The following is a 56,475-nucleotide window of genomic DNA, read 5'->3' on the forward strand; positions in this document are numbered from 1 at the left end:
AGGGCCGGGGCGGCCTCGAATCGGGCGCGCCGCTCGGCCGCCCGGTCGGGCTTCGGCGCGGGCCGCCGCGCCGCGCGCTCGGCGGCGACGATGCCCTTGAGGCCGCCGTCATATTGCTCGAGCACCTGAGCGAACCCGCCAAGCTCGATCCCGCAGCGCCGCGCCCACGACAAGGCGGCGGCGAACTCGGTGATTCGGCTCTTGTCATAGTCGCTGCCGAAAATGAGCTTGATGAGCGGCGTCATCGGCGCGCGCTGCTGCCCCTTCAGTCCGGCGTCGTCGAGAAGTTCGGCATATTCGTCGGGGGCGGCGTCGGCGGCGAGCGAGAAATCATAAGCGAGGCCAAGCGCCCGGTAGAGCGCGGTGCGGCTGCGATGGTCGGCGGAGCGCGCATATTCGGCGCCGGCGCGGGCATGGCCGAGGCGGTCGGCGAGCGCCGCATCCTCGGGCAGATCGTCGAGCGCGTCGTCATCGGCGCCCGTATCGGGCCACAGGCCGAGCATGGTGCCATCGCGCTCGGCGGGGTCCTTCGGGAGCTCGTCATGCTCGGCATTGGGGCCGTCGGCCCACACCGGCAGGTCGCTCCGTTCCGGCACCTTGGCGATGGCGCGGTCGATCGCGCTGGCGAGGCCGTTGGCGGTGCCGTTGTCGGCGAGGTCCTTCCAGTTGATGACGCCGTAGATGAAGTCGATCTCGTCGCCGTTGGACGACAGCGGCATCAGGATCCCGCGATACAGGGTGTTGATGCCGCGGTGGCTGAGGAACTCCGCCTCGAAGCCGATCGGCGCGTGATTCGCGATGATCTGCATATAATGGTCGGTGAGGCGCGACAGCAGCGAGCGCGCCGGCACTTCGCTGATCCGCTGGCGCACGAAGTCGAGGCCGCACTCGGCCTTGAGGTCGGCGCCGAGGAAGGCGATGACCGGGTCGTCGCGGTCGTCGGTGAAATCGAGCAATACGCTGTGCGGTCCGAAATCGCCGATCTTCTCGGGCTTCAAATCCTCGATCGACGGATAGGGCCGGCCGTCGAGCAGCGACACCCAGTGATTGTAGGCGCGCACATGCATGCGGCGCTCGTCGAAGCCGATCGAAGGCGGGCGCTCGATGGCGGCCTCGTCGTCGCCATGCGCCGACCAGCCACTCTCCTCGTCAAACCCGCGCAAGCTGTCCATGCGGCCGTCGTCCCACAGCGTTCCAGCGGCGGAACCTGCACCGGACGTGGTTGAGATTGGGTTAAGGCGATGGAAAGGCGGGCCCCGCTTGTGTCGGCGCAGGGCCGCTGGTAAGGCCCCGCCCCACCGGCGCCGTTGTAGCTCAGCTGGTAGAGCAACGCATTCGTAATGCGTGGGTCGGGGGTTCGAGTCCCTTCAACGGCACCATCCTTTCCGCGACATCAAACTGACGCGGTGCGCGCCTAGGACCATCGCATGTCCAGCAACCAGCGGCTCCTGTTGAGCCGGCGCAGCTTCAACTTCGGCCTCACATCCCTTGCCTTTTCCGGGCTCGCGGCGTGCGCCCAGCGGCCGCTGGGCGCTCCGGCCGTCGCGGCGCCGGGCCATGGCCCGCTGGTCCCGGATCCCGCCGGGCTCCTCGATCTGCCGCCGGGCTTCGCCTATCGGATCATCTCGAGCCATGGCGAGCGCATGGACGACGGCTTCGTCGTTCCCGATCGCTGCGACGGGATGGGCGCCTTCGCTCTCGACCGCCACCGTACGATATTGGTGCGCAATCACGAGCTTCGGCCGCGCAACGCCGACACCGGCCCGTTCGGCGGCGGTCCGCCCCCGGCCGGGGTGCGGGGGTTCGACCGCAATGCGGCCGGCCCGCTTCCGGGCGGCACCACGACGCTGGTCTACCACCACCGCACCGGCCGGGTGGAATCGCAGCATCTCAGCCTTGTCGGCACCATCCTCAACTGCGCCGGCGGGGTCACGCCCTGGGGCAGCTGGCTGAGCTGCGAGGAGAATGTCAGCCGCGCCGGGGAAAACGGCCAGGAACGCGACCACGGCTGGGTGTTCGAGGTTCCGTCGCTCGGGCGCGGGCTTGCCGAGCCGGTACCGCTGACCGGCCTCGGCCGCTTCGTTCATGAGGCTGCCGCCGTCGATCCGGAAACCGGCATCGTCTATTTGACCGAGGACCGCGACAACAGCCTGTTCTACCGGTTTCTGCCCAACGTGCGAGGACAGCTGGCGCGCGGCGGGCGGCTCCAGGCGCTCGCCTTCGTCGGTGACTCGGACGGGCGCGACACCCGCAACTGGGATTCGGTGACATTCCCGGCCGGAAGCTGGCGCGACGTCCGCTGGATCGATCTCGACCACACCGACTCCCCCGACGGCGACGACCTGCGCGTGCGCGGTGCCGCACGCGGCGCGGTGCTGTTCGCGCGCGGCGAGGGCCTGTCATTCGGCAATCGCGAGCTCTACGTCACCTGCACGTCGGGCGGCGCGATCAAGCTCGGCCAGATCATGCGCTACCGGCCGTCGCGCTTCGAGGGACAGAGCGGCGAGGCCCGCGAGCCCGGTCGGCTGCAGAATTTCGTCGAATCGACGCATCCGGACATGCTCAATTACGGCGACAATCTCACCGTCGCCCCCAATAGCCACCTGATCGTCTGCGAGGATCAGTATACCAGCCCGGTCAGCAACCATCTGCGCGGCGTGACCCCGGAGGGGCAGGTCTATCCGGTCGCACGGCTGCACGCCCAAACCGAGCTTGCCGGAGCCTGTTTCTCGACGGATGGCTCGACCCTGTTCGTCAACCTCTACAGACCGGGCCGTACGCTCGCGATCACCGGCCCATGGCACGGCCCGGTGCGCTAGTCCGTTCATACAGGTGCAAGGCGGCGCGGCGCATGACCCGCCGCCCGATGACCAGTCGCCTTCGTTCTATCCTGCTGATCGTCGCGCTCGCCGCGATCGTCCTGGCAGCCGCGCTGCCGCTGCTGCGCGGAATGCCCGTCGATCCGCCGCCGCCGCCGCTTCCCAGCGAGAAGGTCGACGCGCCGGAGACCGGCGCGAAGGCGAATTAGCGGCGCGGGCCGAAATGGTTGCGCGGCGGCGCCTTGCGCGTCGCGGTGGAGAGCTGGTCGAGCGTCGCTTGGTGAAGCGGGCTGGTAAATTCGAACCCCGCCTTGCCGTCGTCGACCCACGCCACCTTGCACGCCAGCGCTTCGATGCCCGGCAGCTTCAGAAACAGATGCTGCCCCTCTTCAAGCGCCATGTCGATTTCCGCCATGAAGCCGTCAGTCGAGAGGTTGCGCACCTCGGCATCGGCGACCGCCGCGCCCGGCTCGCGCAGGCTCGCCGCAAGGTTGACGATGCGGCGCTCGGTGCGGCGCCCTTCCCCTGCCGGCAACACCGCCAACTGACCCTTGTGCATATGCTCTCCGCGGTTTCAGGGGCGCGTCATGCCTTCCCGCCCGTTAGGTCTTGCTGAAGCCTAATGGTTAACGCGGAGCCAAATCGCGCCCCGGTACGTTCCGCAAGCCAATATTCCTAATCAGCGGAGTGGCTTGTGCGTCTATCGAAAAGCTGGCTCGCGGTCGCCACGGCGATGGCGGTGGTGACGGGCGGGTGCAACCTTGTCGGCGGCGACAGCGGCGCCGCGCCGGCCGGAATTACCGCCGAGGCGCTGCAGGGCGCGGCGCAGGACGCCGAGGTCCGCCGATTCTACGAAGCCCGGCAGTGGCAGGCCGCGTGGAACGAGGAACGCGAGCAGCAGCTGATCGAGACGATCCGCGGCGCCCCCCGCCACGGGCTCAACCCCGCAACCTTGCTGCGCGACATCGAGGCGGCGGCGGGATCGCGGGTCGAGCGCGAGGTTGCGCTGACCAAGGCGGCGCTCGCTTATGCCGGGACGCTCGCCCACGGCGCGACCGATCCGACGCGGCTGACCCCGGTCTATGAGGTGCCGCGCAACGAGATCGATGTCGCGCGCGGCCTCGCCGAGGCCGTCGGGGCAAACAATGTCGGCCAATGGATCGACGGCCAGGCGCCGCAGGACGAGGAATATCGTGCCTTGTCCACCGCCTACATGCAGCTCGTCCAGGCCCAGCAGCGGCAACAGTCGCAGGCCGGCGCGACCCAGCAGAACGTGCAGGGCAATGCGCAGGCCGAGGAGAAAGCCGCGGACGACGAGCGCCGGGTCGAGGCGGACCGGCTGCCGGCCGACGAGCGCGCCGTCATCCTCGCGGTCAACATGGAGCGGCGGCGCTGGCTGGAGCGGCGCGCCCCGGAGACCCGGATCGACGTCAACACCGCCGCCAGCTTCCTGCGCTACCTGCGCGACGGCAGCGTCGCCGACCAGCGCGTGGTGGTCGTCGGCGAGCCCGGCTGGGAGACTCCGCAGCTCGGTTCCCCGATCTTCCGTCTCGTCGCCAATCCGACCTGGACGGTGCCGGAATCGATCGAGCAAGACGAGCTCGCCAACCTCAGCCCCGCCCAGCTCGCTCGGCGCAACATGGAGCGCGACGGCGAGCGTCTGGTCCAGCAGCCCGGCCCGCAGAACGCCCTCGGCCTGGTCAAGTTCGATATGGAGAACGACCACGCCATCTACCTCCACGACACGCCGGCCAAGCAGATGTTCGGTCGCCCCGACCGTCATCTCAGCCACGGCTGCGTGCGTGTTCAGGATGCGCTCGGCTTCGCTCGGCTGATCGCCCAGCATGAGGGCAAGCTCGACCAGTTCGAGCGCGCGCTGCGCAGCGGCGAGCGCCAGTCCGGCGCCGAGCTGGAGCCGACCTACATCAACCTGGAGCGGCGGATTCCGGTGCGGCTGCTCTACCACACCGCCTATCTCGACGGCGGCCAGGTGACCTTCACGTCCGACGCCTATGGCTGGGACGCGGCGGTCGCCGAGGGGCTCGGCCTGCGCGCGCCCGGCGCCAGCAGCGAGGCGCTCCAGCGCGCCCGCCAGAAGCGTGCGCAACGCCAGCAGGGCGCCGATTTCGGCCCCTGAACCTTTGGTCGGGCGGCAGGCACGGGACAGCCGTTCCACCGCCCCTCCCCCTCCCGGAAACGGAACGGCGCAGGGCGTCCAACCGTTGATCCGACGCAATTTTCTGCATTCCCAACGAGGTGAGGAGGCAACCCCAAATGGCCGACTATCGATATGGCAGCGAGCGCTCGCGCAGCTCGATCTTCTCCGACGACGACAATGAACGCCTGCGCCGCGAGCAGGGCCGCTGGGGCCGCGATGACGACCGCGGCCCCAGCTGGGACCGCGACCGCGAGCAGGGCCGCGGCGGCGGCGACGACCGCGGCTTCTTCGATCGCGCCGGCGACGAGGTCCGCTCCTGGTTCGGCGATGAGGAAGCCGAGCGCCGCCGCGAGATGGACGCGCGCCGTTACGAGCAGGAACAGGGCACCGACCGAGTCGACTGGCGCAGTCATGACGACCAGTGGACCGGCCGCACGATGTCACGGCGCGACGAGCATCGCGATTTCGGGCGGAGCAGCGGCTATGGCCAGAGCGCCTATGGCTCCTATGGCCAGGGCGGCTCCGGCGGCGGCGATTTCGGTCGCTCCAGCTCCGGCCGGAGCAGCGGCGGCTATGGCCGCGGCGGCTATGGCGGCAACGACATGTCCGGCTACCGTTCGCAGGGCGGCCAGAGCCAGAATCTCGGCCGCTCCAGCTATGGCGACGGCGGGTACGGCGAAGGCGGCTTGGGTGGCTATGAGCGCGGTTCGGGCCAGTCCTCGTTCGGCCAGTCCGGACAAGGCTTCGGAACGAGCGGCTCGTCGGGCTCCGGCCATGGCGGGCTGAGGTTCGGCCAGGCGGGCCAGGTGCTCGGGTCTGGCGAGCACGACTTCGGCGAGGGCAGCCGCGGAGGCACGCCCCACGACCAGAGCTATCGCCGCTGGCGCGACCAGCAGATCGCCCAGCTCGACCGCGAATATGACGAATATTGCCGCCATCGGCAGCAGCAGTTCGAGCAGGATTTCTCGAGCTTCCGCCAGTCGCGTTCGAGCCAGAGCGGCCACGGCCAAATGACGGCTCAGTCCGGGCAGACCGGCAAGATGAGCGGCCAGTCGGCCTCGTCCCTGTCCGGCACGGGCATGGGCGGCTCGACGGGCGTTACCAGCGGCGGGACGAGCACCCGGAGCGCCACCGGCAGCAATGCCGGCGCGACGACGGAGGGCACCGGCACCGCCTCGGCGGCGACGTCGAGCACCGGCGGCGGCAACGGCGACGAATCCGCGACGGCGGGCGCCGGCGGACGCAGCGGCCGGTCGCGGACGCGCTGAGGCGACACGCGAGGATGGGCGGGCGGCGCGAGGCCGTCCGCCCGTCACCTTTCCAACAAAGATGAAGGAGCAGGATGATGGCTGACAGACGCTATCGCGACGACGACAGGGGCGGCAGCGGCTGGACCGAGGATATCGACCGCAACCGCAGCTATGGACGCAGCAGGAGCGACGATTACCGCCGCGGCCGCGAGAGCCGGTCGATGTTCGGATCGAACTGGCGCGACCGCGACGACCAGCTCGAACGCGATCGCGGCGGCTGGGGCGACCTGTGGGATCCTCATGAGGACCGCCGCCGGGAGGAAGGGCGCGGCCGCGCCTGGTCGCACGACGACGACCGCAGCCGCTCGCGCCGAAGCGAGGAACATGGCCGTCGTCGCCCGTCGGATGACGACCGCGAACGCTACGGGCGCGACGACCAGCGCGGCGGGCTGCCGATCGACGAGACCGACCGGCTGATCGCCTCCAACAAGGTCGAGGGCACCGCCATTTACGGCCTCGACGGCGACCGGCTCGGCAGCGTCTACAATTTCATGGTCGATAAATATTCGGGCAAGGTCGACTATGCCGTGATGGCCTATGGCGGATTCCTCGGCATGGGCACGCGCTACTATCCGATGCCGTGGAAGTTGCTGAAGTTCGACACCCGCATCGGCGGCTACCGCGTCGAGATGACCCATCGCGACCTCGAGCGGGCGCCGAGCTTCGACCGCAGTAGCGAGCCGCGCTTCGACACCGCCTATGGCGAGCGAGTCCATGGCTGGTACGGCCTGAACTACTGATCGGGAGGGGCGGTCTTCAACCCGCCCCTCTTGTCATCCCCGCGAAAGCGGGGATCCAGCTTCCTTTACCGACGCCGCCACAAGAAGCTGGATTCCCGCTTTCGCGGGAATGACAGTGTAGTCTCATGATCCGCTCCACGCTAAGCAGCCGGCATGGCCCGGCCGCTGCTCCACGATTATTTCCGCTCCTCGGCCTCCTACCGCGTGCGGATCGCGCTGCGGCTGAAGAGCGTCGAGCATGACAGCACCGACGTCGACCTGCGCGCCGGCGACCAGCGCGCCGACGCCTACAAGGCGCGCAACCCGCAAGGCTTCGTGCCGATGCTGGAGGTGGACGGGCTCAAGCTGACCCAGAGCCTGGCGATCATCGCCTATCTCGACGCCACCCGGCCGGAACCGCCGCTGCTCCCGGCCGACCCGGCCGACCAGGCGCATGTCCGCGCGATGGCGCTGCTTGTCGCCTGCGACATTCACCCGCTCAACAATCTGCGCGTGCTCAACTATTTGAAGACCGAGCTCGGCCAGGACGAGCCGGCCCGCAACGGCTGGTACCGGCACTGGATCGCCGAAGGGTTCGCCGCGCTGGAGAAGCTCGCGGCGCCGCGCGCCGGCCGCTTCCTGTTCGGCGATACGCCCACCATCGCGGATGTCTGCCTGGTCCCGCAGATGTACAATGCACGGCGTTTCGACGTGCCGCTTGACGATTATCCGCTGCTGATGCGGGTGGATGCCGAGGCGAACAGGCTCGACGCCTTCGCCGCCGCCCATCCGGACAGGGTGGCGGGCTGACTGACGAGGAGACGGACATGGGACGGGTCGACGCCATAAACCGCGGCATGGAGCAGGTAAGCCCGTTGGCCTCGGTCGAGATCCCGTCCCTCCAGGGCCGGGTCAGCGACGAGGAGTGGAAGATCCGGGTCGACCTCGCCGCCGCCTACCGCATGGTCGCGCATTTCGGCTGGGACGACCTCATCTTCACCCACCTGTCGGCGCGGGTGCCGGGTCCGGACCACCATTTCCTCTTGAACCCCTACAACCTCATGTTCGAGGAGGTCACAGCGTCGTCGCTGGTCAAGGTCGACGCGGGCGGCAATCCGGTCGAGCCGACGCCGTTCATCACCAACCCGGCCGGCTTCGTCATCCATTCGGCGCTGCACATGGCGCGCGAGAGTGCCCATGCAGTCATGCACCTCCATACCCCGCACGGCCAGGCGGTGTCGGCGCATCGCGACGGCCTGCTGCCGCTGACCCAGACCGCGATGCTGGTCCGCGACGAAATCGCCTTCCACGAATATGAAGGCGTCGCGGTCGACCTTGATGAACGCCAACGCCTCGTCGAGGACCTCGGCGACAAGAGCCTGATGCTTCTGCGCAACCACGGCACGCTCGCCACCGGCGAGAGCGTCGGCGAATGCTTCATCAAGCTCTATTATCTCGAGCGGGCCTGCCAGGCGCAGGTGATGGCGCTCGCCGCGGGCGAGGCCAATGTCGGCCATCCTCCGCAGGGTTCGCCCGAAGTCACCGCCGAGCAGGGCAAGGTCGGTCTCAAGGTCGTCGCCCAGGCACTCGCCTGGCCGGCCCTGCTGCGCAAGGCCTACCGGCTCGACCCGACCTTCGCGAGCTGATCAGCCGCGTTCGCCGCTTCGGGCCGGGGCGGCGAGGAAATTACGCGCTTCACCCACGAACACATCAGGCTGGTCGTACATGATGAAGTGGCGCGCGTTCGGCACGCGCTGAAGCCGAGCGCCCGCGAGGTTGCGGTAGGACAGCTGGTAATATTGATCCATCTGCGCGTCGGTGACCGGCGCTCCGGTCGGCGTGACGTAGAGCACCGTCGTCGGCGCAGTGATCCGGCCGAGCTCGGGCTTCAGATCGGTGGTGATCAACTCGTACATCGAGCGCCCGGAGACGGAGCGGTCGCTCGCCATCGTGTCGGCGATGGCGGCGGGGCGCTCGCTCTCGGTGGCGATCATGCCGGCCAGGGTCTGCTCGTTGCGGGCGCGATAGGCCTCCGCCGGGCTGTCGGCGATACCGGCGCGGACCTGCTCGGCGATGGAGCGCACCGCCTCGGGCGACTGGCCCGGCCCGAACATGTCCCCAAGCGAGGGCAGCATGTCGACGACCATCAGCCGGCTCACCCGCTCGGGGTGGCGCGCGGCGACCATCATGCCGATCGTGCCGCCCATCGAATGGCCGATCACCGCCGACGGGCGTCCGATGACCTCGCCGATATAGCGCGCGATCTCCTCGGCGACGGGCGCGGCGACCGGGCCGGTGCCGGCATTGCCCTCGGCGGGAACGCCGGCGAAACCCTTCACCTGGACGAGGTGATAGCGATAGCCGGGCAAGGCCTGGACCAGCCCGCGCCACACGCGCGGCGACGATCCGAGGCCGTGGACCAGCACGACGTCGGGGCCCGACCCGGTGGTGGTGACGGCGATCCGATCGGAGCGGAACTGCGCCTGGGCCGGCGCGACGAAACCGAAGAGCAAAACCAGCCCGATCAGAAAATGACGACGCAGCATGTGAGTCTCCCCCAGTCTCCCGAGCGGGAGCCCTACCTGTACCAGTCTTTTGCCAAGCGCTTCGATGCGATGAAATAGAGCAGCGAGCTCAGCAGGTAGAAGACGAGGCCGTAGAGGATCGAGTAGCGCAGCGAGTCCTCGCCATAGGCTGCGGTCATCGAATCCGACATGAAGCCGAGGAAGAAGATTCCGAAGCCGATCCCGATCAGGTTGTTGATGAACAGGAAGCTCGCCGAGGCGGTGGCGCGCATGTTGGGCGGGACGATGTGCTGGACCGCGGCGATGACGGGGCCGAGCCAGGCGAGCGCCAGCATCTGGCCGATCGCGAACAGGATCCAGCCGATGGTCAGGCTGGGCGCGAACAGGCCGGCCGCGAAGACCGGAGCCGAAATCATGAAGCAGACCGCCGGAATGAGGGCGTAGGTGCCGGGCCGGTCGGGGCCGGTGCGGTCGCCGAGCCAGCCGCCGAGCAACGTGCCGGCGATTCCGCCGACGAGCACGATCGAGCCGTAGAACCAGCTGACCTCGACCAGTTCGAGGTCGAAGCTGCGGCTGAAGAAGCTCGGCAGCCAGAAGATCAGGCCGTAGCCGAGGATCGAGCCGGAAGCGGCGCCGAACGACAGCAGCCAGAAGCTCGGCGTCCGCGCCAGCTGCGCCGCGACCACTCCGAATGGCGGCGCCGGCTCGCTCGCCTGTCCATCGGCCGTGTCGAAGCCGCCACGCACCGGCTCCTTGATGCCGATCCGGACGAGCAGGGCCGCTGGCAGGCCGGCGAGGCCGACGATGATGAAGGCCGAGCGCCAGTCGAGATTGCTGGCGATCCAGCCGCCGAAGAACACGCCGAGCGCCGAGCCGATCGGGATCCCGAGCGAGAACAGTGCCAGCGCCCGCGCTCGCCGCTCCTTGGGGAAGAAATCCGAGATGAGGGCGTAGGACGGCGCGACCCCGCCCGCCTCGCCGATGCCGACGCCCATGCGGGCGAGGAACAGGTGCCAGAAATTCTGTGCGAGGCCGCACAGGGCGGTGAAGGCGCTCCACAAGGCGACCGAGAAAGCGATGATGTTGACCCGGTTCTTGCGGTCGGCGAGCCACGCCACCGGAATGGCGATGCCGCTGTAGAACAGGGCGAAGGCGATCCCGCCCATCAGGCTGAGCTGGGTGTCGGTGAGCTGCAGCTCCGCCTTGATCGGGATGGCGAGCACCCCGATGATCTGGCGGTCGATGAAATTGAAGATGTAGGCGAGGAGCAGGATCGCCAGCACGCGCCCGCCGGGGGTCGTGCGTACCGGCGCCCCCATCCCGCTCCTCGCCTGATCGCTCACCGGAAGTTCAAGCCCACGGTGAGGAAGACCTGCGCCGGATTGCCGTAATAAGCGGTCAGCACGCCGGTGCTGCCGAGCGTCGAGCTGAGGCCCGGCTGGCCGTTGGCGAGGATGAACTGACCCGTATCGGGGTTCTGCCGGAGGAAGTTGTAGCCAGACACGATATAGCGCTCATCCGTGATGTTCTTGGCGTGAAGCCCGATCGAATAGCGGTCGTCGTCCGAACGCCACACCAGGCTCGCATCCCACAACGCGTAGGCCGGCTGGTCGAGCATCGGAGTGGCAAGCTCGAATTGCTGACTGTCGCCTCGGTAGGACACCGTGGTGATCGCGTTGAGCATGCCGCCCGCGAGCGGGATGCCGTAGTTGAGCGTACCGCTCGCCGTCAAATCCGGAGTGTTCTGGATCGCCCGGCGATCGGCCACGTCGATGCCGCGGGCGTCGACATATTCGTCGAACTGGGCGTCGAGATAGCCGATCGCAAAGCTGAAGTTGAGCGAGTCGCCGGAGCGGCCGAAATTGCGCGCGAGCACCGCATTGCCTTCGAATTCGATGCCCCTGAAGGTCGCCGCGGCGGCGTTGGTGGTGATCCCGATGAACTGCTGCACGCCGCCGATCACCGCGCCGACCGAGCCCGGGATCTGGACGTCCTGATAGTCGGCATGGAAGCCGACCAGGCTGAAGTTGAGGCGGCGATCGAAGAAGGAGGCGCGCCAGCCCAGCTCGTAGCTGTCCACCGTTTCCGGATCGAAGCTGAAGAAGTCATAGACCTCCTGTGGGCTGCACGCGCCGCCGGTCGGCGTTCGGCAGGCGGTGGCGACGCCGCGCGGATCGAAGCCGCCGCCTTTGAAGCCGCGCGAATAGGAGGCGTAGATGTTCATGTCCTCGGTCGGGCGGAAGCTGACCGACGCGCGCGGCGTGAACTCCTCGAAGTTCGCAGAGCCGGTGAAGTCGGTCTGCGGGAGGAGCAGGGTGCCGGTGCCCCCGAAGAAGGGCGAGCCGCCGCCGATGAACAGGTTGCGCACGATGTCCGAGGTGCGCTCGTCCCAGGTGTAGCGGCCGCCGACCGAGACGCTGAACTGGTCGCTGATGTCCCAGGTGATGTCGGTGAACAGCGCGTAGGTCTCGGTATCGACGTCGCCGAAGGTGAGCGCGGTCACCGTCCCCGGCAGCCGCACGTCGAAGATCGTGCGGGAATTGGCGTCGAGATAGTAGAAGCCGAGCAGCGCGTTGACGTTGCCGATGTCGACCAGCGCCTGCACCTCCTGGCTGAGCTGCTCGTTCTCGTAGACCGCGGGCACGTCGACATCGACCGCCGGAAGCGCGTCGAAATCGATCGGCGTGCCGCTCTCGTCCATGCGCACCGCAGTGATGCTGCGCAGGGTCAGCCAGTCGGTCGGCTCGGCCTGGGCGTAGAGCGAGACGCCGTGGGATTCGACGCGCTGGTCGGGATCGAGCAGGCCGCCCCGCGTATCGTACACATTAGGCAGCACCGGGATGCCGCCGTTGAGGCTCGGGATGAGGCGATGGCCGCCGCGCGGATTGCTGTCGTCGACGGTGATGTCGCCCGACAGCCGAACGAAGATTCGGCCGGATTCCGGCGCGACCTCGAGCAGGGCACGGCCGGCCCAGATGTCGCGGTTGTAATTGGCCTGGCCGGTGGTGAGGTTCTCGCCGAAGCCGCCGCGCGACAGACGGGCGACGGTGGCGCCAGCGCGAACCGCGGGATCGCCGACCGGCGTGCTGACTCCGACGACCAGGTCGGCATGATCGTAATTGCCGACCGTCCCGCGCACCCGCAGGCTCGGCGTTTCGGGCAGGCGGCGGGAGACATATTTGATCGCGCCGCCGATCGTGTTGCGGCCGTAGAGCGTGCCCTGCGGCCCGCGCAGCACCTCGATCCGCTCGACGTCGTAGAGGTCGAGCAAAGCGGCCTGCGGGCGGTTCAGGTAGACGTCGTCGATATAGACGCCGACGCCGGCCTCGAAGCCCGCGACCGGGTCCTGCTGGCCGACGCCGCGGATGAAGGCGGTGAGCGTCGAGTTGGTGCCGCGCGACGCCTCGATCGTGACGTTCGGCGTGGTCTCGCCGATGTCGGTGAGGTCCTGAGCGCCGACCGCCTCGAGCTGCTCGCCGGTATAAGCGGTGATCGCGACCGGAACGTCGATCAGCCGCTCGGCGCGGCGGCGGGCGGTGACGGTGATGAAATTGTCGCCGCCTTGGACGGTTTCATCCACGACACCCTGGTCCGGGGACTCGCTGGTCGACAGGTCCTGGGCCGCCTGGTCGTCCTGGGCGAGGGCCGGGGCGGCAACGAGCAGGGCGCCGGCGGCGACGCCGAGCTTCAGGCCAACGAGCATCCTTTGCTTCAACATCATCCTATCCTCCTGTTTCGCAATTCAATTTGGTGCTGGTGACTGGCGGCAGGCTCGCCGCGAATTCGGTGACGGTCCGGTTGAACAAGCCCGGCTCCTCGAGGTGCGGGGCGTGGCCAGACCGGGCGAAGCGGACCGCCCGAGCGTTGGGCAAGGCCGCGACGAGGTGGTCGGCGGTGTCGGCGCCGTAGAGCTGGCTCTGCGCGCCGTGGACAATCAGGGTGGGGTGGCGAATCTCGCTGAGCAGAGGCCGCAGATCCTGCTGCTCGAGCGAGGCCCACAGCTCGGCAATCGCCGCCGAATCGTTGCGGGCGAACTCCCCGCTCGCCCATTCGGCGGTCGCGCGCTGCGCCTCGGCCACGGGCTGGGCGAAGATCGCCTGGCCGGCGTTGGCCGCGAAGGCGGGATAGTCGTCGCGGATGGCGGCGGAGCGGGCTTCGCATGCCTCGGGCGACAGGCCGAGGTCCCAGTCCGCGGCATTGCGGACGCGCGCGGTCATGTCGACGACGACGGCGCCGGCGAAGCGGCTTGCCGCCGGCCCGGCCAGCACATGCCACAGGATCGTCGCGCCGAGCGACCAGCCGACTCCGATCGCATCGTGGAGGTCGAGCGCCGCGGCCAGCTCCGCGACGTCGGCGGCCGCCCGCTCGACCGTGACGTTGGCGGCGTCGGAACGGCCATGGCCGCGCAGGTCGACGGCGATGAGACGGAAACGGTCGGCGAGCGCGGCCTGCTCGCGAAAGAAGCCGCCATGCGCCATCAGGCCGTGCAGCAGCAGGAGCGGCCGCGCCGAAGCGTGGCGCGGGCCTTCGTCGCGATAGGCGATCACGCCGCCGTCAGATGCGGTGAATGCTTCCAAGACCCCTCCCGGCGCTGCGCCCCTGTTCGGAGTCTCGCCCTTCGACCGGCTTGTGCAATTCTCCGAAACCTGAGTCAAGGTTCATGTTGAGGACTGAACCGTGATTCAGCTTGTCTCGCGGGCAGGTTGGAGGCAGGCTCGGGTTGGAACCTCGACTGCCGCATATATGCAGCGGGGCCGGCTGCTCCGGGACCGTCCCCACGATCGGACAATCGGAGATGCTGCGGGAGGGACGATGACGGAAGGCCAGGCGATCGCCGACAAGACGCCGCGCACCGAACGGGGGCGGAGGACCCTGCGCAAGCTGCTCGAGGCGGCCGCGCAGGAGTTCGGCACCCGCGGTTATCACGACGCCGCGATCACCGGCATCACGGCCCGCGCCGGAGTCGCGCTGGGCAGCTTCTATACCTATTTCGAGTCCAAGGAGGCGGTGTTCCGCGCGCTCGTCAAGGACATGAGCCACGCGGTGCGCAGCCATGTCGCCGAAGCCGTCAAGGACGCGCCGGACCGGCTCACCGCTGAGCGGACCGGGCTCGCCGCCTTCATCGCCTTCACCCGCAAGCATCCCGAGCTCTACCGCATCATCGAGGAGGCCCAGTTCGTCGCCGAGGACGTGTACCGGCAGCATTATCTGACCTTCGTCGACGGCTATCGCCGCAACCTGTCGGCGGCGCGCGGCCGCGGCGAGATCAGCGAGGGGCCGGACGAGCTCCGCGCCTGGATGCTGATCGGAATGAGCGTGTTTCTCGGCATGCGCTACGGCATCTGGGAGCAGGACCTGTCGCCGGACGAGGTCGCCGACGAGACGATCCGCTTCATCTCGGAAGGGCTCGCGGTGCGATGATCCGCGACCTGCCCGACCTGCTCGCCAGCCGCGCCATGCTGTCCGGCGGCATGGTCGCGCTCGAGGAGACGGCGACGGGCGCGACGCTCACTTATGCCGAGCTCGACCGGCGCGCCTCGCGGGCCGCGGCGATGCTGGCCGGGCGCGGCGTGAAGGCAGGCGACCGGGTCGCGATCCTGTGCCGCAACCGCGCCGCCTTCTTCGAATTGCTGTTCGGCTGCGCGCGGATCGGCGCGGTGCTTGTGCCATTGAACTGGCGGATGCCGGCGCTCGAGCTCGACTCGCTCGTGGCGCATGCCGAGCCGGCGCTGCTGTGCCACGGCGCCGAATGCAGGGCGTTGGTGGACGAACTCGTGGCGCGCCCCGAGACTCTCGATCTGGACCATGATTACGAGCGGCTGCTCGCGGCCGCGCCGCCGGTCGAGGCCCGCGCGACCTGGCCGGCAGGCGACACCTGGTATTTGCTCTACACGTCGGGAACCACCGGCCGGCCCAAGGGCGTCATCTACACCTACGCCATGGCGCTCGCCAATTTCATCAACGTCGGCAGCGCCACCGGCCTCGGCGCGGCCGACCGGGTCGCGGCCTTTCTACCCTTGTTCCACACCGCCGGAATCAATCTCTATGCGCTGCCGGCCCTGTTCGCCGGCGGGCGGGTGCTGGTCATGGCCGGCTTCGAGGCGGGCGCGCTGCTCCGGCTTATCGAGGAGCGGCGCATCGACCTGCTGTTCGGGGTGCCGACCATCTTCCACGATCTCATCGAGCATCCCGGCTTCGCCTCGGCGCCGCTGGGCCAGGTGCGCCACTGGGGCTGCGGCGGCGCGGCGCTGCCCGACCGGCTTGCCGAGCGCTACCGTGAAGCCGGCATCCGGCTGTGCAGCGGGATGGGCATGACCGAAACCGGGCCGATGGCGCTGCTGATGTCGCCGGAAGACGCCTGGGACCGGATCGGGTCGGTCGGCAGGCCGCAACTGCTGTGCAGCGCGCGCATCGTCGACGAAGCCGGCCGCGACCTTCCGGACGGTGCGGTCGGCGAATTGCTGTTCGCCGGGCCGGCCGTAACCCCCGGCTATTGGCGCGACGAGGAAGCGACTCGCGCCGCCTTCACGGCGGACAGCTGGCTGAGGTCGGGCGATCTCGCCCGCCGCGACGCCGACGGCCTCTATTGGGTGTCGGGGCGCCGCAAGGAGATGTTCGTGTCGGGCGGCGAGAACGTCTACCCGGCCGAGGTCGAGAAAGTGCTCGCCTGCCATCCCGCCGTGATGGACGCCGCGGTGCTTGCCGTGCCCGACACGCGCTGGGGGGAGACGGGCGAGGCCTATGTCCAGCTCGCGCCCGGGACCGGCGCGCTGCCGCCCGAGGACCTGCGCGCCTTCTGCCGCGCCCGGCTCGCGCCGTACAAGGTGCCGAAGAGCTTTCGCTTCGTCGAAGATTTTCCGCGCACCTCTGCCGGCAAGATCCAGAAGCACCTGCTCGCCTGACCCAGCGCAGGTGCGGCGGGGCGCGCCGCCAAAGGGGGGAATGGAGCGCGTCCCGCCGCTCTACTGGCACGGCCGCCACTGGGACACGCGGCCGACGCTCGATCGTAGATAGTGAAACTTGTTGAACCGGCTGTTGCCGGCGGCCTGCGGGTTCCACGGTCAAATCCGGGACTGAACCTTTCCACCTCTGAAACGTCTTGGCCGGCAATGGCCGATCCCAACCGCTATCCCCTGCTCGCGGCGCCGCACATCCGGCTGATGGGCTTCATCGATTACGACATGTACCGGCGTTTCCAGGATGGGCTCGCCGGCGCCCCGGCCGAGGGGCCGATCGTCATCTCGATCACCACGCTCGGCGGCGATCCGGAGGTCGCCCGGGCGATGGGCGAGGACATCCGGCTGCTCGGCGCCTACCAGGACCGCAGCGCGATCTTCCTCGGCAAGGTCGCGGTCTATTCGGCCGGCGCGACCTTCATGAGCTATTTCCGCCGCGAGAACCGCTTCCTCACGCGCGGCACACGGATCATGATCCACGAACGGCTGATCACCCGAACGATCACCCTCGAAGGGCCTTTGCAGCGCTGCGCCTCCAGCCTGAGGGCCACGCTCAACGAGATCGAGCATTCGATCCAGATCGAGGACGAGGGTTTCCAGCTCCTCGTCGATCAATCCGGGATCGACATCGATGAGCTGCGCCGGAAGGCCCCCGAAAACTGGTATATCGAGGCCGAGGAAGCGCGCGACCTGGGGCTTGTCCTCGACGTCATCTAACGCCTTTCGCGCCTCGCGCGCGGACGAGGGGAGAATAGGGCTTTTCAGCAAATCCTCACAAGGCGCTCATGCCGCTCACCCGCGGTTGAGGCAGGGCGGGGCATATCCCACAGCAGGAAAGCGCCCGCATGGATACCGTCGCTGCCGCCACCCGGTCCCCCGCATTCCGCCTCTTCGTCACCATCCTGGTGGCGCTGGCCTTCACCATCCCGCTGCTTTCGGTGTGGGTGCTCGTCTACGACCGCCAGGAGCAGTCGAACGTCGCGCAAAGCTCGATCGCGCAAGGCTGGGGCGGTCCGCAGGTCGTCTCCGGCCCTCTGCTGGTCATTCCCTATCGCACCACGTCCACCGAGACCGACACGGTCAACGGCCAGCCGCTGACCCGCACCGTCGAGCGCTGGGAGACGCGCGTGCTGTCGCCCGAGATCGTCCAGCTGGACACCGAGCTTCGCCCCGAGCGACGCAGCCGTTCGATCTACGAGGCGATCGTCTATGACGCCGCGTTTCAGGGGCGGGCGCGCTTCGCCCTGCCGCGCGATATCCAGCGCTACGGCATCGACCCGGCGCGGCTCGACCTCGCCCGTGCCGAATTGCGCTTTGGCCTGTCGGACCCGCGCGGGCTCGGCGCTAATCCGCGCGTGACGGCCGGCGGCAACCAGCTGCCGCTTCACCCGGGCGGGGGCACCGCGCAGAACCGGTCGCCCGGCTTCTTCGCCTGGCTCGATGCCGCCGCGCTGGCAGGAGGCCCGATCGAGATCGCATTCCAGTTCGACCTGCGCGGCAACCGCTCGCTCGCGCTCGCGCCGCAGGCGGGCGACACCAGCTGGCGGGTGCGGTCGAGCTGGCCGCATCCCAGCTTCGGCGGCGGCTTCCTCCCGGCGGCCCGCGACGTCGGCGCCCAGGGCTTCACCGCCACCTACCGGGTCGGCAATCTTGCCCTCGGCCACAATCTCATCGGCAGCGAGGTGCCGCCGCCTCCGCCGCCCGCATCCGGCGAACCCGCGGCCTACGATCGCGCCGGCCCCGCCGGGGAGGCCGGCCGGCATCAATCGGCGCAGATCGACCTCATCCAGCCGGTCGACCTTTACGACCAGGTCAACCGAGCGACCAAATACGGCTTCCTGTTCATCGGCTTCACCTTCCTCGCCTTCCTGATGTTCGACATCGTCGGCGGGGTGCGGGTGTCGGGGGTCGAGTATCTGCTGGTCGGCGCCGGGCTCATCCTGTTCTTCGTGATGCTGCTCGCCTTTGCCGAGGTGATCGGCTTCACATTGGCCTATCTGGTCGCAGCCGCGGCGATCACCGGCCTCATCGCCTTCTACTCGGCGGCGGTGCTCAAGAGCCGGCGGCGGGCGATGCTGGTCGCGGGCCTGCTAGTCGCGCTGTACGCGACGCTCTACCTGCTGCTCAGCCTCGAAGCCTATTCGCTGCTGATCGGCTCGCTGCTTCTCTTCGCCGCGCTCGCCGCGACCATGTACCTCACCCGCAACCTCAACTGGGGCGCGCGGATCGAGGAGGAGGTCGGGGCTGCCCAGCCGGACGTGTGAGTTGGTGAAGCGCGCCTGCTCCTAGACCATTGAGCGGGCGCGCTTCTGGCGCTATCGCGGGGCCGAAAAAGCGGGGGACCTGCCGTGGCCGAATTCTTCCTTCCCAAGAACAGCACGATCAAGAAGGGGAAGACCCATGCCGCCCCCGCGGGCGCGGCGAAGGTCCGCAAGTTCAAGATCTACCGCTACGATCCCGACGCCGGCGAGAATCCGCGCTACGACACCTATGAGATCGACAGCGAGGCGTGCGGGCCGATGGTCCTCGACGCGCTCATCAAGATCAAGTCGGAGCAGGACCCGACGCTGACCTTCCGCCGCTCGTGCCGCGAGGGCATCTGCGGCTCCTGCTCGATGAACATGAACGGCAAGAACGGCCTCGCCTGCACCACCGCGATCGAGGATCTGAAGGGCGACGTGCGCATTTCGCCGCTGCCGCACATGGACGTGATCAAGGACCTCGTCCCCGACTTCACCCACTTCTACGCCCAGTACGCGTCGATCGAGCCGTGGCTGAAGACCGCGACTCCCGAGCCGTCGGGCAAGGAGCGGCTCCAATCGCCGGAGGACCGCGCCAAGCTGGACGGCCTCTACGAGTGCATCCTGTGCGCCTGCTGCTCGACCTCGTGCCCGAGCTATTGGTGGAATGCCGACAAGTTCCTTGGGCCTGCGATCCTGCTCCAGGCCTATCGCTGGCTCGCCGACAGCCGCGACGAGATGACCGGCGAGCGGCTCGACCAGCTCGAGGACCCGTTCCGCCTGTATCGCTGCCACACGATCATGAACTGCGCGAACGTCTGCCCCAAGGGCCTCAACCCCGCCAAGGCGATCGCCGAGACCAAGAAGCTCATGATGGAGCGCGCGGTTTGACCGCCTCCCCTCCCGCTCGCGGGAGGGGATTGAGGGGTGGGGGCGGACTGACCGCTTCCGCTGGCATCCCATTTCCCCACCCCCGGCCCCTCCCGCAAGCGGGAGGGGAGGCATGAACGTCCATCCCGCCATCCGCCACGAGCCGGCGCCCGACCATCCGGGCTGGTTCACCTGGGACGTGACCGGACCCGAGCGATTCAACAGCTCGATCGGCCGCCTGCTCGTGCGCCGCGGCGAGGATGGGGGCGGCTGGTGCCGGATGTTCCCCACGCAAACCCATTCCAACCTCGGCAACAAGGTTCATGGCGGCGCGCTGATGACCTTCATCGACATGGCGCTCTATGCCGGCGGAGCGATGGCCGGTGCCAATGTCGCGATGGCCGTCACCCTCGACTGCTCGGTCCAGTTCCTCGACGCCGGCGAGCTTGGTGAGCCGCTCGACGCCGAGGTTGAGCTTCTCCGCGAGACCGGCCGCCTCGTCTTCATTCGCGGCCGGCTTCTCCAGGGCGAGCGGCTGGTCGCGTCCTTCTCGGCGAGCCTGCGCAAGGCGGTCTTGCCGCGATGAGCAAGGTCGCCGCCCGCTACTGCGAGCTGGTCGCCGCCGGCGAGCTTCGCCCCGATCCCGACCAGGAGCGCGCCGCCGCCGCGCTCGATCATCTTGCGACGGCGCTGGAGCGTCAGCCGCGCAATGGCGGCGGCTTCTTCACACGCCTGCTCGGCTCGAAGGCGGAGGCGCCGCGCGGAATCTACATGTGGGGCGGAGTCGGGCGCGGCAAGAGCATGCTGATGGACCTCGCCTTCGACATGATCGACTTCGCGCCGAAGCGCCGCATCCACTTCCACGAATTCATGATGGATGTGCACGAGCGCCTTCGCGTGGAGCGGACCAGGGAGAGCGGCGACCCGGTGCCGCCGGTCGCGGCGGCGATCGCCGAGGAAGCGAAGCTGCTGTGCTTCGACGAGATGGTGATCAACAACACCGCCGACGCGATGATCCTGTCGCGGCTCTTCTCGCACCTGCTGGAGGCGGGCGTGACGGTGATCACCACCTCGAACCGGCCGCCCGACGACCTCTACAAGCACGGCCTCAACCGCGAGCTGTTCCTGCCCTTTATCGCGCTCATCAAGCAGCGCCTGGATGTGATCGGCCTCAACGGCCCGACCGACTACCGGCTCGAGCGTCTCGGCGGAATGCCGACCTGGCACGTGCCGAATGGCCCCAAGGCGACCGAGGATTTGCGCGAAGCCTTCTTCCGCCTCACTGATTATCCGGTCGAGGACGCCGCGCACGTGCCGACCACCGACTTGAAGGTTCCGGGCGGCCGAATCCTCCACGTGCCCAAGGCGCTGAAGGGCGTGGCCGTCTTCTCGTTCAGGCGGCTGTGCGGCGAGGCGCGGGGCGCGAGCGACTATCTCACCATCGCCCGCAACTTCCACACCGTGATCCTCGTCGGCATCCCGAGGCTCGGCCCGGAGAATCGCAACGAGGCGGCGCGCTTCGTCACCCTCATCGACGCGCTCTACGAGAACAAGGTGAAGCTGCTCGGCGCGGCCGACGCCGAACCGCATGAGCTCTACCTCGCCGGCGACGGCGCCTTCGAGTTCGAGCGCACCGCCTCGCGCCTCATGGAAATGCAGAGCGCCGACTATCTCGCCGCCGGCCACGGCGAGGATTAGCGAAGACGGTTGCCCCTCGCGGCGCTCGGGTCTAGGCGGCTTCGCAATCGGCTGCGCCCGCAGCCCCTTCGCTTTTCAGATTCGGGGAAAGGGGGAGCTTCACATGGCTCGCAAGAAGATCGCGCTCATCGGGGCAGGCAATATCGGCGGAACGCTCGCCCATCTCGCCGCTCAGAAGGAACTTGGCGACATCGTCCTGTTCGACGTCGTCGAGGGCGTTCCGCAGGGCAAGGCGCTCGACCTCGCCCAGTGCGGCCCGGTCGAGGGCTTCGACGCCAAGCTGACCGGCACCAACGATTATGCCGACATCGCCGGCGCCGACGTCGTGATCGTCACCGCCGGCGTTCCGCGCAAGCCGGGCATGAGCCGCGACGATCTGCTCGGAATCAACCTCAAGGTGATGAAGGCGGTCGGCGAGGGCATCAAGCAGCACGCCCCCGACGCGTTCGTCATCTGCATCACCAACCCGCTCGACGCGATGGTGTGGGCGCTCCGCGAATTCTCGGGTCTTCCGCACAACAGGGTGGTCGGCATGGCGGGCGTGCTCGACAGCGCGCGCTTCAGCCATTTCATCGCCGAGGAATTCCAGGTTTCGGTGAAGGACGTGAACACGTTCGTGCTCGGCGGGCACGGCGACACGATGGTGCCGGTCGTTCAATATTCGACCGTCGCCGGCATTCCGGTTCCCGACCTCATCAAGCAGGGCCGGTCGACCCAGGAGCGGATCGACGCGATCGTAAAGCGCACCCGCGGCGGCGGCGGCGAGATCGTCGCTCTGCTCAAGACCGGTTCGGCCTTCTACGCCCCGGCGGCGAGCGCGATCGCGATGGCCGAATCCTATCTCGGCGACCAGAAGCGCCTGCTTCCGTGCGCCGCTCACCTCACCGGTCAGTATGGCATCGACGACCTCTATGTCGGCGTCCCGGTGATCATCGGCGGCGGCGGCGCCGAGCAGATCGTCGAGATCGAGCTCGACGACGAAGCCAAGGCCAACCTCGCCGTCTCGGTCGACGCGGTCAAGGAACTGCTGGTTGCCTGCAAGGGTATCGACAGCTCGCTGAGCTGATCATTCTAGAAAGAAATCCATGAGCATTCTCGTCAACGCGAACACCCGCGTCATCACCCAGGGCATGACCGGCGAGACCGGTACGTTCCACACCCAGCAGGCGCTCGCCTACGGCACCAAGATGGTCGGCGGCGTGACGCCGGGCAAAGGCGGCCAGACCCATATCGGCCTGCCCGTGTTCGACACCGTGGAAGAGGCGGTGAAGGCGACCGGCGCCGACGCGTCGGTCATCTACGTTCCGCCGCCCTTTGCCGCGGATTCGATCCTCGAGGCGATCGACGCCGAGGTGCCGCTGATCGTCACCATCACCGAGGGCATTCCGGTGCTCGACATGGTGCGCGTCAAGCGCGCCCTGGCCGGCTCGAAGTCGCGCCTGATTGGCCCGAACTGCCCCGGCGTCCTGACCCCGGAAGAGTGCAAGATCGGCATCATGCCGGGCAACATCTTCCGTAAGGGCAGCGTCGGCATCGTCAGCCGCTCGGGCACGCTCACCTATGAGGCGGTGTTCCAGACCTCCAACGCCGGCCTCGGCCAGACCACCGCGGTCGGGATCGGCGGCGACCCGGTCAACGGCACCAACTTCATCGACGTGCTGGAGCTGTTCCTCGCCGACCCCGAGACCAAGTCGATCATCATGATCGGCGAGATCGGCGGCTCGGCCGAGGAGGAAGCCGCCCAGTTCATCGCCGACGAGGCGAAGAAGGGCCGCTCCAAGCCGATGGTCGGCTTCATCGCCGGCCGAACCGCCCCTCCGGGCCGGCGCATGGGCCATGCCGGAGCGATCGTGTCGGGTGGCCAGGGCGGCGCCGAGGACAAGATCGCGGCGATGGAAGCGGCCGGCATCCGTGTGTCGCCGAGCCCGTCCGAGCTCGGCACCACCCTCGCCGAGCTGCTCGCCACCGCCTGACGGAGGTTTAAAGCCGGTCAGCGAGGGGCTAGATACCGCCCGTCCTTCAGAGAGTTCGAGACGATTAATGGCGCGCGAGGATGATGCTGCTCAGATGCTGGAGGGGGTGAGTCCCGCTTACCTCCAGTCGCTCTACGCGCGCTATTCGTCCGACCCCGCGTCGGTGGAGCCGCACTGGCAGCGCTGGTTCGAAGGCGCGGCACAGATGGTGTCGGGGCCGAGCTGGCAGCGGTCCAACTGGCCACCGTCCGACACCGACGCTCTGACCGCGGGCCTCGACCCGACCCAGGCGGCGATCGACAAGCCGGCCAACGGCGCCAAGGCCGCGGCCGCCGCGGCTCCGGCCGCCAAGTCTGCGCCGGTCAGCGAGGACGCGATCCACCAGGCGGCGCAGGACGTCGTCCGGGCGATGATGCTGATCCGCACCTACCGGGTGCGCGGCCACCTCGCCGCCGATCTTGACCCGCTCGGCCTTCACGAGCGCGAGTTGCCCGAGGATTTGACGCCCGAATTCCACGGCCTCGATCCGAACAGCGACCGGCCGATCTATCTCGACGGCGCTCTCGGCTTCAAGACCGCCACCGTGCGCGAGATCGTCGAGGTGCTGCGCCGCAATTATTGCGGCCATGTCGGCCTCGAATATATGCACATCAACGACCTCGCCGAGCGCCGCTTCCTGCAGGAGCGGATGGAAGGCAAGGACGCCGCGATCGCGTTCACGCCCGAGGGCAAGCAGGCGATTCTCGGTAAGGTCATCCAGGGCGAGCAGTGGGAGAAGTTCCTCGCCCGCAAATATGTCGGCACCAAGCGCTTCGGCCTCGACGGCGGTGAATCCATGGTCCCGGCGCTGGAAGCCGTCATCAAATATGGCGGCCAGTTCGGAATCTCTCAGATCGTCATCGGAATGGCGCACCGCGGCCGCCTCAACGTGCTCGCCAACGTGATGGGCAAGCCCTACCGTGCGATCTTCTCCGAATTCGCCGGCGGCTCCGCCAATCCCGAGGATGTCGGCGGCTCGGGCGACGTCAAATACCATCTCGGCACCTCGTCGGACCGCGAGTTCGACGGCGTGAAGGTTCACCTGTCGCTGGTTGCCAACCCGAGCCATCTCGAGGCGGTCGACCCGGTCGTTCTCGGCAAGGTCAAGGCCGAGCAGACCGCGATCGGCGACAGCGAGGGCGCCAAGGTCCTGCCGGTGCTCCTCCACGGCGACGCCGCCTTTGCCGGCCAGGGCATCGTCGCGGAGTGCTTCGGCTTCTCCGACCTGCCGGGCTACGACACCGGCGGCTGCCTCCACTTCGTCATCAACAACCAGATCGGCTTCACCACGAGCCCGCGCTTCGCGCGCTCCTCGCCTTACCCGTCGGACGTCGCCAAGATCGTCCAGGCGCCGATCCTCCACGTCAACGGCGACGATCCCGAGGCGGTGACCTTCGCCTGCAAGCTGGCGATCGAGTACCGCCAGACCTTCCGGCGCGACATCGTCATCGACATGTGGTGCTACCGCCGCTTCGGCCACAATGAGGGCGACGAGCCGAGCTTCACCCAGCCGCTCATGTACGCCAAGATCCGCAATCATCCCCCGGTCTCGGAAATCTATGCCGAGCGCCTCGAGCGCGAGCGCGTCGTCGACGCTCACCAGGTCGAGGAGATGCGGAAGGCTTATGTCGCCACGCTCGAGGACGAGTTCGAGGCGGCCAAATCCTATCTGCCCAACAAGGCCGATTGGTTCGGCGGGCGCTGGAAAGGTCTCGGCCGTCCCGACACTCCGGAGACCGAGCGCCGCAACGTCGTCACCGCGATCGAACCGGAGGCAATGGAAGAGATCGGTCGGATCATCACCACTGTCCCGCCCGGCTTCACAATTCACAAGACTCTCCAGCGCGTCCTCGATGCCAAGAAGGCGATGTTCGAGAGCGGCGAAGGCTTCGACTGGGCGACCGCCGAGGCGCTCGCCTTCGGAAGCCTCGTCAAGGAAGGCCATCAGGTCCGCCTGTCGGGCCAGGACAGCGGCCGCGGCACCTTCAGCCAACGCCACGCCGTGTGGCGCAATCAGCAGACCGGCGAGCGCTACATCCCGCTGTGCCATGTCGACGGCGGCCGCTTCGAGGTTCGCGACAGCCCGCTCTCCGAATTCGGCGTGCTCGGCTTCGAATATGGCTATGCCTCGGCCGACCCGCGCAGCCTGGTGCTGTGGGAGGCGCAGTTCGGCGACTTCGTCAACGGCGCCCAGGTCATTATCGACCAGTTCATCGCCGCCGGCGAAGCCAAATGGCTTCGCGCCAACGGCCTCGTGATGCTCCTGCCGCACGGCTACGAAGGCCAGGGCCCCGAGCACAGCTCGGCTCGACCCGAACGGTTCCTGCAGCTGTGCGCCGAGGACAATATGCAGGTCGCCAACTGCACGACCCCGGCCAACTATTTCCACATCCTGCGCCGGCAGATGCGCCGCGACTTCCGCAAGCCGCTGATCATGATGACGCCCAAGTCGCTGCTTCGCCACAAGCTGGCGGTGTCGAGCGCGAGCGACTTCACCGGCGACAGTCATTTTCGCCGAATCATGTCGGACACCGCGCCGCCGGCCGATGCCGACGTGAAGCGCCTCGTCCTGTGCAGCGGCAAGGTCGCCTACGACCTCATCGAGGCGCGCGACAAGGCCGGCGCGCGCGACACCACGATCGTGCGCATCGAGCAGCTCTACCCCTTCCCGTCCGAGCCTTTGGTCGATCGCCTCAAGCGCATGACCGACCTTGAGACCGTGGTCTGGGCTCAGGAGGAACCGAAGAACCAAGGTGCCTGGTTCTTCGTCGATCCGCTGATCGAGCAATGCCTCGCCGAGGCGGGCGCGAAGCCGCAGCGGGCGCGCTATGCCGGACGTCCGTCCTCCGCTTCTCCGGCGACGGGCCTTGCCAAACGCCACGCAGCCGAGCAGGCCGCGCTCATCGCCGACGCGCTCGGCATCGACAGCAAGTCCTAGGCCGCGCCGGGCGCGGGCTGAACAAGAGGGTTTTTGAATGGCTACCGACGTCAAGGTTCCAACGCTTGGCGAGTCGATCACCGAGGCCACGGTCGGCCAGTGGCTGAAGCAGCCCGGCGACGCGGTCGCGGCCGACGAGGCGATCGCGAGCCTTGAGACCGACAAGGTCGCGGTCGAGGTCAACGCGCCGGTCGCCGGGACGATGGGCGAGCAACTCGTCGCCGAGGGCGACAATGTCGAGGTCGGCGCGGTGATCGCGCGCATCGAGACCAACGGCGCCGCCGCCAAGCCGTCGGCCGCGCCCCAGCAGGCCGTCGCCGCGACCGTGCAGGAGAATGCCGGCGAGAATATCGAGCTTCGCGACGAAGGGGATGGCGGCGAGGTCGACGAGCACGGCAACCTCACGCTGTCGCCGGCAGTGCGCCGCGTCGTGCTCGAGCATCATCTCGACCCGTCCAAGATCAAGGGCACCGGCAAGGACGGGCGCCTAACCAAGGACGACGTGCTCGCCGCCGCCAAGGCGCAGAAGGCGGCGCCGGCGCCGGCTCCCGCCGCCCAGGCCCCAGCGCCTGCCCCTGCAGCCGCCGCGACCGGCGAGCGCCGCGAGGAGCGGGTGCGCATGACGCGCCTGCGCCAGACCATCGCGAGCCGCCTCAAGGAAGCGCAGAACACCGCCGCGATGCTGACGACGTTCAACGACGTCGACATGAGCGCGGTTATGGCGGCGCGCGGCCGCTACAAGGACCTGTTCGAGAAGAAACACGGCATCCGCCTCGGCTTCATGAGCTTCTTCGTGAAGGCCGCCACGCTGGCGCTTCGCGACGTTCCCGCGGTCAACGCCTCGATCGAGGGCGACGAGATCGTCTACCGCGACTATGCCGACATCTCGGTCGCCGTGTCGGCGCCGCAGGGCCTAGTCGTCCCGGTCATCCGCGACGCCGACAAGTTGAGTTTTGCAGAGGTCGAGAAGACCATCGCCGACTTCGGCAAGCGCGCCAAGGAGGGCACGCTGAAGATCGAGGAGATGCGCGGCGGAACCTTCACGATCACCAATGGCGGCGTGTTCGGATCGCTGATGTCGACCCCGATCATCAACCCGCCGCATTCGGCGGTGCTCGGCATGCACCGCATCGACGAGCGGCCGGTGGTCGAGAACGGCCAGATCGTGGTCCGCCCGATGATGTACCTGGCTCTGTCCTACGACCACCGACTGATCGACGGCCGCGAGGCGGTCACCTTCCTCGTGCGCATCAAGGAAGCGCTCGAGGACCCGATGCGGCTGCTGATCGACCTCTGATCGCGCCCCCAACGAAAGACGAGTTATGGCTGACACCAATTTCGACGTGATCGTGATCGGCGCTGGGCCGGGCGGCTATGTGGCGGCGATCCGCGCCGCCCAGCTTGGCCTCAAGACCGCCTGCGTCGAGAGCCGCGAGACTCTGGGCGGCACCTGCCTCAACGTCGGCTGCATCCCGTCCAAGGCGCTTCTCCACGCGTCCGAGTTGTTCGAGGAAGCCAATCACGGCGTCCTCGCCAAGTGGGGCGTCAAGACCAGCGGAGTCGAGCTTGACCTCGGCGCGATGCACGCCGGCCGCCAGGAAGCGATCAAGGGCCTCACCGGCGGAATCGAGTTCCTGTTCAAGAAGAACAAGGTCGAGTGGCTGAAGGGCCACGCCAAGTTCACCGGCGCCAACAGCATCGATGTCGCGGGCGCGAGCTACACCGCCAAGAACTTCATCATCGCCACCGGCTCGTCGGTGACCCCGCTTCCGGGCGTCGAGATCGACCAGGAGCGGATCGTCGATTCGACCGGCGCTCTCGAGCTCGGCGAAGTGCCGGAGCATCTCGTCGTGATCGGCGGCGGCGTGATCGGTCTCGAGCTCGGCTCGGTGTGGCGGCGCCTCGGCGCCCAGGTCACCGTCGTCGAGTTCCTCGACCAGATCCTGCCCGGAATGGACGGCGACGTCCGCAAGGAAGCCAACAAGATCTTCAAGAAGCAGGGCTTCGCCTACCGCCTCGGCACCAAGGTGACCAAGGCCGAGAAGAACGGCGCTGGCGTCACCCTGACCGTTGAGCCCGCCAAGGGCGGCGCGGCCGAGACGATCGAGGCGAGCCACGTCCTGGTGTCGATCGGACGCCGGCCGAACACCGACGGCCTCGACCTCGAAAAGGCCGGGGTGAAGGTCAACAATCGCGGCCAGATCGAGGTCGACCACGACTTCCGCACCGGCGTTTCCGGAATCTACGCGATTGGCGATGTGACCCCCGGCCCGATGCTCGCCCACAAGGCCGAGGACGAGGGCATCGCCTGCGCCGAGGTGATCGCGGGCCAGATCGGCATCGTCAATCACGACGTCATCCCGAGCGTCGTCTACACCATGCCCGAGATCGCCGGAGTCGGCCTCACCGAGGAGGACGCCAAGGCGAAATATGGCGACGTGAAAGTCGGCAAGTTCCCGATGCTCGGCAACAGCCGCGCCAAGACCAACCGCGAGCCGGACGGCTTCGTGAAGGTGATCGCCGACGCCAAGTCCGACCGCGTCCTCGGCGTGTGGATGGTCGCCTCGGTCGCCGGCACCATGATCGGCCAGGCCGCCCAGGCGATGGAGTTCGGAGCGACGTCCGAGGACATCGCCTACACCTGCCACGCCCACCCGACCCATTCGGAAGCGCTCAAGGAAGCGGCGATGGCGGTCAACGGGAAGCCGATCCACGTCTAGGGCAGTCCCCCGGCCGATGCGTCAGCAACTGCGCCGGATCCACATCTGGCTCGGCTGGATCGTCGGCATTCCGCTACTGATCTGGACGATCTCGGGCCTGGTCATGGTCGCTTTCCCGATCGAGACCGTGCGCGGCGAGCACCTGCTGTCGGAACCCCGGCCGGTTGCGCTCGCGGCGCCCGCAATGGTGCCGCCGACCGGGCCGCGGCCGGTCCTCTCGCTCAGCCTCGAGCAGCGCGCGATCGGCCCGCGCTGGCTCGTGCGCTTCGCCGATGGCGAGGTGCGGATGGCCGACGCCGCCACCGGACGCGTCCTGCCGCCCCTGTCCGCCCCCGAGGCCGTTGCCGAGGTCCAGGCGCGCTACCAGGGCGAGGCGAGCGTCGCCGGGGTCGACCGCACGTCCGCCGATGACCCGCCGGTCGAGCTCCGGCGCCCGATCGCGGCGTGGCGGGTGACGATGACCGACGGCACGCGCTTTTACGTCAACGCCGCGACCGGCGAGATCGTGGCCCGGCGCACGGCGTTGTGGCGCTTCTACGATTTCATGTGGGGCCTCCACATCATGGACCCCGGCACGCGCGACAATTTCAACAATGTCTGGGTGCGGGCCTTCGCGGGTGTCGCCGCGGTGTCGGTGGCGCTCGGCCTCGTCCTGCTGCCCCTGACCGTCCGCCGGCGGCGCAGGCGCGCCCAGGCCGCGGCGGCAGGAGGCTAGGATGGAACCCGGCACCGTTCCCGCCGCCCTCGGCCCCGCGCTCGCTCTGCTCGACCTCGCCGGCATCTTCCTGTTCGCGCTGACCGGGGCGCTGGTCGCGGCGGCCAAGCGCCAGACGCTCGTCACCTTCATCTTCTTCGCGGTGATCACCGGAGTCGGCGGCGGCACGGTGCGCGACCTTCTGATCGGCGCTCCGGTCTTCTGGATCTCCGCAAACACCGTGCTGGTCATCTGCGTTGCTGCGGCGCTGATCGTGTGGCTGCTGCCGCAGCGACTGCTCCAGGGCCAGGCGCTGCTGTGGCTCGATGCCGTCGGCCTCGCCGCTTATGCGAGCTTCGGCGCCGCGAAGGGCCTCGCTTATGGGGTTGCGCCGCTGCCGGCGATCGGGATGGGCGTGCTCACCGCCTGCCTCGGCGGCATCATCCGCGACGTTCTGGTCGGCGAGCCCAGCATATTGATGCGGCCCGAGCTCTACGTCACCGCGGCGGCGCTCTCCGCGGCGCTGACGGTGGCGCTGATGATGGCGGGCGTTCCGGGCTCGGTCGCCGGACCGGTCGCAGCGCTGGCCGGCTTCACCTTGCGCGCCGCCGCCATCGCCCGCGGCTGGTCGCTGCCCGGCTACGACCGCTAGACCGGATAATCGATCCGCACCGCTGCGGCGGCGGCCCGGGCGAGCGAGCGCGCTTCGTCCGTATTGCCGGCGCGCGCGAGGGCGACGCCCATGCGGCGGTTGGGTCGAGTGACCGGCTTGCCGAAGATTCGGACGTCGACCGGCTTGCCCGGCGACCCGAGGCTGAGCGCCTCCGGCAGCCCGTCGAAGCGGAAGCGATCCGCCTCCCTGTCGGCGAGGATCACCGCCGAAGCCGAGGGGCCGCGGAATCCGACATCGGGGATCGGCAGGCCGAGGATGGCGCGGGCGTGGAGGTCGAACTCGGACAGTTCCTGCGAGATCAATGTGACCATGCCGGTGTCGTGCGGTCGCGGGCTCAGCTCGGAGAAGATCGCCTCGTCGCCGCGGACGAAGAACTCGACCCCGAACAAGCCGTAGCCGCCCAGATCCTCCACGACGGCGCGCGCCATGTCCTGCGCCTGGCCGAGCGCCACGTCTGACATCGCCATCGGCTGCCAGCTCTCGCGATAGTCGCCATGCTCCTGGGTGTGGCCGACCGGCGGGCAGAACAGGATTCCGTCGCGCGTGCGTACGGTGAGCAGCGTGATCTCATAGTCGAAGGCGATATACTCCTCGACGATCACCCGCGGCCGGTCGCCGCGCATGTTGGCGACCGCATAGCTCCACGCGGTCTCCAGCTCGGCTGCATCGCGCACCGTCGACTGGCCCTTGCCGGAGGAGGACATGACCGGCTTGATCACGCAGGGAAGACCGGTGTGCCCGGCGGCCGCCAGCACCTCGTCGAGGCTCTCGGCGAAGCGGTAGCGCGAAGTCCTGAGGCCCAAGGTCTCGACGGCGAGGCTTCGGATCGCGTCGCGGTTCATCGTCATCGCCGCGGCCCGCGCCGACGGGACGACGTGCCAGCCCTCGCTTTCCAGCGCCTCCAACTCCTCGGTGCGGATCGCCTCGATCTCCGGGACGACGAAGTCGGGCCGATGCGTCTCGACCGCGGCCCGGAGCCGCGCGCCGTCGAGCATCGGGAAGACTTCCGACCTGTCGGCAAGCTGCATCGCCGGCGCGCCTTCATAGCTGTCGCAGGCGACAACCCGGGCGCCGAGGCGCTTGGCGGAAATGGTGAACTCGCGGCCGAGCTCTCCCGAACCGAGCAGCAGGATGGTGGCGATTTGAGACATACGGCACGCCTATCCGAGACGCGGAGCGAGCGGAAGCGTGGCCGACCCCAAGCCGGCCTCTTGACACTTGATTGACCGTTCAACTAAGCTCCGGAAATGGCACCGAGCGACACCCGCGCGAAGATCATCGAGGCGGCGATGGAGCTGTTCTGGCTCAAGGGCTACGGCTCGACCTCGATCGCCGACATCCTCAGCCGCACCCAGCTCAACAGCGGCAGCCTCTACCATTTCTTCCCAGGCAAGCAGGACGTGCTGGTCGCGGTGCTCGAGGCCTATCGCGACGGCATCGGCCCGATGCTGCTCGAGCCGGCCTGGGGCGGCGAGCCGGACCCGGTCGAGCGGGTGTTCAAGCTTCTCGCGCTCTATCGCGGCCTGATTCTCCAGACCGAGTGCAGCTATGGCTGCCCGATCGGCAGCCTCGCGCTCGAGCTTCACGAGGCCGACCCCGCGGTGCGCGAGCGGCTCGCCCAGAATTTCCAGGCCTGGGTCGCGGCGGTGCGCGCCTGCTTCGAGGCGGCGTCCGACCGCTTTCCGCCGGACACCGATTTCCAGGCGCTCGCCGAATTCGTGCTGACCGTGATGGAGGGCGGCGTGATGCAGGCACGCACCCATCGCGACGTCGGCTATTTCGACCGCAACGTGGCACAGCTTCGTGCCCATATCGACCTGCTCACCGGCGCCAGGGTGCCGGCGGCGGCCTGAAGGGGAGGTAGGAATGTTGTTGACCGCGCTCGCACTTGCGGCTGTTCAGCCGGCCTTGCGCGCCGAGTTCCAGCCGCTCGAATTTCTCGTCGGCAATTGCTGGGAAGGAACGCTTCCCGACGGCAAGAGCGACCGCCATTGCTTCGAGAGCGTCTATGGTGGCCAGCATATCCGCGACCGTCATGTCGTCGGGCCCGGCGCCGGCGTCTATTCCGGCGAGACCTTCTACAGCGCGGCCGGCGCGGGCCGTGTCGCCTTCGTCTATTTCAACTCGATCGGCGGGGTCAGCCAGGGCACGCTAGGCGCCGAGCCCGACCGGCTCAATTTCGGCGAAGAGCGCTATCGCGGGCCCGACGGACGCCAGATCACGCTGTCCGTGCAGTGGCGCCGAGTCGGCGACGACGCCTACGAGGCCATCACCACCTCCGCCGACGCCCCGTCGATGAACGGCACGGTGCGCTATCAGCGCATGCCCGCCGTGGCGATCAGCGAGGCCGCCGCACCCGACGGCACGCACAGCCTCAGTCACGAAACCACCATCCCCGCACCCGTCGATCAGGTCTATGCGGCGCTGGCGACGGCGGACGGCTGGCGCAGCTGGGCGGTGCCGAATGCATGGGCCGTGGCGAGCGATCCCGACCTGATCGAGACGAGCTATGCGCCTGGTGCCCGGGCGGGCGACCCCGCCAATATCCGCCAACGATTTCTCGCGCGCGTGCCGAACCGGCTGATCGTATTCCGCACCGTTCAATTCCCGCCCGGTTTTCCCGACGCGGAAGCCTTCGCCCGGACGACGGCCGTGATCGAGCTGGAGTCCGCCGGCGCCGGCACGCGGGTGCGGCTGACCGGAACCGGCTATCCGGACGGCCCGGCCGGCGAGCGGGTGCGCGGCTTCTTCCGCGACGGCAACCGCGTCAGCCTCGAGCAGCTGCGCAGCCGCTTCGTCAGCGGCCCGATCGATTGGTCCCGGCGGCAGCAGACGGCGGCGCATTGAGCGGCGCGATGGCACGCCCCGCCACGACTTCGCGCAGGGGAGCGCGCTAGCCCGGAAGCTTCAGCCCGGCATCGCGATACGGAATCGGCTCCTGCGGCGGCGTCCGCTGCGGCGCGAGCGGGCATTGCCACAGTCCGATGTCCCACCAGCGATCGAGCTTCCAGCCGACTTGGCCGTAGGTGCCGCATTTCTTGAAGCCCATCGCGCGGTGGAGGCCGGCGCTGCCCGGGTTCGGCTCGGTGAGCGCGGCGATCGCCTGGGTGAAGCCCTGGCGCACCAGCAGGTCGATCAGCGCCGTATAGAGCGCTCGGCCGAGGCCGGCGCCCTGCCGGTCGGGCACCACGTAGACCGACGTCTCGACCGTGAAGCGATAGCCCTGCCGCGGGCGGAACCGGGACGCCGACGCGAAGCCGGCGACTCGGCCGTCCTCGTCGGCGACCAGCCAGGGATAGAGCTCGCCGCCACCGGCGATCCGAACGGCCATCTCCTCCGGCGTCGGCGCCGAATCCTCCATGCTCACCGCGCTGCCCTCGACGAAGGGCGCGTACAGCGCGGCGATGGCCGCGGCGTCGTCCGACGCGGCGAAGCGGACGATCATCGCGCCGCCGCGCGCTCCACCAGGCCGCGCCACAGGCTGGCGGCGGCACCGCTCGGCACCGTCTCGTAGGAGGACGGGCAGTCGAGGCAGCGCGCCTGGATCGCCGGCCCGCGCAGAAGGCTTTGGGCGTCGCCGAGCGCGCGGGCGATCAGTGCCTCGGGCCGGGCGCGCAGCCGCGCGAAGGGATCCGGCTCGGACGCCGCGGGCGCCGCCGCGAAGCTCTGGGCGAGACGGCCGAAATAGCGGTCGAACCAGTCGGTCTGCGGCGCGAAGTGGACGGCGCGGACCTGGTCGGCTTCCAGATTGGCGCGCCGCGCCACCTCGTTGACGGCGTCCTGGAGCGAGCCGAACTGGTCGACCAGGCCGAGCTGGCGGGCGGTGCCGCCGTCCCACACCCGGCCCTGGCCGATCTCGTGGACTCGCTGGACCGGCAAGTTGCGCGCCTGCGAAACGAGCGTGAGGAAGCGCCGATACATGCCCTCGACGCCGAGCTGCAGCAGGCGGTCGGCTTCGTCCGACGGCCCGCGCAGCAGGTCCGGCTCGCCCGACAGCGGGGTGGTGCGCACGCCGTCGACCCCGACTCCGATGTTGCGCAGAGTCCCCTCGAAGCTCGGAAGCACGCCGAACACGCCGATCGAGCCGGTGATCGTGCTCGGCTCGGCGAAGATTCGGTCGCCCGCCGCGCCGATCCAGTAGCCGCCGCTCGCCGCGACCGAGCCGAACGAGACGACGACCGGGATTCCGCGCCGCTTCACGTTGAGCAGCGCCTGGCGAATCCGCTCCGAGCCCGTCGCCGAGCCGCCCGGCGAGTCGATCCGCACCACCAGGGCGCGCAGATCATGGTCGCGCATGCCCTGTTCGAGCGTGCGCACGATCGTCGCCGCGCCGGCCTGGCCGGTGCCGGTCTCGCCGTCGCTGATCTCACCGGCGATGGTGAGGATTCCGACATTGCCCTGGCGCTCGAGCGGGTTGCGCTCGAGGAAGGAGCGGTACTGGACGGCGCGGTAGCTGTTCGGCACCGCCTCGTGGCCGCGTCCGACCAGCTCGGCGACTCGGGCGTTGAACGTGGCGCGGTCGCCGATCCGGTCGACCAGGCCCATCTCGCGGGCGGTGTGCGCCAAGTCGCCATTGTGGCGCATGACCGCGCCGGTGGGGTCGGCCACATAGGGATCGACCTGGGCCCGCGGCCGCGCCCGCCGCACGTCCTGGCGCCACTGCTCCCACAGCGCGTCGGCGAGCGCCTGGCTCGCCTGCCGCGCCTCGGGCGACATGTCGCTTCGAGTGAACGGCTCGACCGCCGATTTGAATGCGCCGACGCGATAGACGTTGGCGGTGATTCCGAGCCGCTCGAGCAATTCGGCATAATAGAGGTTGGTGCCGCCCGGCCCGGTGAGCAGGACCGCGCCCATCGGGCTCAGCCAGACTTCGTCGGCGTGCGACGCGAGCTGATAGGTGTCGTCGTCATAGCCGGTCGCGTAAGCGAGCACGCGCTTGCCGCCGGCGCGGGCGCGGTCGATCGCGTCGGCGACGTCGCCCAGCGCGACCTGGCGGCCGCCGGCGAACAGGTCGAGATCGAGCACCACCGCCTCGATGCGCGCGTCGGCCGCCGCGGTGTCGAGCGCGTGGACGAGGTCGGCGACTCGATATTCGCGCGGCAGGTTCTGGCCGGCCAGCGCCAGCCACGGATCGACCTCGGCCGGCTGCTCGACGATCGGGCCGTCGATGCGTAGGACGAGGGCGCCGTTGGTCGGGCCGCCGGCGTGCGGAGTCGCCGACAGGGCGGCGTAGAGGCCGCCGAAGAACAGCAGGAGCAGGAGCAGGACCAGAGCGTCCTTGATTCCGACGAGGACCTTCCAGAGACCTTTGACGAAGCGCATGGACCGGCTTTCTCCTTCCCCTTCCGCTAGCTAGAGCACGGCCCCGGCGCTGTAAACGAAACCGCCCGCGCGCGCCCTTGACGCTGGATGAACCTCACCTAAATGGACCGGCATTGGCACTCGTGCTTTGCGAGTGCTAACAGTTCAACCGCAGCCGCGGAGCGGTCCACCAATAGGGGGGATGCCGCGTGCGAATGAAAGAGGTGAGCGCATGAATTTCCGACCCCTGCACGATCGCGTGCTGGTTCGCCGAGTCGAAGCCGAAGAGAAGACGGCCGGCGGCATCATCATCCCGGACACCGCCAAGGAAAAGCCGCAGGAAGGCGAAGTCGTCGCCGCCGGCGCCGGCGCCAAGGCCGAGGACGGCAAGGTGACCCCGCTCGACGTGAAGGCGGGCGACCGCATCCTGTTCGGCAAGTGGAGCGGCACCGAGGTCAAGATCAACGGCGAGGACCTGTTGATCATGAAGGAAAGCGACATCCTCGGGATTGTCGGCTGACCTCTCGGCCGTGCTCGCGCATGGCCACTGCGAACATTCGTGAACATTCAGATTTGAAAGGTTAGTCAACATGGCAGCGAAAGACGTTCGCTTTTCGCGTGACGCCCGTGAGCGGATCCTCCGCGGCGTCGACACCCTCGCCGACGCGGTGAAGGTGACCCTCGGTCCCAAGGGCCGCAACGTCGTCATCGACAAGAGCTTCGGCGCCCCGCGCATCACCAAGGACGGCGTCACCGTCGCCAAGGAGATCGAGCTGAAGGACAAGTTCGAGAATATGGGCGCGCAGATGCTTCGCGAGGTCGCGTCGAAGACCAACGACCTCGCCGGCGACGGCACCACCACCGCCACCGTGCTCGCCCAGGCGATCGTCCGCGAGGGCATGAAGTCGGTCGCGGCCGGAATGAACCCGATGGACCTCAAGCGCGGCATCGACCTCGCCGTCGGCAAGGTCGTCGAGGACCTCAAGGGCCGCTCCAAGCCGGTCTCCGGCTCCAATGAGATCGCCCAGGTCGGCATCATCTCGGCCAATGGCGACACCGTCGTCGGCGAGAAGATCGCCGAGGCGATGGAGAAGGTCGGCAAGGAAGGCGTGATCACCGTCGAGGAGGCCAAGGGCCTCGAGTTCGAACTCGACGTGGTCGAGGGCATGCAGTTCGACCGCGGCTACCTCTCGCCCTACTTCATCACCAATCCGGAGAAGATGACGGTCGAGCTCGCCGATCCGTACATCCTCATTCACGAGAAGAAGCTGTCGAACCTTCAGGCGATGCTCCCGATCCTCGAGGCGGTCGTCCAGTCGGGCCGTCCGCTCCTGATCATCGCCGAGGACATCGAGGGCGAGGCCCTCGCCACGCTCGTCGTCAACAAGCTGCGCGGCGGCCTCAAGGTCGCGGCCGTCAAGGCTCCGGGCTTCGGCGATCGCCGCAAGGCGATGCTTCAGGACATCGCGATCCTGACCGGCGGCGAGATGATCTCCGAGGATCTCGGAATCAAGCTCGAGAGCGTCACCCTCAACATGCTCGGCCAAGCCAAGCGCGTCACCATCGACAAGGACAACACCACCCTCGTCGACGGCGCCGGCTCGGGCGACGAGATCAAGGGCCGCGTCGAATCGATCCGCCAGCAGATCGAGAACACCACCAGCGACTATGACCGCGAGAAGCTCCAGGAGCGTCTCGCCAAGCTCGCCGGCGGCGTTGCCGTGATCAAGGTCGGCGGCTCGTCCGAGGTCGAGGTGAAGGAGCGCAAGGACCGCGTCGACGACGCTCTCCACGCCACCCGCGCTGCGGTCGAGGAAGGCATCGTCCCCGGCGGCGGCACCGCTCTGCTCTACGCCACCAAGGCGCTCGAGGGCATGAAGGGCGTCAACGACGACCAGACCCGCGGCATCGACATCGTCCGCAAGGCGCTCCAGGCGCCGCTGCGCCAGATCGCCGAGAATGCGGGCCATGACGGCGCCGTCGTCGCCGGCAAGCTGATCGACGGCGCGGACCAGACGATGGGCTTCAATGCCCAGACCGAGGTCTACGAGAACCTGGTCCAGGCCGGCGTGATCGACCCGACCAAGGTCGTCCGCACCGCCCTCCAGGACGCGGCCTCGGTCGCCGGCCTGCTCATCACCACCGAAGCGGCGGTGAGCGAGCTTCCGGACGACAAGCCGGCCCCGGCGATGCCGGGCGGCGGCATGGGCGGCATGGACTTCTAAGTCCGCGGTACCTGCCGACAGGCAAAATGAGAGGGCCGGGGCAGCAATGCCTCGGCCCTTTTTGCATCCGCTACTGAGCGTTGGCCTCGTTGGCCGCGGCGGCGCCGAGCGCGTTCAGGTCTGCGGATTGCGCGTTGGCGGCATTCTCGTCGAGGACGAGGCTGTCTGCGGAGGTGTCGAAGGTCTGCTGGTTCTCGACCATGGCAGCGGCATTGTCGACCTGCTCGCGCTCCTGGGCGGTAAGGCCGTCGTCGCCGCGCTCGTCGCCGCCGCTGCACCCGGCAAGGGCGAGCAGCGCGGTCATCGCAATCGCTGCATGAAATCGCATGATGTCGTCCTTCCGCGCTGCCGGGAAACGGCACTTCCGCACGGAAGGGGAAGAAAATCAAGCCGCCCCCGGGACGAGGGCGGCCCGATTCGCGACGGCTTATTGCGGCTTGTCGGCCTGGTTGCCCTCGACCGCGTCCTCGATGTCGTTGCCGACCGCGCGGGCCATGTTGCCGACCTCGGCGGCGCCGTTCTCGATGACGTCTCCGGCGCCGGCGGCGATGTTGCTCGCGCCGTTGATCAGGTCCTCGGCGTCGTTGCCGATGTCGTCGGCGGCGTTGTCGCTGACATTGGCCGAGGCGCCGTTGTTGGTGACGCTGGCCTCGCAGCCGGCCAGCGCCAGGCCGGACAGAGCGACGGCGGTCAGAACGATCTTTCTCATGGCATTCCCTCTCCTTTGGCTTCGGCCCTTACGCGCCGGACCCGCGATTCTGTGAAGCGCAGAGATCATGCTTACACAGAAAAAGGGCCGGCCCTGCAAGCAGGACCGGCCCCCATCATCATCAGGCTTGCGCCGAATGCTTACTGAGCGTTCGTCGCGCTGTTCGCGGCGGTGTCGTTCGCGCTGGTGTTGGCGGCGACGTTGCCGAGGGTCGCATTGGCGTCGGCGTCGAGCGCGTTGGTGGTCGCGGCCTCTTCGACGGTCAGCGCGTTGTTGACGTCGGCGACGGCGGCGTTGGTGGTGTCACCCGCGGCGTTGGCGGCGGTGTTGGTCTCGGTGCCACCGCAAGCGGCGAGGCCGAGCGAAGCAACGGCGACGAGAGCGAAAACAGTCTTCTTCATAGTCAAAGCCCTTTTGAAACCATGCGAGGATTTCGTCGCGGCCCACTGGTCCCCCGAGGGCCTGTCGACAGAATCGCACATACCGCACCCGGATTTGGGATGTAAATACATTCTCTACTCAATTGGTCGATTTAGTGGCTGTTGACGCATATAAGGATATCTTTATATGCGAATATCATGTTGACCGCGCCGCGCACCTTCGCCGCTTTGGCCGATCCGACGCGGCTTCGCGTGCTCGCCTTACTGCGGGCGATGGAGCTGTCGGTCGGCGAGATCGCGCAGGTCCTCGGGCAAAGCCAGCCGCGCGTGTCGCGCCACGTCAAGATTCTCGCCGAGGCCGGTCTGGTCGAGCGCCGCAAGGAAGGCAGCTGGGTGTTCCTCAGCCTCGGCACGCGCGATCGCATGGAGCCCCTGTTCGCCCTGCTCGACCGCTGGGCCGAGCAGGACCGTGAGGACGACTGGACCAGGGCCGACGCCGAACGGCTGAGCGCGGTCCGCGCTGAGCGCGCCGCCTCAGCCCAACATTATTTCGACGCGCGCGCCGAGGAATGGGATCATCTGCGCTCGCTCCACGTCGCCGAGGCCGAGGTCGAGGCCGGCATCGCCCGCGCCCTCCAGGCCGACGGCCGCGCCACCGGCCGCCTCGTCGACATCGGCACCGGCACCGGCCGGATGATTGAATTGTTCGGCCGCGCCGCCGACCATGCGCTCGGCATCGACCGCTCGCCCGAGATGCTGCGGCTCGCCCGCGTCAAGCTCGCCGAAGCCGGGCTCGAGGCGGAGCTGCGTCAGGGCGACATGTACGCGCTGCCGCTCGCCGCCGGCACCGCCGACACGGTGATCCTCCACCAGGTCCTCCATTATGCGCAGAATCCGGCCGCGGCGGTGGCGGAGGCGGCGCGCCTGCTCGCGCCGGGCGGCCGGCTGATGATCGCCGACTTCGCGCCGCACGAGCGCGAGGAGCTGCGCACCCTCGACGCCCATGTCCGGCTCGGCTTCGCCGACGAAGTGATGCTCGGCTATCTCGAGGCCGCAGGCCTCGAAGGCGAGGTCGTCGAGCATCTCGAGGGCGGCGAGCTCACCGTCACCATCTGGGCCGGAACGCGGCCCGAAACCCGATTGAAAGTCGTCGCATGACCATTGCTCCCGCCACCGGCGCGCCTGCGCTGTTCGAGAACGTGGCCGGCGACATCGCCGTCAGCTTCGAATTCTTCCCGCCCAAGACGGAGAAGATGGAGCAGACCCTGTGGGAGTCGATCCAGACGCTGGCCCCGCTCGGCCCGCGCTTCGTCTCGGTGACCTACGGCGCCGGCGGCTCGACCCGCGAGCGCACCCACAACACGGTGGCCCGAATCGCGCGCGAAACGTCGCTGAGCGCGGCCGCCCACCTCACCTGCGTCCAGGCGACCAAGGCCGAGATCGACGACATCGCCCGCGCTTATTGGGACGCCGGCGTCCGCCATATCGTCGCCCTGCGCGGCGACATGCCGACCCTCGGCGACCCGTTCGAGGCGCATCCCGAAGGCTATGCCAACGCCGCCGAGCTGGTCGCGGGCCTCAAGAAGATCGCTCCGTTCGAGATCAGCGTCGCCGCCTATCCGGAATGCCATCCCGACAGTCGCAACCGCGCCGCCGACCTCGACAATCTGTGGCGCAAGATCGACGCCGGCGCCGACCGTGCGATCACCCAATTCTTCTTCTCGCCGGAATGCTTCTTCCGCTTCCGCGACCAGGCCGCGGCGATGGGCATCGACGCCGAGATCGTCCCGGGCATCCTGCCGGTCTCCAACGTCGCCCAGACCCGCAAGTTCGCCGGCGCGTGCGGCGCGAACATCCCCGACTGGATGGACCGGCTGTTCGAAGGCCTCGACGACCTTCCCGCCGCGCGCCAGCTGGTCGCCGCCACCGTCGCGGCCGAGATGTGCGGGCGTCTCTACCAGGGCGGCGTCCGCCACTTTCACTTCTACACCCTCAACCGCGCCGAGCTGTCCTACGCCATCTGCCACCTGCTGGGGCTGAGGCCGCCAAAGGCTCAGGATAGCCCCGCGCAACCTCAGGAGCAGGCCGCATGAGCGCCGCACAACGCCTTCGCGATGCTGCCTGCGAGCGCATCCTGATCTTCGACGGCGCCTTCGGCACCCAGATCCAGAACAAGGGTCTCGTCGAGGCCGACTATCGCGGCGACCTCGATCTCGCCCGCGACCAGAAGGGCAATAACGACCTTCTGGCGATCACCCGGCCGGACGTGGTCGACGAGATCACCCGCGCCTATCTCGCCGCCGGCGCCGACATGGTGTCGACCAACACGTTCAGCGCCAACCGCATCAGCCAGGCCGATTACGCCGCCGAGCATCTCGTCGCCGACATCAACCGCGAATCCGCGCGGATCGCCCGCGCCGCCGCGGACGATTTCCAGAAGCAGGACGGCCGCCCGCGCTTCGTCGCCGGAGCGATCGGCCCGACCAACAAGACGCTGTCGCTGTCGCCGGACGTCAACGATCCCGGCTTCCGCGAGATCGACTTCGACGAGCTGAAGGATGTCTATCGCGACCAGTGCGCGGCCCTGATCGAGGGCGGAGTCGATTTCATCCTCATCGAGACGATCTTCGACACATTGAATGCCAAGGCAGGCATCATGGCCGCCAAGGAAGCAGCCCGGGAAGCCGGCCGCGACGTGCCGCTGATGATCTCGATGACCCTCACCGATCTGTCCGGGCGCAACCTGTCGGGTCATACGGTCGAGGCCTTCTGGCACGCGGTGCGCCACGCCAGGCCGCTCACGATCGGCCTCAACTGCTCGTTCGGCGCGACCCAGCTGCGCCCGCACGTCCAGGCGCTGAGCGCGATCGCCGATACGTTGATACTGGCCTATCCCAATGCCGGCCTGCCCAACGAGCTCGGCGCCTATGACGAGCTTCCCGACGAGACCGCCGCCTTCGTTCGCGAATGGGCGGAGCTCGGCCTCGTCAACATCCTCGGCGGCTGCTGCGGCTCATCGCCCGCGCACATCGCCGCCATCGCCAAGGCGGTCGCCGGAATCTCTCCGCGCCGCGTCCCCGGCTGTCCGGGCGGAACCCGCCTCGCCGGCCTAGAGCCGATGACAATCGCCGCTTAGCCCCTCTCCCCTTGCGGGAGAGGGAGGGGCCCGCCGCGAAGCGGTGGGAGGGTGAGGGCATGAGAATTGGAAGTCAGTGATTGTGATTGAAGCTTTGAACCGGTCGAACGAGAACCCCTCACCCGTCAGCGCTGACGCGCTGCCACCCTCTCCCGCAAGGGGAGAGGGGCAAGGCTCCGCCTTCGTCAATATCGGCGAACGGACCAACGTCACCGGATCGGCCAAGTTCAAGAAGCTGATCATGGCCGGCGACTATGCCGCCGCGGTCGAGGTCGCTCGCGACCAGGTCGAGAACGGCGCCCAGATCATCGACATCAACATGGACGAGGGCCTGCTCGATGCCGAGTATGCCATGACCACCTTCCTCAAGCTGATCGCGGCCGAGCCGGACATCGCCCGGGTCCCCTTCATGATCGACAGCTCCAAGTGGAGCGTGATCGAGGCCGGCCTCAAATGCGTGTCGGGCAAGCCGATCGTGAACTCGATCAGCATGAAGGAAGGCGAAGAGGCTTTCCTCGAGCAGGCCCGCAAGGTCCGCGACTATGGCGCCGCCGTCGTCGTGATGGCGTTCGACGAGGTCGGCCAGGCCGACACCAAGGAGCGCAAGGTCGAGATCTGCACCCGCGCCTACGACCTGCTCGTCGCCGACGGCTTCCCGGCCGAGGACATCATCTTCGACCCCAACATCTTCGCGATCGCCACGGGAATCGACGAGCATCGCCGCTACGCGCTCGACTTCATCGAGGCGTCGCGCGAGATCCGCGCCCGCTGTCCCGGCGCCCACATTTCCGGCGGCCTGTCGAACCTCAGCTTCTCGTTCCGCGGCAACGAGCCGGTGCGCCGCGCGATGCACTCCGTGTTCCTCTACCACGCCATTCCGGCGGGCCTGGACATGGCCATCGTCAACGCCGGTCAGCTCGACGTCTACGACCAGATCGAGCCGGAGCTTCGCGAGGCCTGCGAGGACGTCATCCTCGACCGCACGCCCAGGCAAGGCGGCGACGCCACCGAGCGGCTGATCGCGCTCGCCGAGAAATATCGCGGCACCGACGCGGCGGCCGAGAAGGCCGCCGAGGAGTGGCGCTCCTGGCCGGTCGCCAAGCGGCTCGAGCACGCTCTGGTCAAGGGCATCGACGCTTATGTCGTCGAGGACACCGAGGAAGCGCGCCAGACCGCGGCCCGCCCGATCGAGGTGATCGAAGGCCCGCTGATGGACGGCATGAACGTCGTCGGCGACCTGTTCGGCTCCGGCAAGATGTTCCTTCCGCAGGTGGTGAAGTCCGCTCGCGTGATGAAGAAGGCCGTCGCCCACCTCCTCCCGTTCATCGAGGCGGAGAAGGAGAAGAACGGGGTCACCGCCGGCAAGGGCAAGGTCGTGATGGCGACCGTCAAGGGCGACGTCCACGACATCGGCAAGAACATCGTCGGCGTCGTCCTTCAGTGCAACGGCTTCGAGGTGATCGACCTCGGCGTGATGGTGCCCTGGCAGAACATCCTCGAGGCGGCCAACGAGAACCAGGCCGACATGATCGGCCTCTCCGGCCTGATCACGCCGTCGCTCGACGAGATGGTGACGGTGGCGAGCGAGATGCAGCGCGCCGGCATGACCCTGCCGCTGCTGATCGGCGGGGCGACCACGTCGAAGGTGCACACGGCGCTTCGAATCGACGGGGCTTATGAAGGCCCGGTGCTTCACGTTCTCGACGCCAGCCGCGCGGTCGGAGTCGCGTCCAGCCTCGTCTCCGACACCCAGAAGGAGCCGCTCGTCGAGAAGACTGCCGCCGAATATGAGCAGGTCCGCCTCACCCGCGCCAACAAGGGCCAGAACGAGCTCGCCACCCTCGCCGAGGCGCGCGCCAACGCCTTTCCCTACGACCCCTCCGGCAAGGCCCCGGCTCCGGCGCGCCCCGGCATCCACAATTTCGGCGAGTGGCCGCTTCGCGAGCTTCGCTCGGCGATCGACTGGACGCCCTTCTTCCGCGCCTGGGAACTGGCCGGCACCTACCCCGCCATCCTCGACGACGAAGTGGTCGGCGAGAGCGCCCGCAACCTGTTCAACGACGCGCAGGCCATGCTCGACAAGATCATCGCCGAGCATTGGGTCACTCCGCGCGGCACCGTCGGCCTGTGGCGCTGCAAGCGCGACGGCGACGACATCCTCGTCCTCGCCGGCAACGACTGGACCCGGGTGCCCATGCTTCGCCAGCAGGTGAAGAAGCGCGAGGGCCGGCCCAACATGTGCCTCGCCGACTTCATCGATCCCGACGGCGAGGATTGGATCGGCGGCTTCGCGGTCGGAATCCACGGCCTCGAGCCGCACCTCGCGCGGTTCAAGGAGCAAAATGACGATTATTCGGACATCTTGCTCAAGGCGCTCGCCGACCGTCTCGCCGAGGCCTTCGCCGAGACGCTCCACGCCCATGTCCGTGAAGGCATGTGGGGCTATGCCGGCACCGAGCACCTCACCAACCAGGACCTGATCCGCGAGCAATATGAGGGCATCCGCCCGGCGCCCGGCTATCCGGCCTGCCCGGACCACAGCCTGAAGCCGGTGCTGTTCGAGATGCTCGGCGGCGAACCCGCCGGAGTCACGCTGACCGACAATTTCGCGATGCTCCCGACCAGCGCGGTCTCGGGCTTCTATTTCGGCCACCGCGACAGCCAGTATTTCGGGGTCGCCCGGATCGGCCCGGACCAGCTTGAGGATTATGCGGCGCGGCGCGGCGTGGACCTCGAGCAGGCCACGCGTTGGCTGAGGCCGAACCTGGATTGACGAAGCCGGGCCGGATCGTCCCAGCCTGAACCACGGACGCGATTAACCCCCTTCGTGCATCGACGGCGTTGCCGCTTCATGTCACCCCGGCGGCATGAGGAAGCTCGCTTTCGCCGTCTTGCTCGCGATCGCCGTGAGCCCGGGCCATGCCCAGTCGATCGGCGAGCCTGCCGCGCCGGTGTTCGTGGTGCAGGAGACGGGCGCCAGCTTCTTCACCCTGCAGGACGCGGTGCGCTCGATCGGCGAGGGGCGCGGCACCATCCGCATCCCGCCGGGGACCTACCAGGAATGCGCGGTGCAGGACGGCGGCGACATCGCCTATGTCGCCGAGCAAGCCGGCAGCGTCATCTTCGACATGGTCGCCTGCGAGCAGAAGGCGGCCTTGGTGCTCCGTGGCCGGTCGGCGACGGTCGAGGGCATCGTCTTCCAGAACATGGCGGTGCCCGACGGCAACGGCTCGGGCATCCGAGTCGAGCAAGGCGACCTCACCGTCCGCGAGAGCCTGTTCCGCAACAGCGAGAGCGGCATCCTGTCCGCCTCCGACCCGGACGGCACGATCCGCGTCGAGCGCTCGACCTTCTCGGGGCTCGGCCGCTGCGACCGCGACCTCGACTGCGCTCATTCGATCTACGTCAACGGCTATGGCGCGCTGTCGATCGCCAACTCACGGTTCGAGCGCGGCACCGGTGGCCATTATGTGAAGAGCCGCGCGGCGCGGGTCGAGGTGGTCGATTCGAGCTTCGACGACAGCGCCGGCCGCACCACCAACTACATGATCGACTTGCCCAACGGCGCCAGCGGCCTGATCGCCCGCAACGCCTTCGTGCAAGGTCGCGACAAGGAGAATTACAGCGCGTTCGTCGCCATTGCGTCGGAAGGGCTGGAGCATGACACGTCCGGCCTGGTCGTCGCGGACAACGAGGCGGAGCTGGTGCCGGGCCTCTATCGTCGCACCGCGTTCGTCGCGGACTTGTCGGGAGCGCCGATCCGCCTCCAGGGCAACCGCCTCGGCCGCCAGATCACGGAGTTCGAGCGGCGCCAGTGATGCAGTCGGCGGCGCAACTGCTATAGCGGGTGCGCAATGATCCGCCTGCTCGCTTTCCTCCTCACCCTGCTGATCGCCGTTCCGGCCGCCGCGCAGCCACTCGCCGCCGGCCGCAACCATATCGCCGCCGAGCTGGTCGCCGAGAGCGCGACGCCCGCCCCCGGCCAGAGCGTCACAATCGCTTTCTCCTTCACGCCGGAGCCGGGCTGGCACGGTTACTGGCTCAACCCCGGCGACGCGGGCCAGGCGGCGCGGGTGGAATGGCAGCTGCCGGACGGCGCGGAGGTCGGCGCGCTGCGCTACCCGGTGCCGGAACGGCTCATCATCCAGGGGCTGATGAACCATGTGTTCAACGGCCCCCACGCCTTCCTCGCGACGCTTCGGCTGCCCGCCGGGATCGCCCCCGGCACGGCGATCCCGGTGCGGGCGCGGATCGACTATCTCGCCTGCACCGACGAGATCTGCGTGCCCGAGCGCGCCAACCTCAGCCTGGACCTGCGCGCTGGCGATGGCAGCGTCGCCGGCGACCAGCGCACCCGCTTCGACGCCTGGCGCGCCGCCTTGCCGCGCCCGCTCGGCAGCGAAGGTGCCTTCGAGTTCCGGGACGGGCGCCTGCGGGTGGCGGTGCCGCTGCCGGCGTCGGTGGGGGTGAATGACCCGCACCTGTTCGCGGCCACCCCCAATGCCCTGATCTATGCCGCCGACCAGGCGATCAGCCGCAACGGCGATATGCTGATCGTGGAGACCCAGGCGGGAAGCCAGGCGAACGGCCTCGCCGGGTTCGAGGGGCTGATCGCCATCGGCGAGGGCCAAGGGCTCGCCTTCGCGGCACGACCCGGACCGGTGCCGCCGGCCGGCGAGCCGATCCGCGCCGTCGTCTCCGGCGGGAGCGTAAGTCTGATCGTCGCCCTGCTCGGCGCGATCCTCGGCGGGCTGATCCTCAACATCATGCCGTGCGTCTTCCCGATCCTCAGCCTGAAGGCGCTGAGCCTCGCGCGGGCGGGCGAGACTCCGCAGAAGGCGCGGGCGGAGGCGCTCGCCTACAGCGCCGGAGTCATCGTCACCTGCCTTGCGCTTGGCGCCCTGCTGCTCGTCCTGCGTGCCAGCGGCGAGGCGGTGGGCTGGGCGTTCCAGCTTCAGGAGCCGCGCGTTGTGCTGCTGCTCCTGCTGCTGACCACCGCGGTGGCGCTCAACCTCGCCGGGCTGTTCCGCCTGCCCGGCCTGTCGCTCGACCGCGCCGACGGCGGCCGCACCAGCGCCTTCGCGACCGGCGCCCTCGCCGCCTTCGTCGCAACGCCGTGCACCGGCCCCTTCATGGCCGCGGCGCTCGGCGCGACGCTCGTTCTGCCGACGACCGGCGCGCTGGCGGTGTTCGGCGGCCTCGGCCTCGGCCTGGCGCTGCCCTTCCTGCTGCTCGGCTTCGTGCCCGCCCTGCGCCGCCGAATCCCGCGCCCCGGGCCGTGGATGGTGAAGATGCAGCGGCTGCTGTCGATCCCGATGTTCCTGACCGCGCTCGGCCTCGCCTGGGTGCTCGGGCGGCAGACCGGCGTCGACGGCATGGCGCTCGGCCTCGCCGCCGCTCTCGCCCTCGGCCTGCTGCTGTGGTGGATCGGCGCGCGCAGCGAGCGGAACCACCGCCTCGCCGCCGCCGCGGCGATGGTCGCTGTGGTCGCAGGCTCGCTGCTGGTCGTCCGCACCGGCGAGACGGCGCCGCGCAGCTCGGCGACCCTGCTCGGCGCCGAGCCGTTCAGCGAAACACGGCTCTCAGCCCTCCGCGCCGAGCGACGGCCGGTCTTCGTCTATTTCACCGCCGACTGGTGCCTGAGCTGCAAGGTCAACGAGCGCGGACCGCTGGCGAGCGCCGCGGTCACCGAAGCGTTCCGCGCCAAGGGCGTCCGAGTCCTCGAAGGCGACTGGACTCTGGGCGACGCCGAGATCGGCCGCTTCCTCGAACGCCACGGCCGCTCGGGGGTGCCCCTCTATCTCTACTACGCGCCCGGCCGGGAGCCGCTGGTGCTCCCGCAAATCCTGACCGCCAGCGCCCTAACCGCGCTCGCTGGCTGAGGTGCCGTCCGACCACACCCGCTCGCCGCCGATCCAGGTCTCGATCACCCGGGTGTCGCGCACCTGCTGCTGGTCCATCCCATCGAAGATGTCGCGGTCGATGAAGATGAAGTCGGCGTACCGGCCCGGCTGGAGGCTGCCGATCCGATCCTCGGCGAATCCGGCATAGGCGGCGCCGGCGGTGAAGGCGGCGAGCGCCTCCTCAAGCGACAGCCGCTGCGCCGGAAGCCAGCCGCCCGGCGGACGCCCCTGGGCGTCCTCGCGGCTCATTCCGGCGGCGAGGCCGTGGAACGGATTGGGGCTCTCGACCGGAAAGTCGGAGCCGAAGGCGAGCCGAGCGCCATTGTCGAGCATCGAGCGCCAGGCATAGGCGCCTCCGAGCCTCGGCAGGCCCATCCGCGCCTCGGCCATGTGCATGTCGCTGGTCTGGTGGACCGGCTGCATCGACGCGATGATGCCGTTGCGGCCGAAGCGCGCCAGGTCGGCGGGGTCGACGATCTGGGCATGCTCGATCCGCCAGCGCCGGTCGCCCGGGAACAGCGGCGCAAGCGCCTCGATCGCGCCCAGCAGCTGGGCGTTGGCAGCGTCGCCGATCGCATGGGTCGCGACCTGAAAGCCGCCGCTCGCCGCGGCTTCCATCTGCGCGCGCAGCTGCGCGTCCGTCAAAAAGCCGAGGCCGTGCTGGCCCGGCGCGTCGCGATAATCATGCTTGAGCCAGGCGCCGCGCGAGCCGAGCGCGCCGTCCGAGTAGATCTTGATCCCGCCCATGCGCAGCCGGCCGCCATAGAGCCACGGCGTCGGCCCGTTAGGCGCGACCGTGCGCAGCGCGTCGAGGCTGCTCGCATAGCTCATGACTCGAAGCTGCAGCCGGCCCGCCTCGCCGGCACGGCTCATGGTCTGCCAGTCCTCGACGCTGGTGCCCATGTCGGCGGCGGCGGTGATCCCGGTCGACAGAAGCAACCGCTGCGCCTCGGCCAAGGCGCGGTCGCGCTGTTCGGCGGTCGGCGCCGGCACGTGGCGCTGGATCAGCTGCTCGGCGGCGTCGACGAAGATTCCCGACGGCTGGCCGCCGACCTGCTCGATCCGCCCGCCCTCCGGCGACTGGGTCGCGGCGGTGATCCCGGCGGCGCGCATCGCCGCGCTGTTCGCCCAGCCGGCATGGCCGTCGACGCGGCCGAGCCACACCGGCCGGTCGGACACGGCGGAGTCGAGATCGGCGGCGGTGGGGAAGCGGCCGAGGCCCCAGCGCTCCTGGTTCCAGCCGCGCCCGATGATCCAGGGCAGGTCCGGATTGGCCGCGGCATAGGCGCGGATCCGCGCCTGCGCCTCGGCGAGGCTGGTCGTGTCGCTGAGGTCGAGCTGAAGCGCCGCCGTGCCGAGCCCCATCACATGGCCGTGAGCATCGATCAGGCCCGGGATGAGCGTGCGTCCGCGCCCGTCGATGCGCGGGGCGGTAACCGGCATCATCGGCCGCGCCTCTCCCTGGCGCAGCAGGCTCGAGACTCGGCCGTTGGTGTCGATCACCATTCCGGTGAACCGTTCGAGGCGGCCGTCGGCGCCGATCGTGTAGCCGTTGACGTTGTTGACCAGGGTCTGGGCGGAAGCCGGCGCGGCGAGGCCGGCCAGGGCGAGGAGGGCGAGGAGGAAGCGGGTCATGCCGGGGGCTTATCCGCTGTTTGCGCGGGCCGCCAGATGGGTCTAGACGGCGCCCCCATGGCCCGAACCGCCGCGAGCGTCACCGAACTCCCCGTCACCATCGCAGACGTCGAAGCCGCCGCCGGGCGGATCGAAGGCGCGGTCGTGCAGACCCCGACCCTGCTCAGCCGCACCCTGTCCGAGCGCACCGGCGCGACCGTCTACGTGAAGCTGGAGAATCTCCAGTTCACCGGTGCCTACAAGGAGCGCGGCGCGCTGAACCGCCTGCTCCAGCTCAGCGAGGAGCAGAAGAGTCGCGGGGTGATCGCGGCCTCGGCCGGCAACCACGCCCAGGGACTTGCCTATCACGCGCGCCGCCTCGGCATCCCCGCGACCATCGTGATGCCGGCGCCGACGCCGTCGGTGAAGGTGTCGCAGACCGAGCGGTTCGGCGCCGAGATCGTGCTGGAAGGCGAGACATTCGACGAGGCGCTCGCCTGCGCCCTGCGTATCCAGGAAGAGCGCGGCCTCACCTTCGTGCCGCCGTTCGATGACCCCTATATCATCGCCGGCGCCGGCACCGTCGGCCTCGAGATGATGACCGAACAGCCCGACCTCGACGTGCTCGTCGTGCCAATCGGCGGCGGCGGCCTCATTTCGGGCATCGCCATCGCCGCGAAGGCGATGAATCCCGATATCGAGGTGATCGGGGTCCAGGCCGAGCTGTTCCCGTCGATGTTCTGCAAGGTCACCGGCGAGAAGCGTCCCTGCGTCGGCGACACCATCGCCGAGGGCATCGCGGTCAAGCGCCCGGGCGCGCTCACCGGCCAGATCGTGGACGCCCTGGTCGACGAGATCTTGCTGGTCCCCGAACGCGACCTCGAGACCGCGGTCAGTCTGCTCATCCAGTTGGAACGCACGGTCGCCGAGGGCGCGGGAGCCGCCGGCCTCGCCGCGCTCCTGACGCATCCTGAGCGGTTCGCCGGGCGCAAAGTCGGTGTCGTCGTCACCGGCGGCAATATCGACACGCGCCTTCTCGCCACCGTACTGCTGCGCGACCTCGCGCGGCAGGGCCGCATGACCCGCCTTCGAATCCAGATCCACGACCGCCCGGGCGCGATGTTCGGCGTCGTGCGGCTGTTCGAGAAGCACCAGGTCAACATCATCGAGATCGACCATCAGCGCATCTTCACCAAGCTGCCGGCCAAGGACGCCTTCATCGAGATCGAGTGCGAGGCCCGCGACACCGGCCAGCTCGACCGAATGATCGAGGACATCCGCGCGTCCGGTCTCAACGTCGAACCGGTAGCGATCGACTGAGATTCAGTCCCCGCGCGGGACGTTAGGCAAAGGCTGGGGATAAGCGGCTTTCTTTCGCTTTCCAGCGACTCGCGTTGACACCATAATGTGCCGGTAACCGTTCCTCTCGCAAAGGGCTGGAGACCAGGTGAGCGCACCGTTCCGCTTCCCCCGTTTCTTCGTCACCACGCCCTCGCCGTGTCCATATCTCGTGGGCAAGACCGAGCGGAAGGTGTTCACGGAGCTGTCGGGCCCGCATTCGGACGAGCTCAACGACGCGCTCGGCCGCATCGGCTTCCGGCGCAGCCAGAACGTCGCCTACCGGCCCAGCTGCATCGATTGCGCCGCCTGCGTGTCGGTCCGCGTCGTCGCCTCTGAATTCCAGGCGAACCACAGCCAGAAGCGCACGCTGAAGCGCCACGCCGACCTCGAGGTCACCGCCTGCAAGCCGTGGGCGACCAGCGAGCAATATGAGCTTCTGCGCCGCTATCTCCACGCCCGCCACCCGCAGGGCGGCATGGTCGAGATGGATGAGCACGACTTCTCCGACATGGTCGAGCAGTCTCCGGTGCGCACCTTCATCATCGAATATCGCGAGCCGTCGGTGGACGACGTTCCCGGCAAGCTCGTCGGCGCGTGCCTGACCGACCAGCAGGCCGACGGGCTGTCGATGATATACAGCTTCTTCGATCCCGAGGCGGAAGGACGACCGGGCCTCGGCACCTTCATCATCCTCGACCATATCGTCCGCGCGGCGCGCGCGGCCCTGCCCTATGTCTATCTCGGCTATTGGGTCGAGGATTCGCGGCGCATGGCCTACAAGTCGCGCTTCCGCCCGATCGAGAAGCTCGGCCCCAACGGCTGGCACCGCTTCGACCCGGAACAGCGCGAGCTTCCGCTCGCGGAGGCGGTCACCGCCTAAGGTTTAGGATCCCGCGGTTTGCGGGGTCGGCGTGCGGCGCGACGCCGCGAGAGCGTCGGTGAGATCGCGCGCCTGGTTGCTGTCCTCGCCATATTTCGTCCGCGCAGCGGCCAGGCCGCGCTCCAGCTCGGCAGTAAGCTCGGGCAGGCGCGACACGCGGTTGAGGAAGATCGCCAGCTCCAGCAGCGACTCCAGGGTCTGGACATGGTCGAGGCCAAGCACCCGCTCACGCGCGCCGTAGACCCGGCGCAGAAGCGGCTCAGCGTCCTCATATTGGCGCTGCTGGAAGAACAGCTGGCCGAGGTTGGCGAGCGCGTTCAGCGTTTCCGGGTCGTTGGGCCCGGCGACGCGCTCGAGCCCCGCCGAAGCCTCCAGTGCGAGCGGAAGAGCCGCCGCATAGTCGCCCTGCAGATAGTGGATCACCGCGATGTCGTTCATCGCCTGGAAGGTCAGTCGATGAGTCCGGCCTAGCCGCCGCTCTGCGACCGACCGCGCTTCAGTCGAAAGGCGCAGCGCCTCGGCAAAATTGCCGGAGCCGAAGGCCTGGCGGGCCTGGTCGTTGATCGAACGGAAGGCCGCCTCTGCCGAACGGGGCTGCGCATGAACGGAAGGCGCCGCCACACAGGCGAGCAGGATGGGCAGGATCTTGATGATTTTGAATTGCATCGGCCCGACATGCGGCCCCGCGCGGCGAAGCGCAAGCGCGAGAGACGCTGGCAGTGTCCGCGCAACCGGTTACAACGGTGCGCCAAAGGGGAAGACGATGCGCCACCTGGTGATCGCGGGACTGCTGCTCGCCGGCACCGATCCGGCCGCCGCCCAGGAAATCCGGCGGGTCGTGCCGGAGCGCGCGCCGATCGCCGATTCGGTAGAAGTGCCGGCGGGAAGCCGGCTGGTCTATGTCAGCGGCACCGTTCCCGGCATCGCCGATCCGTCCGCGCCCGAGGGCAGTGCCGAGCGCTACGGCGACACCGCAACCCAGACCCGGTCGGTCCTGCGCACCATCGAGCAGCGCCTTGGCGAGCACGGCCTCGGCCTTGGCGACGTCGTCATGATGCGCGTGTTCCTGGTCGCGCCGCCGGGGCAGGCGCGGATGGACTTCCCCGGCATGATGACCGCCTATCGCGAGTTTTTCGGGACGGCCGCGCAGCCCAATGTGCCGGCGCGCTCGACCATGCAGGTGGCCGGGCTGGTGGTGCCGGGCTGGCTGGTCGAGATCGAGGTGACGGCGGCCGCGCGGCCGCGCTGAGGGGGGGGAGCCAAATGGGACTGACGCGGCGGGCCTTCCTCGAACGGCTGGGTGCTCTTGGTGGCTACAGCGCCGTCTATCTCGGCATGGAGGCGATGGGCCTCCTCAACGCGCCCCCCGCCAATGCCGAGCCGTTCGAACTCCCCCGCCAGGCCGGCAACGGGCGCAGCGTCGTCATCCTCGGCGCCGGAATCGCCGGCCTCGTCGCCGCCTATGAGCTGAAGCGCGCCGGCTGGGACGTCACCGTGCTGGAGGCGCGCGACCGAGTCGCCGGCCGGGTGTGGACGATCCGCGGCGGCGACCGAATCGTCCAGACGGGTCGCGCGGACCAGGTCGCCCGCTTCTCCGACGGTCTCTATTTCAACGCCGGCGCCGCGCGCATCCCCGCCGCCCACCGCACCATCCTCGGCTACGCCAAGAGCTTGAACGTCCCGCTCGAGGTGATGGTCAATGCCAACCGCGCGTCCAAATGGGATTTCGGCGGCCGCGCCTGGTCGAACCGCGAAGTCACTCACAGCCTGCGCGGCCGCTTCAGCGAGCTCCTCTCGAAGGCGATCGACCGCCATGCGCTCGACGCCGAGATCCCCGCCGGCCAGCGCGACAATCTGCGCGGCTTCCTCGCTTTCTATGGCGAGCTCAACCAGCGCGGCGAATATGAGCCGTCCGGCCGCACCGGCTATGCCGAGCATCCCGGCGGCTACAATGCGACGGGACGCGCAAACGGCGGCCTCACCCTCGAGCAGATCATGAGCCAGCCCGCCTGGGCGTTGCCGCTCGTCTTCGAGGAATTCTTCGACCAGCAGTCGCCGATGTTCCAGCCGGTCGGCGGCATGGATCGCATCGCCCATGCCCTTTACGAGCAGGTCCGGCCGCAGGTGCGGCTGAACCGCCCGGTGCTGGAGATCCGCCGGACGGGCGACCGCGTCCGAATCGTCCACGGGCCGGGTCGGCAGGCGCTGGAGGCGGACTATTGCCTGTGCACACTGCCGCTCAACCTGCTGCAGCGCATCCCAAGCGACTTCTCGCCGGCCAAGCAGGCGGCGATCGGCGGCGTCCCTTACGTGCCCGGCGGCAAGGTCGCCTTCGAATCGCGCCGCTTCTGGGAGGATGAGGGCATTTACGGCGGCCTCGGCTGGACCGACCAGGTCACCGAGAATTTGATCTACCCGTCCGGCGGCTGGCATTCGGACAAGGGCGTGCTCGTCACCGCCTATGTCGCCGGCTGGACCTCGCAGAACCACCCGGCCGAATTCACCGCGCTGAGCCACGACGAGCGGTTCCGCATCTCGCGCGAGGTGGTCGAGCGGCTTCACACCGGCCATAGCCGCGAGCTCGTCAATCCGGCCACCGTCTCCTGGGGGCTGACGCCCTGGTCGGAAGGGATCGGGCCAGCGCATCCCGACTGGTTCAGCAATCCGCGGCCCGCCCGCTATGCCGAGCTGCTGCGTCCGGAGGGTCCGATCTTCTTCGCCGGCGAGCATCTGAGCTACCTCCTGTTCTGGCAGGAAGGCGCCGCCTTGTCGGCGCAGGAGGCGATGCGGCTGATGAGCGCGCATGCCGCCGAGCGGCGGCTGGCCGCGGCGTGACGAGAGGGAGGAACATCATGTTGCTGAAGCGGATCACGATCGCGGCCGTGGCCCTGCTGGCCTTGCCGTCCTGCATGACGACCCCGCCGCCCGACTTCGCCGCCGCGGTGGCGGCGCCGGGCCGCAGCGACGCCCATCGCCAGCTCGACGAGGTGCGCCGGCCAGCCGAGATCCTTGCCTTCATGGGCCTGGAGCGCGGCGACCGAGTCCTCGATTACTTCACCGGCAATGGCTATTATGCCGAGCTGATGGCGCAGGCGGTCGGGCCGCAGGGCTCCGTCGTCGGCTGGAACAGTGCGAGCTTCGGCGCCAACCCCCAGATCCGCGCCAGCCTCGACGCCATCGCGGCGCGCAACCCCAACGCCACCTTCACCGCGTCGCCCGTCACCCAGCTGTCGTTCGCGCCGGAAGCGTTCGACTTCGTGATGATGCACCTCGTCTATCACGACGCGTATTGGGAGAGCGAGCGCTTCGGCCTGCCGCGCATCGATCCGAACACGGTCACGCGCGCCATCTACCAGACTTTGAGGCCCGGAGGCGTGCTCGCGGTCATCGACCATGTCGCCAATCCCGGCCGCGACACCCGCGCCGAGGTCGAGGCGACCCACCGCATCCTGCCCGAGACGATCCGAGCCGACTTCGAGCGCGCCGGCTTCGTGCTGGAGTCGGAGTCGCCGCTTCTGCGCAATTCCGCCGACGACCGTTCGGTCAGCGTGTTCGACCCGTCGATCCGCGGCCGCACCGACCGCGTCGTCTACCGCTTCCGCAAGCCGCGGCGGTAGGCCCGGTGGCCGAGAACAAGACCAAGCCGACGGCGGCGAGCGTCGCCGACTTCCTCGACGCCGTCCCCAACGCGCAACGGCGCGAGGACGGGAAGAAGGTCTGTGCGATGATGGAACGGCTGTCGGGCTATCCGCCGGTCCTGTGGGGGCCGAGTATCGTCGGCTTCGGCTCCTACCACTACAGATATGAGAGCGGGCGCGAAGGCGACGCGGGCAGGATCGGATTCTCGCCGCGATCGACGTCGCTCGTTCTCTACCTGGTCGACGGATACAGGGGGAAGGAGGCGCAGCTGGCCAGGCTGGGCAAGCACAAGATCGGCGTCTCCTGCCTCTACATCAGCAAGCTCGCCGACGTGGACCTCGCCGTCCTGGAGGAGATGATCACGGACTCGCTGGCCTATATGGACGAGAAATATCCCCGCGCCGACTGACCGGCCCGGCCTCCCCCCTTGCAGTCTCCGCATCTCGTGTCATGAGACTGCAACAAAAGTGTCATCGTTCGGGCGGGAGGTCCTGTCATTCAGCAGATCGCGGCTCTCCCTTACCGAAGCACCGGCACCGCCATCGACGCGCCCGTCAACGTTCTCCTGATCACATCGCGCGAGACCAAGCGTTGGGTGATTCCCAAGGGCAATTGGGCGAGCGGCGAGACTCCTCACGGCGCCGCGGCCGCCGAGGCCGAGGAGGAGGCGGGGGTGCGCGGCGCGATCTGCCCGACGCCGATCGGGTCCTACCGCTACCGCAAGCGGCGCTCCAACGGCGCCTCGCTGATGTTCGACGTCGACGTCTATCCGCTCGCCGTCACCCAGGAGCTGGACGCCTGGAAGGAGAGCGGCCAGCGCGAGCGGCGCTGGTTCCCGCTCGCCGAAGCGGCCGACGCGGTGGAGGAAGAGGATCTCGCCGACCTCATCCGCTCGTTCGGCCCGTCCGAGTTCAACAAGGCCGCGCGGCGCAACGCGATGCTCGCAGCGGTCGCCGAAAAATCGAAAGTGGGTCCGATGTTCGCCTGGTTTCAAAAGCTGTTGCCGAAGACCGGC

At 68.5% G+C, this 56,475-nt stretch carries 52 protein-coding genes and 1 tRNA gene (1 of these 53 only partly in view); 39 read left to right on the forward strand and 14 right to left on the reverse strand.

The features are described 5' to 3' along the window. Positions 1–1,172, reverse strand: a 1,172-nt coding sequence (locus G7B71_RS07125; RefSeq protein WP_166039343.1) for a hypothetical protein, incomplete at its 3' end; no start/stop codon positions are given. Between the two features lie 131 nt (positions 1,173–1,303). Here G7B71_RS07125 and G7B71_RS07130 point away from each other — a divergent pair. The 3 genes from G7B71_RS07130 to G7B71_RS07140 all read left to right on the forward strand — a co-directional run bounded on the left by G7B71_RS07130 (position 1,304) and on the right by G7B71_RS07140 (position 3,028). Next, positions 1,304–1,379: transfer RNA gene (locus tag G7B71_RS07130), tRNA-Thr, on the forward strand. A 48-nt stretch (positions 1,380–1,427) separates the two neighbouring features. Beyond that, positions 1,428–2,819, forward strand: a complete 1,392-nt coding sequence (locus tag G7B71_RS07135) for an alkaline phosphatase PhoX (RefSeq protein WP_207774733.1) — start codon at positions 1,428–1,430, stop codon at positions 2,817–2,819. Between the two features lie 32 nt (positions 2,820–2,851). Further along, positions 2,852–3,028, forward strand: coding sequence for a hypothetical protein (locus tag G7B71_RS07140; protein ID WP_166039345.1), 177 nt, complete (start codon positions 2,852–2,854; stop codon positions 3,026–3,028). On the opposite strand, the gene G7B71_RS07145 is transcribed toward G7B71_RS07140, so the two are convergent. Beyond that, positions 3,025–3,378 (reverse strand): PilZ domain-containing protein, encoded by a 354-nt coding sequence (locus tag G7B71_RS07145; protein WP_166039347.1) that lies wholly within the window; start codon positions 3,376–3,378, stop codon positions 3,025–3,027. The two genes, G7B71_RS07140 and G7B71_RS07145, sit on opposite strands and share 4 nt — an antisense overlap. A 135-nt stretch (positions 3,379–3,513) precedes the next feature. Here G7B71_RS07145 and G7B71_RS07150 point away from each other — a divergent pair, with 135 nt between their 5' ends. The 5 genes from G7B71_RS07150 (at position 3,514) to G7B71_RS07170 (ending at position 8,652) form a co-directional block, all read left to right on the forward strand. Next, positions 3,514–4,956, forward strand: coding sequence for a L,D-transpeptidase family protein (locus G7B71_RS07150; protein WP_243406149.1), 1,443 nt, complete (start codon positions 3,514–3,516; stop codon positions 4,954–4,956). A gap of 137 nt (positions 4,957–5,093) precedes the next feature. Continuing rightward, a complete protein-coding gene (locus G7B71_RS15660; protein ID WP_243406150.1) occupies positions 5,094–6,245 on the forward strand; it encodes an SWFGD domain-containing protein in 1,152 nt (383 codons plus the stop codon). Between the two features lie 77 nt (positions 6,246–6,322). Continuing rightward, a complete protein-coding gene (locus tag G7B71_RS15830; RefSeq protein WP_347708442.1) occupies positions 6,323–7,027 on the forward strand; it encodes a PRC-barrel domain-containing protein in 705 nt (234 codons plus the stop codon). Positions 7,028–7,180: 153 nt separating this feature from the next. Next, complete coding sequence (gene maiA, locus G7B71_RS07165) at positions 7,181–7,816, forward strand: maleylacetoacetate isomerase (RefSeq protein WP_166039350.1); 636 nt, start codon at positions 7,181–7,183, stop codon at positions 7,814–7,816. 47 nt (positions 7,817–7,863) lie between these two features. Further along, positions 7,864–8,652 (forward strand): class II aldolase/adducin family protein, encoded by a 789-nt coding sequence (locus G7B71_RS07170; protein WP_166039444.1) that lies wholly within the window; start codon positions 7,864–7,866, stop codon positions 8,650–8,652. Here G7B71_RS07170 and G7B71_RS07175 read toward each other — a convergent pair whose 3' ends face one another. From G7B71_RS07175 to G7B71_RS07190, 4 genes are read right to left on the reverse strand one after another with little or no spacing between them, the layout of a single operon-like run. Beyond that, on the reverse strand, positions 8,653–9,552 hold the full coding sequence (locus tag G7B71_RS07175; protein WP_166039351.1) for an alpha/beta hydrolase: 900 nt from the start codon (positions 9,550–9,552) through the stop codon (positions 8,653–8,655). It lies immediately after the preceding gene. A gap of 32 nt (positions 9,553–9,584) precedes the next feature. Next, entirely contained in the window at positions 9,585–10,850 is a 1,266-nt protein-coding gene (locus G7B71_RS07180) for an MFS transporter (protein ID WP_166039353.1), read from the reverse strand. Positions 10,851–10,870: 20 nt separating this feature from the next. After that, on the reverse strand, positions 10,871–13,234 hold the full coding sequence (locus tag G7B71_RS07185) for a TonB-dependent receptor (RefSeq protein ID WP_166039354.1): 2,364 nt from the start codon (positions 13,232–13,234) through the stop codon (positions 10,871–10,873). 19 nt (positions 13,235–13,253) lie between these two features. Next, positions 13,254–14,108: an alpha/beta hydrolase gene (locus G7B71_RS07190; RefSeq protein ID WP_166039356.1), complete on the reverse strand. Its 855-nt coding sequence runs from the start codon at positions 14,106–14,108 to the stop codon at positions 13,254–13,256. Between the two features lie 235 nt (positions 14,109–14,343). Between G7B71_RS07190 and G7B71_RS07195 the strand changes: the two genes are divergently transcribed. The 14 genes from G7B71_RS07195 (at position 14,344) to G7B71_RS07260 (ending at position 30,311) form a co-directional block, all read left to right on the forward strand. Then, positions 14,344–14,952: a TetR/AcrR family transcriptional regulator gene (locus G7B71_RS07195; protein ID WP_166039358.1), complete on the forward strand. Its 609-nt coding sequence runs from the start codon at positions 14,344–14,346 to the stop codon at positions 14,950–14,952. Next, positions 14,949–16,433 (forward strand): AMP-binding protein, encoded by a 1,485-nt coding sequence (locus G7B71_RS07200; protein WP_166039359.1) that lies wholly within the window; start codon positions 14,949–14,951, stop codon positions 16,431–16,433. The genes G7B71_RS07195 and G7B71_RS07200 overlap by 4 nt, the downstream gene beginning before the upstream one ends. A gap of 207 nt (positions 16,434–16,640) precedes the next feature. After that, positions 16,641–17,204, forward strand: coding sequence for an ATP-dependent Clp protease proteolytic subunit (locus G7B71_RS07205; protein ID WP_166039361.1), 564 nt, complete (start codon positions 16,641–16,643; stop codon positions 17,202–17,204). A gap of 128 nt (positions 17,205–17,332) precedes the next feature. Continuing rightward, the gene (gene creD, locus G7B71_RS07210) at positions 17,333–18,751 is read left to right on the forward strand and encodes a cell envelope integrity protein CreD (protein WP_166039363.1); all 1,419 of its coding nucleotides are present in this window, start codon (positions 17,333–17,335) and stop codon (positions 18,749–18,751) included. An 84-nt stretch (positions 18,752–18,835) separates the two neighbouring features. Beyond that, complete coding sequence (locus G7B71_RS07215; protein ID WP_166039365.1) at positions 18,836–19,618, forward strand: succinate dehydrogenase iron-sulfur subunit; 783 nt, start codon at positions 18,836–18,838, stop codon at positions 19,616–19,618. Positions 19,619–19,730: 112 nt separating this feature from the next. Then, the gene (locus G7B71_RS07220; RefSeq protein ID WP_166039367.1) at positions 19,731–20,183 is read left to right on the forward strand and encodes a PaaI family thioesterase; all 453 of its coding nucleotides are present in this window, start codon (positions 19,731–19,733) and stop codon (positions 20,181–20,183) included. After that, a complete protein-coding gene (zapE, locus tag G7B71_RS07225; protein WP_166039369.1) occupies positions 20,180–21,295 on the forward strand; it encodes a cell division protein ZapE in 1,116 nt (371 codons plus the stop codon). Before G7B71_RS07220 ends, zapE begins: the two co-directional genes overlap by 4 nt. A gap of 103 nt (positions 21,296–21,398) precedes the next feature. After that, positions 21,399–22,361 (forward strand): malate dehydrogenase, encoded by a 963-nt coding sequence (mdh, locus tag G7B71_RS07230; protein WP_166039371.1) that lies wholly within the window; start codon positions 21,399–21,401, stop codon positions 22,359–22,361. A 19-nt stretch (positions 22,362–22,380) separates the two neighbouring features. Then, positions 22,381–23,268, forward strand: coding sequence for a succinate--CoA ligase subunit alpha (gene sucD / locus G7B71_RS07235; protein ID WP_166039373.1), 888 nt, complete (start codon positions 22,381–22,383; stop codon positions 23,266–23,268). A 67-nt stretch (positions 23,269–23,335) separates the two neighbouring features. Further along, complete coding sequence (locus tag G7B71_RS07240; protein ID WP_166039375.1) at positions 23,336–26,245, forward strand: 2-oxoglutarate dehydrogenase E1 component; 2,910 nt, start codon at positions 23,336–23,338, stop codon at positions 26,243–26,245. A 37-nt stretch (positions 26,246–26,282) separates the two neighbouring features. Further along, entirely contained in the window at positions 26,283–27,542 is a 1,260-nt protein-coding gene (gene odhB / locus G7B71_RS07245; RefSeq protein WP_166039377.1) for a 2-oxoglutarate dehydrogenase complex dihydrolipoyllysine-residue succinyltransferase, read from the forward strand. Positions 27,543–27,567: 25 nt separating this feature from the next. Then, entirely contained in the window at positions 27,568–28,965 is a 1,398-nt protein-coding gene (gene lpdA, locus G7B71_RS07250) for a dihydrolipoyl dehydrogenase (RefSeq protein ID WP_166039379.1), read from the forward strand. Positions 28,966–28,981: 16 nt separating this feature from the next. Beyond that, positions 28,982–29,680 (forward strand): PepSY domain-containing protein, encoded by a 699-nt coding sequence (locus G7B71_RS07255; protein ID WP_166039381.1) that lies wholly within the window; start codon positions 28,982–28,984, stop codon positions 29,678–29,680. Position 29,681: 1 nt separating this feature from the next. Then, a complete protein-coding gene (locus G7B71_RS07260) occupies positions 29,682–30,311 on the forward strand; it encodes a trimeric intracellular cation channel family protein (protein WP_166039382.1) in 630 nt (209 codons plus the stop codon). Here G7B71_RS07260 and purT read toward each other — a convergent pair. Then, positions 30,308–31,483 carry a formate-dependent phosphoribosylglycinamide formyltransferase gene (purT, locus tag G7B71_RS07265; protein ID WP_166039384.1) on the reverse strand — a complete coding sequence of 392 codons (1,176 nt, stop codon included), beginning with the start codon at positions 31,481–31,483 and terminating at the stop codon, positions 30,308–30,310. The two genes, G7B71_RS07260 and purT, sit on opposite strands and share 4 nt — an antisense overlap. Positions 31,484–31,579: 96 nt before the next feature. Here purT and G7B71_RS07270 point away from each other — a divergent pair, with 96 nt between their 5' ends. Further along, positions 31,580–32,185, forward strand: a complete 606-nt coding sequence (locus G7B71_RS07270) for a TetR/AcrR family transcriptional regulator (protein ID WP_166039386.1) — start codon at positions 31,580–31,582, stop codon at positions 32,183–32,185. Positions 32,186–32,198: 13 nt separating this feature from the next. After that, positions 32,199–33,179, forward strand: coding sequence for an SRPBCC domain-containing protein (locus G7B71_RS07275; protein WP_166039388.1), 981 nt, complete (start codon positions 32,199–32,201; stop codon positions 33,177–33,179). A 46-nt stretch (positions 33,180–33,225) separates the two neighbouring features. Here the strand turns inward: G7B71_RS07275 and G7B71_RS07280 are convergent, their stop codons facing one another. Both G7B71_RS07280 and sppA read right to left on the reverse strand, forming a co-directional pair. Beyond that, positions 33,226–33,777, reverse strand: coding sequence for a GNAT family N-acetyltransferase (locus G7B71_RS07280; RefSeq protein ID WP_166039389.1), 552 nt, complete (start codon positions 33,775–33,777; stop codon positions 33,226–33,228). Further along, the gene (gene sppA / locus G7B71_RS07285) at positions 33,774–35,654 is read right to left on the reverse strand and encodes a signal peptide peptidase SppA (protein ID WP_166039391.1); all 1,881 of its coding nucleotides are present in this window, start codon (positions 35,652–35,654) and stop codon (positions 33,774–33,776) included. The genes G7B71_RS07280 and sppA overlap by 4 nt, the downstream gene beginning before the upstream one ends. 211 nt (positions 35,655–35,865) lie before the next feature. Between sppA and groES the strand changes: the two genes are divergently transcribed. Together groES and groL are read left to right on the forward strand one after the other, a co-directional pair. Then, entirely contained in the window at positions 35,866–36,153 is a 288-nt protein-coding gene (gene groES, locus G7B71_RS07290) for a co-chaperone GroES (protein ID WP_166039393.1), read from the forward strand. 70 nt (positions 36,154–36,223) lie between these two features. Next, a complete protein-coding gene (gene groL / locus G7B71_RS07295) occupies positions 36,224–37,858 on the forward strand; it encodes a chaperonin GroEL (RefSeq protein ID WP_166039395.1) in 1,635 nt (544 codons plus the stop codon). A gap of 70 nt (positions 37,859–37,928) precedes the next feature. On the opposite strand, the gene G7B71_RS07300 is transcribed toward groL, so the two are convergent. From G7B71_RS07300 to G7B71_RS07310, 3 genes are all read right to left on the reverse strand, one after another. After that, entirely contained in the window at positions 37,929–38,186 is a 258-nt protein-coding gene (locus tag G7B71_RS07300) for a hypothetical protein (protein WP_166039397.1), read from the reverse strand. A 99-nt stretch (positions 38,187–38,285) separates the two neighbouring features. Beyond that, on the reverse strand, positions 38,286–38,567 hold the full coding sequence (locus G7B71_RS07305) for a hypothetical protein (RefSeq protein ID WP_166039399.1): 282 nt from the start codon (positions 38,565–38,567) through the stop codon (positions 38,286–38,288). 140 nt (positions 38,568–38,707) lie between these two features. After that, positions 38,708–38,968 carry a circumsporozoite protein gene (locus G7B71_RS07310; RefSeq protein ID WP_166039401.1) on the reverse strand — a complete coding sequence of 87 codons (261 nt, stop codon included), beginning with the start codon at positions 38,966–38,968 and terminating at the stop codon, positions 38,708–38,710. Between the two features lie 177 nt (positions 38,969–39,145). Between G7B71_RS07310 and G7B71_RS07315 the strand changes: the two genes are divergently transcribed. The 6 genes from G7B71_RS07315 to G7B71_RS07340 all read left to right on the forward strand — a co-directional run bounded on the left by G7B71_RS07315 (position 39,146) and on the right by G7B71_RS07340 (position 47,965). Next, positions 39,146–40,105, forward strand: coding sequence for a metalloregulator ArsR/SmtB family transcription factor (locus G7B71_RS07315; RefSeq protein ID WP_166039403.1), 960 nt, complete (start codon positions 39,146–39,148; stop codon positions 40,103–40,105). Then, the gene (gene metF, locus G7B71_RS07320; protein ID WP_166039405.1) at positions 40,102–41,040 is read left to right on the forward strand and encodes a methylenetetrahydrofolate reductase; all 939 of its coding nucleotides are present in this window, start codon (positions 40,102–40,104) and stop codon (positions 41,038–41,040) included. The genes G7B71_RS07315 and metF overlap by 4 nt, the downstream gene beginning before the upstream one ends. Then, positions 41,037–42,083 carry a homocysteine S-methyltransferase family protein gene (locus tag G7B71_RS07325; protein ID WP_166039407.1) on the forward strand — a complete coding sequence of 349 codons (1,047 nt, stop codon included), beginning with the start codon at positions 41,037–41,039 and terminating at the stop codon, positions 42,081–42,083. Before metF ends, G7B71_RS07325 begins: the two co-directional genes overlap by 4 nt. 139 nt (positions 42,084–42,222) lie before the next feature. Further along, positions 42,223–44,856: a methionine synthase gene (gene metH / locus G7B71_RS07330; RefSeq protein ID WP_166039446.1), complete on the forward strand. Its 2,634-nt coding sequence runs from the start codon at positions 42,223–42,225 to the stop codon at positions 44,854–44,856. Positions 44,857–44,950: 94 nt separating this feature from the next. Further along, entirely contained in the window at positions 44,951–45,901 is a 951-nt protein-coding gene (locus G7B71_RS07335) for a right-handed parallel beta-helix repeat-containing protein (RefSeq protein WP_166039409.1), read from the forward strand. Positions 45,902–45,937: 36 nt separating this feature from the next. After that, entirely contained in the window at positions 45,938–47,965 is a 2,028-nt protein-coding gene (locus tag G7B71_RS07340; protein ID WP_166039411.1) for a protein-disulfide reductase DsbD domain-containing protein, read from the forward strand. Here the strand turns inward: G7B71_RS07340 and G7B71_RS07345 are convergent. After that, positions 47,945–49,621: an amidohydrolase gene (locus tag G7B71_RS07345; RefSeq protein ID WP_166039413.1), complete on the reverse strand. Its 1,677-nt coding sequence runs from the start codon at positions 49,619–49,621 to the stop codon at positions 47,945–47,947. The two genes, G7B71_RS07340 and G7B71_RS07345, sit on opposite strands and share 21 nt — an antisense overlap. Before the next feature lie 57 nt (positions 49,622–49,678). Here G7B71_RS07345 and G7B71_RS07350 point away from each other — a divergent pair, with 57 nt between their 5' ends. Together G7B71_RS07350 and G7B71_RS07355 are read left to right on the forward strand one after the other, a co-directional pair. Beyond that, positions 49,679–50,920, forward strand: coding sequence for a threonine ammonia-lyase (locus tag G7B71_RS07350; protein WP_166039415.1), 1,242 nt, complete (start codon positions 49,679–49,681; stop codon positions 50,918–50,920). 127 nt (positions 50,921–51,047) lie between these two features. Continuing rightward, a complete protein-coding gene (locus tag G7B71_RS07355) occupies positions 51,048–51,821 on the forward strand; it encodes an arginyltransferase (protein ID WP_166039417.1) in 774 nt (257 codons plus the stop codon). A gap of 3 nt (positions 51,822–51,824) precedes the next feature. Here G7B71_RS07355 and G7B71_RS07360 read toward each other — a convergent pair whose 3' ends face one another. Continuing rightward, a complete protein-coding gene (locus G7B71_RS07360) occupies positions 51,825–52,487 on the reverse strand; it encodes a tetratricopeptide repeat protein (protein WP_166039420.1) in 663 nt (220 codons plus the stop codon). Between the two features lie 97 nt (positions 52,488–52,584). Between G7B71_RS07360 and G7B71_RS07365 the strand changes: the two genes are divergently transcribed. From G7B71_RS07365 to G7B71_RS07385, 5 genes are all read left to right on the forward strand, one after another. Further along, entirely contained in the window at positions 52,585–53,070 is a 486-nt protein-coding gene (locus tag G7B71_RS07365; RefSeq protein ID WP_166039422.1) for a RidA family protein, read from the forward strand. A gap of 14 nt (positions 53,071–53,084) precedes the next feature. Continuing rightward, positions 53,085–54,656: an FAD-dependent oxidoreductase gene (locus G7B71_RS07370; protein ID WP_166039424.1), complete on the forward strand. Its 1,572-nt coding sequence runs from the start codon at positions 53,085–53,087 to the stop codon at positions 54,654–54,656. A gap of 17 nt (positions 54,657–54,673) precedes the next feature. Continuing rightward, positions 54,674–55,438 (forward strand): methyltransferase domain-containing protein, encoded by a 765-nt coding sequence (locus G7B71_RS07375; RefSeq protein WP_166039426.1) that lies wholly within the window; start codon positions 54,674–54,676, stop codon positions 55,436–55,438. A gap of 5 nt (positions 55,439–55,443) precedes the next feature. Then, positions 55,444–55,869: a DUF1801 domain-containing protein gene (locus tag G7B71_RS07380; protein ID WP_166039429.1), complete on the forward strand. Its 426-nt coding sequence runs from the start codon at positions 55,444–55,446 to the stop codon at positions 55,867–55,869. A gap of 87 nt (positions 55,870–55,956) precedes the next feature. Then, a protein-coding gene (locus G7B71_RS07385; protein WP_166039448.1) for a DUF47 family protein crosses the window boundary here: on the forward strand, positions 55,957–56,475 show its 5' end (the start). It continues 606 nt past the right edge of the window; only the first 519 of its 1,125 coding nucleotides appear in the window; its start codon is at positions 55,957–55,959; its stop codon lies beyond the right edge, outside the window.

It is taken from the genome of Sphingosinicella sp. YJ22 (assembly GCF_011320075.1).
In the GTDB taxonomy this organism is placed as follows: Bacteria; Pseudomonadota; Alphaproteobacteria; order Sphingomonadales; family Sphingomonadaceae; genus Allosphingosinicella.

Bases quoted from the DNA above. Each gene is read 5' to 3' on its own strand.
- G7B71_RS07205 (WP_166039361.1), top strand. From the start codon at position 16,641: ATGGCCGATCCCAACCGCTATCCCCTGCTCGCGGCGCCGCACATCCGG.
- G7B71_RS07240 (WP_166039375.1), top strand. From the start codon at position 23,336: ATGGCGCGCGAGGATGATGCTGCTCAGATGCTGGAGGGGGTGAGTCCC.
- G7B71_RS07335 (WP_166039409.1), top strand. From the start codon at position 44,951: ATGAGGAAGCTCGCTTTCGCCGTCTTGCTCGCGATCGCCGTGAGCCCG.
- G7B71_RS07300 (WP_166039397.1), bottom strand. From the start codon at position 38,186: ATGCGATTTCATGCAGCGATTGCGATGACCGCGCTGCTCGCCCTTGCC.
- G7B71_RS15660 (WP_243406150.1), top strand. From the start codon at position 5,094: ATGGCCGACTATCGATATGGCAGCGAGCGCTCGCGCAGCTCGATCTTC.
- G7B71_RS07305 (WP_166039399.1), bottom strand. From the start codon at position 38,567: ATGAGAAAGATCGTTCTGACCGCCGTCGCTCTGTCCGGCCTGGCGCTG.
- metF (WP_166039405.1), top strand. From the start codon at position 40,102: ATGACCATTGCTCCCGCCACCGGCGCGCCTGCGCTGTTCGAGAACGTG.
- G7B71_RS15830 (WP_347708442.1), top strand. From the start codon at position 6,323: ATGGCTGACAGACGCTATCGCGACGACGACAGGGGCGGCAGCGGCTGG.
- G7B71_RS07340 (WP_166039411.1), top strand. From the start codon at position 45,938: ATGATCCGCCTGCTCGCTTTCCTCCTCACCCTGCTGATCGCCGTTCCG.
- G7B71_RS07140 (WP_166039345.1), top strand. From the start codon at position 2,852: ATGACCCGCCGCCCGATGACCAGTCGCCTTCGTTCTATCCTGCTGATC.
- groL (WP_166039395.1), top strand. From the start codon at position 36,224: ATGGCAGCGAAAGACGTTCGCTTTTCGCGTGACGCCCGTGAGCGGATC.
- sppA (WP_166039391.1), bottom strand. From the start codon at position 35,654: ATGCGCTTCGTCAAAGGTCTCTGGAAGGTCCTCGTCGGAATCAAGGAC.
- G7B71_RS07185 (WP_166039354.1), bottom strand. From the start codon at position 13,234: ATGCTCGTTGGCCTGAAGCTCGGCGTCGCCGCCGGCGCCCTGCTCGTT.
- creD (WP_166039363.1), top strand. From the start codon at position 17,333: ATGGATACCGTCGCTGCCGCCACCCGGTCCCCCGCATTCCGCCTCTTC.
- G7B71_RS07350 (WP_166039415.1), top strand. From the start codon at position 49,679: ATGGCCCGAACCGCCGCGAGCGTCACCGAACTCCCCGTCACCATCGCA.
- G7B71_RS07170 (WP_166039444.1), top strand. From the start codon at position 7,864: ATGGAGCAGGTAAGCCCGTTGGCCTCGGTCGAGATCCCGTCCCTCCAG.
- G7B71_RS07145 (WP_166039347.1), bottom strand. From the start codon at position 3,378: ATGCACAAGGGTCAGTTGGCGGTGTTGCCGGCAGGGGAAGGGCGCCGC.
- G7B71_RS07310 (WP_166039401.1), bottom strand. From the start codon at position 38,968: ATGAAGAAGACTGTTTTCGCTCTCGTCGCCGTTGCTTCGCTCGGCCTC.
- zapE (WP_166039369.1), top strand. From the start codon at position 20,180: ATGAGCAAGGTCGCCGCCCGCTACTGCGAGCTGGTCGCCGCCGGCGAG.
- G7B71_RS07260 (WP_166039382.1), top strand. From the start codon at position 29,682: ATGGAACCCGGCACCGTTCCCGCCGCCCTCGGCCCCGCGCTCGCTCTG.
- G7B71_RS07370 (WP_166039424.1), top strand. From the start codon at position 53,085: ATGGGACTGACGCGGCGGGCCTTCCTCGAACGGCTGGGTGCTCTTGGT.
- odhB (WP_166039377.1), top strand. From the start codon at position 26,283: ATGGCTACCGACGTCAAGGTTCCAACGCTTGGCGAGTCGATCACCGAG.
- lpdA (WP_166039379.1), top strand. From the start codon at position 27,568: ATGGCTGACACCAATTTCGACGTGATCGTGATCGGCGCTGGGCCGGGC.
- G7B71_RS07365 (WP_166039422.1), top strand. From the start codon at position 52,585: ATGCGCCACCTGGTGATCGCGGGACTGCTGCTCGCCGGCACCGATCCG.
- G7B71_RS07180 (WP_166039353.1), bottom strand. From the start codon at position 10,850: ATGGGGGCGCCGGTACGCACGACCCCCGGCGGGCGCGTGCTGGCGATC.
- G7B71_RS07375 (WP_166039426.1), top strand. From the start codon at position 54,674: ATGTTGCTGAAGCGGATCACGATCGCGGCCGTGGCCCTGCTGGCCTTG.
- mdh (WP_166039371.1), top strand. From the start codon at position 21,399: ATGGCTCGCAAGAAGATCGCGCTCATCGGGGCAGGCAATATCGGCGGA.
- G7B71_RS07255 (WP_166039381.1), top strand. From the start codon at position 28,982: ATGCGTCAGCAACTGCGCCGGATCCACATCTGGCTCGGCTGGATCGTC.
- G7B71_RS07315 (WP_166039403.1), top strand. From the start codon at position 39,146: ATGTTGACCGCGCCGCGCACCTTCGCCGCTTTGGCCGATCCGACGCGG.
- G7B71_RS07135 (WP_207774733.1), top strand. From the start codon at position 1,428: ATGTCCAGCAACCAGCGGCTCCTGTTGAGCCGGCGCAGCTTCAACTTC.
- G7B71_RS07360 (WP_166039420.1), bottom strand. From the start codon at position 52,487: ATGCAATTCAAAATCATCAAGATCCTGCCCATCCTGCTCGCCTGTGTG.
- G7B71_RS07220 (WP_166039367.1), top strand. From the start codon at position 19,731: ATGAACGTCCATCCCGCCATCCGCCACGAGCCGGCGCCCGACCATCCG.
- maiA (WP_166039350.1), top strand. From the start codon at position 7,181: ATGGCCCGGCCGCTGCTCCACGATTATTTCCGCTCCTCGGCCTCCTAC.
- purT (WP_166039384.1), bottom strand. From the start codon at position 31,483: ATGTCTCAAATCGCCACCATCCTGCTGCTCGGTTCGGGAGAGCTCGGC.
- G7B71_RS07270 (WP_166039386.1), top strand. From the start codon at position 31,580: ATGGCACCGAGCGACACCCGCGCGAAGATCATCGAGGCGGCGATGGAG.
- G7B71_RS07175 (WP_166039351.1), bottom strand. From the start codon at position 9,552: ATGCTGCGTCGTCATTTTCTGATCGGGCTGGTTTTGCTCTTCGGTTTC.
- G7B71_RS07200 (WP_166039359.1), top strand. From the start codon at position 14,949: ATGATCCGCGACCTGCCCGACCTGCTCGCCAGCCGCGCCATGCTGTCC.
- G7B71_RS07275 (WP_166039388.1), top strand. From the start codon at position 32,199: ATGTTGTTGACCGCGCTCGCACTTGCGGCTGTTCAGCCGGCCTTGCGC.
- G7B71_RS07280 (WP_166039389.1), bottom strand. From the start codon at position 33,777: ATGATCGTCCGCTTCGCCGCGTCGGACGACGCCGCGGCCATCGCCGCG.
- groES (WP_166039393.1), top strand. From the start codon at position 35,866: ATGAATTTCCGACCCCTGCACGATCGCGTGCTGGTTCGCCGAGTCGAA.
- G7B71_RS07195 (WP_166039358.1), top strand. From the start codon at position 14,344: ATGACGGAAGGCCAGGCGATCGCCGACAAGACGCCGCGCACCGAACGG.
- G7B71_RS07325 (WP_166039407.1), top strand. From the start codon at position 41,037: ATGAGCGCCGCACAACGCCTTCGCGATGCTGCCTGCGAGCGCATCCTG.
- sucD (WP_166039373.1), top strand. From the start codon at position 22,381: ATGAGCATTCTCGTCAACGCGAACACCCGCGTCATCACCCAGGGCATG.
- G7B71_RS07345 (WP_166039413.1), bottom strand. From the start codon at position 49,621: ATGACCCGCTTCCTCCTCGCCCTCCTCGCCCTGGCCGGCCTCGCCGCG.